The following is a 57,529-nucleotide window of genomic DNA, read 5'->3' as shown; positions in this document are numbered from 1 at the left end:
CCGGTCGCAAGGATCGCCTGCTTGGCGATGATGCGCCAGAGGCGTTCGACTGGCTGGCGCGGGTCGGGCGCTGCCACATGCTTCTGAACGCGTTCGACGGCGCCGAAGACATTGTCGTCGTACCACCCGATAACCGTCGTGCGCGGCAGGCATTGCACGTTCGGCAGGCTGTCGAGTTCGTCCAAGATTTCCCCAAGGGGTGAATTGCTCTCAAAGAGCAAACTGCCGCCAAGAGCGAAGCCTTCATCGGCAAGAATGACGCGCGCTCCGGCGCGTCCCGCCGTCAGCGCCGCGGCAAGGCCCGCAGGCCCAGCGCCGATGACGAGCAGATCGCAATGCGCCCAGCATTTCTCGTAGGAATCGGGATCGACCTCATAAGAGGCCTTGCCGAGACCGGCGGCCTTGCGGATCAGCGGCTCGTAGACCTTTTCCCAGAAGGCGGCCGGCCACATGAAGGTCTTGTAGTAGAAGCCGGCGCTGAGGAAGGGCGACAGCAGCCCGTTGACGGCACCGAAATCGAAGGCGAGAGAGGGCCAGCGGTTTTGGCTGCGCGCCGTGAACCCATCATAAAGCTCGATCATCGTGGCGCGGCTGTTGGCCTCGGTGCGGCCGCCTGTGCCGGTCGTGACAAGCGCATTGGGTTCGGCGGCACCGGCCGTCAGGATTCCGCGCGGCCGATGATATTTGAAGCTGCGGTCAACAAGCTGGATGCCGTTGGCGAGGAGGGCTGAGGCAAGCGTGTCGCCGGGATGGCCCGCCAGGTTCCTGCCGTCGAAGCTGAAGGCAATGGTTTTGGAGCGGTCGATCCGACCGCCGGAGGAAAGACGATAGCTGCTCATGCGCCGCCTCCAAGCTTGGTAAGCGCCGCATCGCTGACGCCATGGACCTTGTGTGTGACGGTGTCGCGCTCGACGATCAGCCAGCGGCGGCAGCCGGAGGTGTGGTGCCAATACTCCTTGTGACGCCCCTTTGGATTGTTGCGCAGGTAGACGTAATCATACCAGTCTTCGGTGCCGGCATCGGCTTTCGGGCGGATAAGGTTTGCATCCCCCTTGATGGTGAATTCTTCCTTGGGACGTGTGCCGCAGTGAGGGCAGGAAATCAGGCTTGCCATGTCGTCATGTCCTCAATGCAGGTTCGGCTGGGCGCCGACGCCCTTTTCATCGATCTGATAGCCACGCCGGAATCGGTCGAGGCGCAGCTGTGTCGCCGTTTCATGCGGCTCGTTGCGGGCGATCAAATGCGCGTAGCAAAAGCCTGATGCCGGCGTGGCCTTGAAGCCGCCGTAGCACCAGCCGGCGTTCAGATAGAGATTGTCGATATGGGTCCGGTCGATGATCGGGGAGCCGTCCATGCTCATGTCCATGACGCCGCCCCATGTGCGCAGATAGCGCACGCGGGTCAGTGCCGGGATCATCGCCACACCGGCTTCGGCAACATGCTCGACGGTCGCGAGGTTGCCGCGCTGGGCATAGGAGTTGTAGCCGTCGATATCGCCGCCGAAGACAAGGCCACCCTTGTCGGATTGCGAGACATAGAAATGCCCGGCGCCGAAGGTGACGACACAATCGATGAACGGCTTCAGGCCTTCGGAGACGAACGCCTGCAGCACATGACTTTCGATCGGCAAACGCAGACCCGCCATATCGGCGACGACGGTGGAATTACCGGCTGCCGCCAGTGCCAGCTTGCCGCAACCGATGAATCCCTTCGTGGTCTCGACACCCGTGACGCGGCCCTGGTCGGTGCGGATGCCTGTGACTTCACAGCCGGTGATGATGTCGACGCCACGGCTATCGGCTCCGCGGGCATAGCCCCAGGCGACTGCGTCGTGGCGCACCGTGCCGCCGCGCTGCTGCAACAGGCCGCCCATGATCGGGAATCGTGCGTTTTCGAAATCGAGAAAAGGCAGCTTTTTACGGATGGCTTCGCGATCGAGCAATTCGGCATCGACGCCGTGCAGGCGCATGGCATTGCCGCGGCGAGTGTAGGCATCGCGCTGCGCATCCGAATGGAAGAGATTGAGCACGCCGCGCTGCGAGACCATGGCGTTGAAATTGAAATCCTGCTCGAGCCCTTCCCAGAGCTTCATTGACAGCTCGTAAAAGGGATTGTTGCCGGGCAGCAGGTAATTGGAGCGAATGATCGTAGTGTTGCGGCCAATATTGCCCGAGCCGAGATAGCCCTTTTCCAGAACGGCGACATTGGTGATGCCGAAGGTCTTGGCCAGATAATAGGCGGTCGCCAGACCATGGCCGCCGCCACCGACGATGATGACGTCATAATGTGGCTTCGGTTGCGGCTGGCGCCAGGCGGGGGCCCAGCCGGTATTGCCGCGAAGGCCGTTGAGAAAAACAGAGAAAGCCGAATAGCGCATGGTTGGATCCGGTTTGAATTGCGCTCATGATGACAGAGCGGCAAATGCCGACTTGCCCAATTAGGACCTTTTTCGATAGAAAAGGGACATGGTGGCGATCGAAGGCAAAAATAGCCAGAATATCGGTTTTATCCTGATCCCGGGGTTCGCCTTGATGTCCTTTGCTTCTGCGAGCGAGCCGCTGCGGGCGGCCAATCTTCTGGCCGGGCGTGAAATCTATCGATTGTCGATCTTTTCGCCGGACGGCACTCCGGCGGTATCGTCGGGCGGCGTGCCGGTGCCGGCCGAGCATCTTCCAGGTCGCGGATCCGGTCTTGGCACGGTCTTCGTCTGCGCCGGCGGCTCGCCACGCGATTGGCATTACCCTTCGGTCCTTGCCTGCCTGCGCCAGCTCGCACGCGAGGGCGTGCGCATCGGCGGGATTTCCGGCGGTCCTTATCTGCTTGCCGCCGCCGGGCTTTTGGCTGAGCGCGATTTCACGATTCATTGGGAGCATGCGCCGGCCCTGCTCGAAGCCTTTCCGGCGCTTACGCCGCGCCAAGCGCGCTTCGTCATCGACGGCAATCGTATCACCTGTGGCGGCGGCATTGCGCCGCTCGACATGATGCATGTATTGATATCAGAGCGCATGGGCGCCGATTTTGCCCGGCGCGTCAGCGATTGGTATCTGCATACGGAGGTGGGTGAGCCGACTGCGCCGCAACGCGGCTCGCTCGCCGAGCGCTATGGCGTCCATCACCCAAGTCTGCTGAGCGTGCTCGAAAAAATGGAGGAAACGATCGAGATGCCCCTCGACCGTGCCGCCATGGCGCGGATTGCCGGCGTCACGCCGCGTCATCTCGACCGGCTGTTTGCCGCTCATCTCGGCTCGACGTTTCTCGATCAATATCGGCGAATACGGCTGCAGCACGCCCGGCGGCTCCTGGAGCAGAGCCCGCTTTCGATTTCCGAAATCGCCATCGCCACCGGCTTTTCAAGCGGCGCGCATTTTGCCCGAGCCTATCGCTCTCTTTATGGGATTGCGCCCGGTGATACCCGTCAGGCGTGATTTTCGCGGCAGTTGAGAAAATTTCACTCGGAGGATAGGATCGCCGCAGCAAGCCCTGCCGGCAAAAAGGATCATAAATGAAAACCAAGGCAGACAAGATATCGGCCGACGATCAGTCCCATGGCGGACGGTCAGCTTTCTCACAAAATCCGCATGCGGTGCGCGAGCCGAAGGAAAACAATCTCGAGATGGCGATCGGCCACGAGGTTCGCGCCTATCGCAAGAAGCTCGGCATCACGGTGACGGATCTTGCCGCCGCGACGGGTATCTCGCTCGGCATGCTGTCGAAGATCGAAAATGGCAATATCTCGCCGTCGCTGACGACGCTGCAATCGCTGTCGCGCGCACTCGGCGTGCCGCTGACAGCTTTCTTCCGTCGTTACGAAGAGCCGCGCAATGCTGTCTTCGTCAAGGCTGGCCAGGGCGTCGAACTCGAACGCCGCGGCACGCGTGCCGGCCATCAATATAATGTGCTCGGCCATATCGACAACAATTCGAGCGGTGTCATCGTTGAGCCCTATCTGATTACGCTGACGGCCGATTCCGATGTCTTTCCGACATTCCAGCACGAGGGCATGGAGTTCCTCTATATGCTCGAGGGCGAGGTGATGTACCGTCATGGCGACCAGCTCTATCCCATGCAGCCCGGCGACAGCCTCTTCTTCGATGCGGATGCGCCGCATGGACCGGAAGTGCTTGTGAAACTGCCGGCGAAATACCTGTCGATCATCAGCTATCCACAGCGGGGCAAGACTGATTAACTTGCCTAAAAAGAAAAATTTATTCTTTTGAGTTGAAAAACCGCGTTGGACCTGATAGCCATTTTGCAGATGCGAAAACGGAGGGTTTGGGCATGTGCGGAATTGTCGGTCTCTTCTTGAAGGATAAGGCGCTGGAGCCGAAACTTGGCGCGCTTCTGTCCTCCATGCTGATCACGATGACCGATCGCGGACCTGATAGCGCGGGCATTGCGATCTACGGCAACGATAACGGAAACACGGCGAAGATAACCGTCCAGTCAGCCGATCCGGCCAAGGATTTCGACGGTCTGGAATATGAACTCCGGCGCGCGCTCGACGTCCCGGTATCCGTCGTGGTCAAGAGCACGCATGCGGTCATTACTCTTGCCAAGGACAAGCTCGACGAGGGTCGAGTAGCACTGGCGGCTCTGCGCCCGAATATCCGGGTCATGAGCAGCGGCGATACCGTCGAGATCTACAAGGAAGTCGGCCTGCCGAAGGATGTAGTCTCGCGCTTTGGCGTCGCCGCCATGTCCGGCACGCATGGCATCGGTCATACCCGTATGGCGACCGAGTCGGCTGTCACAACGCTTGGCGCTCATCCCTTTTCGACAGGTTCGGATCAATGCCTGGTTCACAACGGGTCGCTCTCGAACCACAACAACCTGCGTCGCGAGCTTAAGCGCGTCGGCATGACCTTCGAGACGGAAAACGATACCGAGGTCGCGGCCGCCTATCTGACGGCCGAAATGGCAAAGGGCAAGGATCTCGGCGCTGCATTGGAAGGCGCGGTCGACGACCTCGACGGCTTCTTCACCTTCGTCGTCGGCACCAAATCCGGTTTCGGCGTCGTTCGCGATCCCATCGCCTGCAAGCCGGCCGTCATGGCGGAGACCGACCAGTATGTCGCCTTTGGCTCCGAATATCGCGCGCTCGTCAATCTGCCTGGTATCGAAAATGCCCGCATCTGGGAGCCGGAACCGGCGACCGTCTATTTCTGGGATCACGAAAAGGCTGCCTGATCAGAAGCGCCGCAATCGAGAGAGATCTTACATGCCAGTTTTCGACCTATCCGTCACGCCGCTGCGCGAACTCAATAGTGCCCTTCATGGCCTTCCCCCAGGGGCCAACGATCTAGCCTTCGAGGTCGTCAACCCACGCGGCCATCATGCTGTCGCCGCCGGTATCGATGCGCCCGTCACCGTCGATATAAGGGGTTCGGTTGGCTACTATTGTGCCGGCATGAACGACGGTGGTAACGTCACGGTGCATGGCTCCGCCGGTCCCGGCGTCGCCGAGAACATGATGTCCGGCAGCGTCGTGATCGAAGGCGATGCCAGCCAGTATGCCGGCGCGACCGGCCGCGGCGGCTTGCTTGTCATCAAGGGCAATGCGGCGTCGCGCTGCGGCATCTCGATGAAGGGCATCGACATCGTCGTCTATGGCAACATCGGCCATATGTCGGCCTTCATGGGGCAGTCCGGCCATCTGGTCGTGCTGGGCGATGCAGGCGATGCGCTAGGTGACAGCCTCTATGAAGCCAAGCTTTTTGTCCGCGGTTCAGTGCAAAGTCTCGGTTCGGACTGCATCGAAAAGGAAATGCGCCCGGAGCATCTAGAGAAGCTTGCCGAGCTTCTCGAGAAGGCCGGGGTGCGCGGCGTCAAGCCCGAGGAATTCAAGCGCTACGGATCGGCCCGCAAGCTCTATAATTTCAACATCGACAATGCCGACGCGTACTAAGGCGAAGGGGACCTCATGAGCTACCACAATCCATATACGCCACCCCGCAAGTCGGCGACCTTCGATGATCATACGCTCGCTGAAATCCGCCGTGCGGCAGCGACCGGCATCTACGATATCCGCGGCGCCGGCACGAAGCGCAAGGTGCCGCATTTCGATGATCTGCTCTTTCTCGGGGCTTCGATCTCGCGCTATCCGCTCGAAGGCTATCGCGAGAAATGCGATACGACCGTCGTGCTCGGCAGCCGTTTTGCCAAAAAGCCGATCACGCTGAAAACCCCGATCACCATCGCAGGCATGAGCTTCGGTGCGCTTTCCGGCAACGCCAAGGAAGCGCTCGGCCGAGGCGCCACGCTTGCCGGCACGTCGACGACAACAGGCGACGGCGGCATGACGGACGAAGAGCGCGGCCATTCGCAGACGCTGGTCTATCAGTATCTCCCCTCGCGCTACGGCATGAACCCTAGGGATCTTCGTCGCGCCGATGCGATCGAGGTGGTGGTCGGGCAGGGGGCCAAGCCCGGCGGCGGCGGCATGCTGCTCGGCCAGAAGATTTCCGATCGTGTCGCCAACATGCGCAATCTGCCGAAGGGCATCGACCAGCGCTCGGCCTGCCGTCATCCGGACTGGACCGGGCCGGACGATCTCGAAATCAAGATCATGGAATTGCGCGAGATCACCGATTGGGAAAAGCCGATCTATGTGAAGGTCGGCGGCGCGCGCCCCTATTACGACACCGCTCTTGCCGTAAAGGCCGGTGCCGATGTCGTCGTGCTTGACGGCATGCAAGGCGGCACGGCCGCGACGCAGGACGTCTTCATCGAGAATGTCGGCATGCCGACGCTCGCCTGTATCCGTCCCGCCGTCCAGGCGCTGCAGGATCTCGGCATGCACCGCAAGGTGCAGCTGATCATCTCCGGCGGCATTCGCTCTGGGGCTGATGTGGCGAAGGCGCTCGCACTCGGCGCTGATGCGGTTGCCATCGGCACGGCGGCGCTGGTTGCGCTCGGTGACAACGATCCCAAGTGGGAAGAAGAGTACCAGAAGCTCGGCACGACGGCCGGCGCCTACGACGACTGGCACGAGGGCAAGGACCCGGCAGGCATCACGACCCAGGATCCGGAGCTCGCAAGCCGGCTCGATCCGATTGCTGCGGGCCGACGCCTTGCCAATTATCTCAAGGTGATGACGCTGGAGGCGCAGACGATCGCGCGCGCTTGCGGCAAAAATCACCTGCACAATCTGGAACCTGAGGACCTCTGTGCGCTGACGATGGAAGCTGCCGCCATGGCGCAGATTCCGCTCGCCGGCACCAACTGGTATCCGGGCAAGGGAGGCTTTTAAGATTTCGGCCGGGCTACGAGGCCCGGCCGCTGCACGCATCATCGAAGTGTCTCGAAGAAATCCAAAGGGGAACGAGAATGACACTGGATCTTGCTGCCTTTGCAAAGGACAAAGGCATCAAATATTTCATGATCAGTTATACGGATCTTTTTTCCGGCCAGCGTGCCAAGCTGGTGCCGGCGCAGGCGATTGCCGGAATGCAGGAAGAGGGCGCCGGCTTTGCTGGTTTTGCCACCTGGCTCGACATGACGCCCGCCCATCCCGATCTTTTCGCCGTACCTGATGCTTCCTCCGTCATCCAGCTCCCATGGAAGAAGGATGTTGCCTGGGTCGCGGCCGATTGCATGATGGAGGGCGAACTCGTCGGCCAAGCGCCACGAAACGTGCTGAAGAAGCTCGTGAAAGAAGCGGAAGCCGTAGGCAAGCGCGTCAAGACGGGCGTCGAGGCTGAATTCTTCCTGATCACGGCCGATGGCGCCAAGATATCGGATGAATACGATACCGCAGAAAAACCTTGCTACGACCAGCAGGCCGTCATGCGCCGCTATGACGTCATCTCCGAGATCTGCGACTATATGCTTGAGCTCGGCTGGGGTGCGTACCAAAACGACCACGAGGACGCCAACGGCCAGTTCGAGATGAACTGGGAATTCGACGACGCCCTGAAGACGGCGGACAAGCACTCCTTCTTCAAGTTCATGGTCAAGTCGATAGCCGAGAAGCACGGGCTTCGAGCAACCTTCATGCCGAAGCCCTTCAAGGGTCTCACCGGCAATGGCTGCCATTGCCATATCTCCGTGTGGAGCAATGACGGCAAGACCAACGTCTTTGCCGACAGGGAGGCTGAATTCGGCCTGTCGGCCGAGGGCAAGCATTTCCTCGGCGGCATCATGAAACATGCCTCATCGCTGGCAGCGATCACCAACCCGACGGTCAATTCCTACAAGCGCATCAATGCGCCGCGCACGACCTCCGGCGCCACCTGGTCTCCCAATACCGTGACGTGGACCGGCAACAACCGCACCCACATGGTGCGCGTGCCGGGTCCCGGCCGCTTCGAGCTGCGCCTGCCCGATGGTGCCGTCAATCCCTACCTGCTGCAGGCCGTCATCATCGCCGCCGGTCTCGACGGCTTGCGCAGCAAAGCCGATCCTGGCCCCCATCACGATATCGACATGTATGCGGAGGGTCATCTCGTGAAGAATGCACCGCGCCTGCCGCTCAATCTGCTCGATGCGCTGCGGGCCTATGACGAGGACGAGGGGCTGAAGCAGGCGATCGGTTCGGAATTCTCCGAAGCCTATCTGAAGCTCAAGCATCAGGAATGGAACGCCTACTGCTCGCATTTCACGCAGTGGGAGCGCGACAGCACGCTCGATATCTGAGGGCGCAGCGATAAGATGCCCTTAAGGGCTCAGGTGCCGGGGCACGAGCCCCCGGCACGACAGCGGAATTTTGGCCGCGGACGGCGGAGGAAAATCAGCATGACGAGCTATGTATTGACAGTTGCGTGCAAATCGACGCGCGGGATCGTTGCGGCGATCTCGAACTATCTGGCCGACCAGGGCTGCAACATCGTCGACTCCAGCCAGTTCGACGATCTCGACACCGGCATGTTCTTCATGCGCGTCTCCTTCATCTCGGAAGAAGGTGTCGGTGAGACGGCGCTGGCCGAAGGCTTCAAGCCGATCGCCGAGAAGTTCGCCATGGACGTCGAGATCCACGATGCCAAGAAGCGCATGAAGGTGCTGCTGATGGTGTCGCGCTTCGGCCATTGCCTCAACGACCTGCTCTATCGCTGGAAGATCGGCGCCCTGCCGATCGACATCGTCGGCGTCATCTCCAACCATTTCGATTACCAGAAGGTGGTGGTCAATCATGACATCCCCTTCCACCATATTCCGGTGACCAAGGCCAACAAGCCGGAGGCGGAAGCCCGGATCATGGACGTGGTCGAGCAGACCGGCACCGAGCTGATCGTGCTGGCGCGCTACATGCAGATCCTGTCGGATTCCATGTGCCAGAAGATGTCGGGCCGGATCATCAACATCCACCATTCCTTCCTGCCGTCGTTCAAGGGCGCGAACCCCTACAAGCAGGCCTATGAGCGCGGGGTGAAGCTGATCGGGGCGACGGCGCATTATGTAACGGCCGATCTCGACGAGGGTCCGATCATCGAGCAGGATACGGCGCGCATCACGCATGCGCAGTCCGCAGAGGACTATGTCTCGATCGGCCGCGATGTGGAGAGCCAGGTTCTCGCCCGCGCCATCCATGCCCATATCCACTATCGCACCTTCCTCAATGGCAACCGCACCGTCGTCTTCCCGGCAAGCCCGGGTTCCTATGCCTCCGAGCGCATGGGGTGAGTGATGGCACCCGCAACAGTGATCGACGGGAAACAAGCGGCCGCTTCGGTGATCGAAGCCGTGAAGGCTGCGGCAGCGGGGCTTGAGCAGGAGGCCGGTGTGAAGACCGGACTTGCGGTCGTCATCGTCGGTGATGATCCGGCCAGCCACGCCTATGTGAACTCCAAGAGCAAGATGGCCAAGGAATGCGGCTTCAAGTCGGTCCAGCACACGCTGCCGGCGGAAACGACGCAAGGTGAGCTGGCAAGGCTCGTCCAGTCGCTGAACGACGATCCGTCCATCCACGGCATTCTCGTGCAGCTGCCGCTACCGAAGCATCTTGATTCGGATGACATCATCCAGTCGATCCGGCCGGAGAAGGATGTCGATGGTCTGCATGTCGTCAATGCCGGCAAGCTTGCAACCGGCGATCTCGAAACCGGGCTGATCTCCTGCACGCCGGCCGGCGCCATGCTTTTGGTACGTTCGATCCACGGCGAAGACCTGTCGGGGCTGAATGCCGTCGTCATCGGCCGTTCCAACCTGTTCGGCAAGCCGATGGCGCAATTGTTGCTCAATGCCAATGCGACGGTGACGACGGCGCATTCGCGCACGAAGGATTTGGCAGGTGTTGCCCGTAGCGCCGATATCCTGGTCGCGGCCGTTGGCCGTCCGGAGATGGTGAAGGCGGATTGGGTGAAGCCAGGTGCGACCGTCATCGATGTTGGCATCAACCGGATCGCGGCACCGGAGCGCGGCGAGGGCAAGAGCCGGCTGGTGGGCGATGTCGCCTATGCGGAGGCCTCCGATGTCGCCGCAGCGATTACGCCGGTTCCGGGCGGTGTCGGACCGATGACGATCGCCATGCTGATGGCCAACACCGTCATCGCAGCCCATCGCGCTGCAGGTAAGAAGCCGCCGAAGTTTTGAGGGCGAAATACCATCCGGACGGTCAAGAAAAACCCTTCGGATCGGCTTGCCAAGGCGCGAAAGACGATTATAGTCAGGAAATAAATATTCCGTAGAAGAAAAAGAGGGAACGAAATGGCATTATCATGGCGTTTCTCCGCCTTGGCGGACCGGCACCGTGCTCTCGGATCGAAACTCGAAGACTGGAGCGGCATGGGAACCGCCTGGACCTACGAGAAGGACATGTCGCAGGAGCATGTCGCGATCCGTACCAAAGCCGGCATCATGGACGTTTCCGGGCTCAAGAAGGTGCATCTGGTCGGGCCGCATGCCATTGCCGTGCTCGACTATATCACTACCCGGGATATGTCGAAGATCTATCCCGGCCGCTCGGTCTACGCCGCGATGCTCAACGACCGCGGTTACTTCACCGACGATTGCATCGTCTACCGCACCGGTCCGAATTCGTGGATGCTGGTACATGGCTCGGGCTCTGGCCACGAGGAAGTGCTCAAGCAGGCGGCCGGCCGCAACTGCGCTGTCCTCTTCGATGACGATCTGCATGATCTGTCGCTGCAGGGTCCCGTTGCGGTTGACTATCTCGCCAAGTACGTGCCCGGCATCCGCGACCTCAAATATTTCCATCACATGCAGACGACGCTGTTCGGCGCGCCCGTAATGATCTCGCGCACCGGCTATACCGGCGAGCGCGGTTACGAGATCTTCGTGCGTGGCCAGGATGCACCGATGGTCTGGGACCGCATCGTCGCGGAAGGTAAGGAGATGGGGATCATTCCATGCTGCTTCAGCGTTCTCGACATGCTGCGCGTCGAAAGCTACCTGCTGTTTTATCCCTACGATAACTCGCAGATGTATCCTTTCGCGGATCAGCCGCCCGGCGACAGCCTCTGGGAGCTCGGCCTCGACTTCACCGTCAGCCCCGGCAAGACGGGTTTTCGCGGCGCCGAGGAACATGCGCGCCTCAAGGGTGAGGAGCGTTTCAAGATCTTCGGCATGCTGATCGATGCAAACGGTCCGGCCGATCTCGGCGACGAGGTCTATGCCGACGGTAAAAAGGTCGGCGTCATCACCTGCCCCTGCTATTCGAGCTTGACGAAGAAATCGATGGCGATCGCCCGCCTCGATGTCGATAAGGCCGTGCAGGGCACGGAGCTGGAAGTGCGTGGCAAGAGCCTGAAGGCGAGCGCGATTGCCCATACGCTGCCGTTCGACGACCCGGAAAAGAAGAAGAGGACGGCCATCGGCTAAGGAGGCGCGCTCATGCTTGTCGAAGGCATCAAGAGCCGACCGGTCTACAAAGGTCTCTCCATCCAGCCGCATGCCCGGCGGCATCTGTTCGCGCTGGAAGGCGAGGGGGCCAATGCCCTCCTCGACCAGACGGCCGGGCTTGACGATACCATCCTGTCGCGCAGCGAAATCCTCTATGTCGCGCGCGGTTCGCAGGGCAGAGGCCATGATGAGGCCCTGCGCCGGCTCGGCGTCGACATGTTCTTCACGGCGCCGACCATTGCGACATTGCTCTTCCGCCTGAAGGGCTCGCTTGCAACGGCGCATATGGGCACGCGGCTTTATATAGCCGGCACCGAGGGCTTTATCGGCCAGGCAATGATGGTGGCGCTCGACTACGGCATGGATCATGCCTCGATCATCACGGAACATCGCGGTTCCCTGGCGCGCCGCGTGCAATGCGTCCACTGCAAGGGCATCACCGACGATGTCACGCATAGTCCTTTCGCCTGCGGCCATTGCGGGCTTCCGCTATTGGTGCGCGACCACTACTCGCGTCGTCTCGGCGCCTTCCAGGGCGTCAACATCGATGCGGAAGAGCCGGGCACGGCGCCCGATCCAGAGGAGTTGTTCCTGTGAGCGGTGGTACGGAAATTCCTGTTCGTGTCGCGAAGGTGACGCCCGTTGCCGACCGCATCAAGCGCTTCCGCTTCGAACGTCTCGATGGCGCGCCGATGCCTTATTTTTCCGGCGGCGCCCATGTCATCGTCTCGATGAACGACGAAGGCCATGTTCGCCGCAATGCCTATTCGCTGATGTCCGCGCCGCATGATTGCTCGGCCTATGAGATTAGCGTGCTGCGCGTCAAGGACTCGCGCGGCGGCTCCGCCTTCATGCATGAGAAGGTGCGGGAGGGCGACGAGCTCAAGGTCAGCTATCCCGTCAATCTCTTCCAGCCGGACTGGCGCGGCCGCAAGCATCTGCTGATTGCCGGCGGCATCGGCATCACGCCCTTCATTGCGATGATGCAGCAGTTCTCCCGCGAGGGCGCGAATTTCGAGCTGCATTATGCCGTGCGTTCGCTTGATCGCGGCGCTTATTGCCAGGAGCTTGTCGAGCAATATGGCTCGCAGCGGGTGAAGATCTATTGCGACGCCGATCGCAATTTCATGCCCGTAGCCCGTCTGCTCGAAAACCAGCCGCTCGGCACGCATCTTTATGTGTGCGGCCCGGCCGGCATGATTGACGGCGTGTTGAAAACGGGCGTGGAGGCTGGCTGGCCGGAACAGAACCTGCATTCCGAACGCTTCCTGTCGTCGCAGCCCGGAAAGCCTTTCTCCATCATGCTGACGCGGTCGGGCAAGACCGTTCACGTCGGCCATCATGAGAGCATGCTGGAAGCGATCGAGGCTGCCGGTGTCGATGCGCCCTTCCTCTGTCGCGGCGGTGCCTGCGGACAGTGCGAGACCGGTGTCGCCGTCTGCGACGGCAAGCTTCTGCATAATGACGTCTATCTGACCGACGAAGAAAAGGCCGCCGGCCGAAAGGTGATGATCTGCGTTTCCCGTTTCGAAGGAAGCGCGCTGCATCTCGACCTTTAGGCACTCAACCGATATCCAGGAGAACGGACATGGCAATCGCCTTCAAGCAGGAAACGTTCAGGGACGATTTCAGCTACCGCAACAGTCCGGAAAATATCAGGCGTTTCCCGTTCCCCTTCGATCGTGACGAATACATGTATTCCGTCAACATGGAGCCGCATGTGAAGGGGCGGAAGAATACGATCTACGAAAGCCTGATCGACGTCGATGAGCACTATGTTGCCGAGATGCACGACCGGGCTCTGGTGCTGAAGGAAGATCCGCTGCGCTATCAGGCGCTGCCGCATATGATGACGGCGCAATGGGATACGCTGGAACTGCTGATGGAAGAGCAGGCGGCCGGCTATCCCGAGCATTTCACGCTCACCAAGAACGGCGACCAGTGGCGTTGGATCAATCGTCCTCTTGGCATAGACGACACCTTCACCTTCGGTGATGCATCGACCCTGCCTTACGAACCCTTCGAGTACATCACGCGCCAGGCGCAGGGCGATTTCTGCATCGTCGACCAGCGCGACGGCAATCTCTGGATGGATGCCGGCATGGTGACGACCCAGGCCGATTGGTCGCTCGATTTCGATATCGGCATGAATTTCATGGAGTGGCACGGGCCGGTGCCGCTTGCCCACCAGATCGGCGTCTTCGACCGTGCGCTCAAATTCCTTTTGAACCTGCAGCTGGGCAAGCCGACGCGCCGGTTCAATTGGACGATGACGATCAATCCGCGCCTCGATACCAGTCCTGAAAACTATCCGAAATGGGGTCCGGACCGCACCACGGTGACGCCTGAGAATGTCGGCGAGAAGGTGCATCTGCGCGTCGAGCTGCAGAGCCTGTGGCGCCTGCCGCGCTCGAACGCCATTCTCTTCGTCATCCGCTGCTATTTGATGAACATGAATGAGCTGGTGACCGTGCCGAAATGGGCGCGCCGTTTTCCGCGCGTGCTGAAGACGCTGCCGCCCGAGCTCATCGACTACAAGGGCCTGACGCGCTTCCGCCAGACCACGATCGACTGGCTTTCGCGATATGACGACGGCGCGCCGACCAGCCCCGGCATCTTCCCGGATTGATGCCGGACGCCACGCCGAACTTCTGCATGCCATAAGAATTTCGATAGAATCGAGAAGGGGAATGCCACATGACACGAGTTGCCGTTATCGGTGCCGGCCCTTCGGGCCTTGCCCAGCTAAGGGCCTTTCAATCGGCTGCAAAGAAGGGTGCTGATATCCCGGAAGTCGTCTGCTTCGAAAAGCAGGCGGATTGGGGCGGCCTCTGGAATTATACCTGGCGCACAGGCCTCGATGAATATGGCGAACCGGTGCATGGCAGCATGTATCGTTATCTCTGGTCGAACGGCCCGAAGGAATGCCTGGAATTCGCCGATTATTCCTTTGAAGAGCATTTCGGCAAGCCGATCGCCTCCTATCCGCCGCGCGCCGTACTTTGGGACTATATCAAGGGCCGCGTCGAAAAGGCCGATGTGCGCAAATGGGTGCGCTTCAGCACGCCGGTGCGCATGGTGCGCTTCGATGAAGAGACGAAGAAGTTCACGGTGACCGCGCATGATCGGCCTCAGGACCGGATGTATGACGAGGAGTTCGATTATGTCGTCGTCGCCTCAGGTCACTTCTCGACGCCGAACGTGCCCTATTTCGAGGGCGTGAAGACCTTCAACGGCCGCGTGCTGCACGCGCACGATTTCCGTGACGCGCTGGAGTTCAAGGGCAAGGACGTGCTCCTCGTCGGCCGCAGCTATTCGGCCGAGGATATCGGTTCGCAATGCTGGAAATACGGGGCGAAGTCCGTGACGACGAGTTATCGCTCCAAGCCGATGGGCTTCAAATGGCCCGAGAATTTCGAGGAGCGGCCGCTGTTGACGCGTCTTGAGAACAAGACGGCCTATTTCCTCGACGGCTCATCGAAGGAGGTCGACGCGCTTATCCTCTGCACCGGCTATCAGCATCATTTCCCCTTCCTGCCGGATGATCTGCGTTTGAAGACGGCAAACCGCCTCTGGGCCGACCATCTCTACAAGGGCGTGATCTTCGACAAGAATCCGCAGCTCTTCTACATCGGCATGCAGGATCAGTTCTATACCTTCAACATGTTCGACGTGCAGGCCTGGTGGGCGCGCGATGTCATCATGGGTCGCATCAAGCTGCCGCCGGAAGCGGAACTGCAGGCAAACTTCGACAAATGGCGCGCCCGCGAAGAAACCCTCGAGGATGCCGAGCAGATGATCTGGTACCAGGGCGACTATGTGAAGGAACTGCTCGCCGAGACGGATTATCCGAGCTTCGACATCGAAGGCACGAATAAGACCTTCATGGAGTGGGAGCACCACAAGGCTGAGAACATCATGGGCTTCCGCGACCACGCCTACCGCTCGCTGATGACCGGCAACATGTCGCCGACGCATCATACGCCCTGGGTCGATGCGCTTGACGATTCGATGGAGGAATATCTGCGCAATTGATCCGCGGTCACTTCCCCACCTAACCGGCAAGGGAGGCGAAGAGCAGCCCTTGTCGGCTCTTTTGTGCGTTGAGACGAAACGAGTTCATCCGCAACCTTCTCTTCGGGCATGGCTTCATGGATTTTCAGACAAGCGTTCTCGGCCGTATGGCGGGTTTTCTTTATCGCTGCCGGGCAGACGAAAACTATACGATGCTTGAGATGACCGACGGCATCGAGCGCATTTTCGGCTATCCCGCTGACGAGATCATCGGCAACCGCGCGCGAACCTTTACTTCGATCATGTGCGAAGAGGATATCCCGCTCATGGACGAGCTTGTCGGCAAGGCGCTGGAAAGCCGCACGGACTGGACGATGGAGTATCGCATCCGTCATCGCGACGGCCATTTTCTCTGGGTAACGGAGACCGGCGGCGGCGTATGGGATGAGGCCGGGGAGCTTCTTTATCTCGAAGGCAGCATCCTGAATATCGAATCGCTCTACCAGCGTATCGACGAGCAGACCGCCGGCATGCGGGTTACCGCGTCCAAGACCAATGAGATCCTGCAGTCCCTGCGCTATCTGAAGCTTCTTGCCGTCAATGCCGGCATCGAGGCTGCAAGAGCGGGGACGGCGGGATCGGGCTTCGCTGTTCTGGCGGCCGAAATGCGTTCGCTTGCAAACTCTTCGGAAGAAGCTGCGCGCGCGATTTCGAGCGCGCAGAGGAAAGCGGATTAGGATCGCGGTCGCGTCTTCTGCGGGTCGTAATGCGAAAGCGGCACGATGACGGCGGGAAGCCGCTTCTGTTGGCCATCGAGTTTGCCAATCTCAACCTTGGTGCCGACCCCCGCATGCGTGACATCAACCCGGGCAAGCGCAATGGTTTTGCCGAGGATCGGCGACCGTGTCGCGCTGGTGATCACGCCGATCTGCGCGCGGCCGATATGGATGCAATCGCCATGTCCCACGGCTTCGTTGGCCTCGATGTCTAGACCGACCATCAGGTGGCGCGGATTTTCCTTCCGCCGTATCAACGCCTCGCGACCGATGAAATCGTCCTGCTTGGATTTCAACGGGACAGTGAAGCCGATACCGGCCTCGAAAGGATCGGTTTGATCGTCGAATTCGTGATGGGCAAAGACTAGGCCCGCCTCGATACGCACCATATCCAGTGCCTCCAGGCCCATCGGTTTCAGCCCATAGGGTTCACCGGCTTTCCAGACCGCATCAAAGACAATTGCAGCATCCTTCGGATGGCAGAAGATTTCGTAGCCGAGCTCGCCGGTATAACCGGTGCGAGAGACGACGACCGGTGCTCCCTCGAAGTGGCCGATGCGGCCGACCGCGAAACGGAACCATTCGAGCTCGCCGATCGTCGGCTGGCGCGGCGCCGTCCAGATGATCTCCTTTAGGATGTCGCGGCTCTTCGGGCCTTGCAGGGCGATATTGTGCATCTGGTCGGTGGAGGAGCGCACCCAGGCCTTGAAGCCCTTCTTCTCCGCCTGCTCGCGCAGCCAGATGCCGCTATAGTCATCGCCGCCGATCCAGCGGAAGTTCTTGTCGCCGAGGCGAAACAACGTGCCGTCGTCGATCATGCCGCCGTGTTCGTAGCACATGGCGGAATAGACCACCTGACCGGTCGATAGCTTGCGCACATCGCGCGTCAGGCAATATTGCAGCAATTCCTCCGCATCCGGTCCCGTCACCTCGAACTTGCGCAGCGGCGAGAGATCCATCACCACGGCGCGTTCACGACAGGCCCAGTATTCCTCGACCGGTCCTTCCGAGGAGAAGCGGTTCGGCAGCCAGAAGCCACGATATTCGGTGTAGTCGCGCGTCAGGGCGGAGAGGCGCGGGTGAAACGCGGTCTCCCGCGTCAGTTCGGGGTCGGCATCAGGGGTCATGCGATAGGCCACCGCTCGTGTGAATTTTTCTTTGCCTGAAAAGGTGCGGACATGGATATCGGTCGGGTCCCAGCCATTGGCCGCATCGATGTCATCAGGGCAGGAGGAGGAGACGCAGACGAGATCCGTCAGTGCGCGCATCAGGACGTAATCGCCCGGTCTCGACCAAGGTTCGTCGAGATAGAGCTGGTTATTGTGATCGACATTGGTGTTGTAGAAGTAGTTGAGCGCCTCCCAGCCCTTTCGGCCGGCAATGCCGTAGGGCGCAAGTGCCGCATTGAAATTGTCTGTGCAGTTCACATGGCCGGGATAGCCCATGTCGTCGTAGTAGCGCGAATTGCAGGCGGTGGCGAAGGCGTCGTGGCGGCCGACCGTATCCTGCACGATTTCCACCAGCGGCTCGAAATCGCGGTCGAAGGCTTTGGACGGCAGCCCGGGCGCTGGATAGCTCCGGCCGAGCAGAGTGCGGGTCACGGTGGAGTCGAGCGCAAGATCGAGCCCCTCATCGACCTTGCGGGCGGAAAAGGCCTGGAAGTCGGTGCATTGCCGGCCATAGACATCGATGATCTGGATATACTCGCCGGCGCGGACAAAATAGGCCGAAGCGGTCGCCGCTTTTATGCGAATATCCTCGATCGGATCGGCGAGCGGTTCGGGCAATGCGGAGGCATAGTCTCGCAGGATCGTCGTACGGCGGATCCTGACCTCGATTGGTGTTGCCGTATCCTGCGTTTCCGGCGACATGGCCATTCCTGGCGCACAGGCGACAAGCAGGCCTTTAGTCGCGATCGTGAATTCCGCGGTACTGCCTGCCGGCGAAGAGGCGCCGAAGAGGCGAAGCGCTGCCGCAGAGGCCAGATCGGCCCCGCGCCGCTCCAGCGCCGTCCTGACGCGAACCGCACTTTCATTCCCCGAGGAAAGAATGGCTTTGAGACCTGTCGCCTCGCCGGTGAATGCCGACCCTAGGCCAGCGGATTGAAAGCGGCCCTTCTCGTCAAGGAAGGTCAGCTCGCAGACCTGCCCGCCTTCGCCATCCTCCACCGAAATCCGATCGCCGGGTTCGACGCGGACGACCAGCGACCCACCGCCCTTGCAGCGATAGCGCTCAGTGTCCGGCGGCAGCGCTGGAATGCCCGGATAGCGGACAATGCTCGCCGCGACGGGCCGTATTCCGGCTGCTGACGGATGGAGATCTCGCATAGAGCCCTCTCGGGAAATGAGGTGTGTCGGACACCGGAATCATGCTGACAAAATGCCGTCCGAAAGTAAAGGGATATTGACTAAAAAGAAAATATCTTCACTATGTATAAAGGGCATGCATCTGGAAATCCGCGCGCAGACTCGGCTTACGAAAACCTCCAGCAAGCCCCGCAATGCCATGGGAGGCACGTTCAGGGAGACGTACGAGAGATACGTCCGGAACAAAATGGGGAATATCACCGATGACGGATATCGTGGACGCCGGCGCTTCCGCCGGCACGGAAGGTAAGCTTATACGCGCGCTTGACTGGAAGGGCGCGTTCTGGGTGGCTGCGGGCGTGCCGCCGCTTGTTCTCTTTTCCATCGGCGGCATCGCCGGCACGACGGGCAAGCTTGCCTTCGTCGTGTGGATCATCTCGATGATCATGGGTTTCCTGCAGTCTTTCACCTATGCCGAAATTGCCGGCATGTTCGGCAACAAGTCCGGCGGCGCCTCGGTCTATGGCGCGACGGCCTGGCTGCGCATTCGAAATTCATCGCGCCGCTTTCGGTCTGGTGCAACTGGTTTGCCTGGTCGCCGGTGCTGTCCCTCGGCTGCGCCATTGCGGCAGGCTATATCCTCAATGCCTTCTTCCCCATTCCGGCGGCGGATTCGCAGGCTGTGCTCAGCTGGATCAGTGCGCATGCGACGTCGATCGCCGCCGATAGCCCGCGTGTTGCCGAATACATTGCGGCCCATGCCGGTACATCGCCCGACGATGCGGTAAAAGCGCTGCTCAGCGCCGATGGCGTTGCATCTTTTACCCCGCCCATCCGCAACTGGTCTCTCGTCAGCTTCAACATTCCTTTCCTCGCGACCGCCAATATCAACGCCACCTTCTTCATCGGCGGTGTCCTGATGCTGATCATCTTTGCGATCCAGCATCGCGGCATCTCCGAGACGGCGAGCGTGCAGAAATGGCTCGCGATCATCGTGCTCGTGCCGCTTCTGATCATCGGCGTCTATCCGATCGTCAGCGGCCAAATCCTCTCCGCCAACGTGACCGGCCTGCTACCGCCGACAGCGGCCTACGCTGCGACTGACGGCACCTGGAGCAATGGCGGCTGGACGCTTTTCCTCGGCGGCCTCTATATCGCCGCCTGGTCGACCTATGGCTTCGAGACGGCGGTCTGCTACACGCGTGAGCTGAAGAACCCGAAGACGGATACGTTCAAGGCAATCTTCTACTCGGGCCTTGCCTGCTGCGTCTTCTTCTTCCTGGTGCCCTTCGCTTTCCAAGGCGTGCTCGGTCATGCCGGCATGCTGGCGCCCGGCATCGTCGACGGCACCGGCGTCGGTGAAGCGCTCGGCGGTCTGATCGGCGCCGGCCGGATCGTTACGCAATTGCTCGTCATCCTGATGATTCTGGCACTGTTTCTTGCGATCATGACGGCAATGGCGGGTTCCTCGCGCACTCTCTATCAGGGCTCGAAGGACGGCTGGCTGCCGAAATATCTCGATCATGTGAACGAGAACGGTGCGCCGACGAGAGCGATGTGGACGGACTTCGCCTTCAATCTCTTTCTTCTCGCCATTGCCTCCGACACGAGCGGCTATTTCTTCGTGCTTGCCGTCTCCAACGTCGGATACATCATCTTCAATTTCCTCAACCTCAATTCCGGCTGGATACACCGCATGGACTCCGGTCATGTCGAGCGCCCGTGGAAAGCGCCGTCGTGGCTCATCGGCCTTAACACTGTCCTTGCTTTCGTCAATGCGCTCTTCCTTGGCGCTGGCGCCAAGGTTTGGGGCTATGCTAATGCGCTCTGGATCGGTTTTGCCTTTGCGGCCCTCATCCTGCCGGTCTTTGCTTACAGGCATTATGTTCGCGATGGCGGCAAGTTCCCGGCCGGTGCCATGGATGATCTTGGTCTGGTCGGCCAGGATCTGGGTGTCAAGAAGGCGGGTATTCTACCCTATCTGGCGCTTGCCGGCGGCCTTGCCATCGTGCTGATTGCCAATTGGGTCTTCCAGCTGCCGGCGTAGCCGCATCTGGTCGAAGACGAGGCCTATGCTTGCAAGTCCGGCCTGGCGACAGGCCGGATTTTGTTATGGGATCAATGCTTTTAACGCTGATCGTCCGATCATTCGGGTGCGACGATGAGGGCGTCGCCGATCTCGGCGTCTTCTTCTGGTCGGCTGCGCTGCCGTGCCAATCGCAGAAGCGTGGCCACCAGCAGGATGGCCATTAGCCCGAGTTCGACGGCGATCGCCGTGACCCCGGCGGAGAGATAGGCGCTGGAATATTGCAGCACCTGGGCAAATACCGCCCCCAGGATCGCCGGCCCGAGACCCAGCGACACCTGCTGCATGGTTGCGAGCATGGCGCTGCCGGCGCCGGCATGTTCATGCGGCACGTCCGCCAGCCCCAGCCGGTAGAAGCTGTTGACGATCAGCGCCTGGCCGAAACCGATCAGGACTGTGGACGGAATGAGGTTGATGACGCCAGGTCGCGGCCAGACCGTTTCGAGCGTCACGATGAGCAGAGCAAGCCCGCTCATCTGGATCACGCAGCCCATCGCCAGCATGAGTTCGCGCCGTAGGTTTGCAAGGCGAGGCGTGACGAAAGCGGCCGAGACGAAGTAGGAGCCGCCAAGTGCAATCAAGGCATTGCCCGATTGCAGCGGGGTCAGCCCGGCACCTGCCTGCAAGGTAAGGGCGAAGACGAACATGAAGCCGCTCCAGCAGGTGAAGAAGAGTATGGCGATCAGCCCGCCGAATCGCATGCTGGAGATGCGCGTGAGCGACGGCGGCAGGATCGGGAAGGCGCCACGCGCCTCCTTGGAGCGCTGGATACGCCAAAGAAGTGCCACCAGCGGCAGGATCGGCACGAAGCCGAGCAGGCAAAGCCAGTTCCAGTGTAGCGACGGGCCGAGCGCGGTCGGCAGCAGGACCGACAAAGTCAGCAGCGCCAGCGTAATCATGCCCGACCAGTCGACCGGAACTCTGCCTTGGCCACGCGTTTCGGGGACATGGCGCCACACGCTGATCAGGATCAGGATGCAGACCGGCAGGTTGATGAGAAAGATACTGCGCCATCCGGAGCCGGCAATATTGGCAGAGATCAGGAAGCCGCCGAGAACCTGGCCGACGATGAAGGCGATGCCGCCAATTGCGCTGTAAAGCGAAACGGCGCGGGCGTGATCGCGTCCGGTCAGGCTGACATGGATGGTCGCCAGTACCTGCGGCACCATGAGTGCAGCCGCAATTCCCTGCAGCGCGCGCGCAACGATGAGGAAGGTGACTGATGTCGCTACCCCGCATAGCAGGGAGGCGAGGCAGAACAACAGGACGGCGAGGCCGAACATGCGCCTGCGGCCGAAATTGTCGCCGAGGCGCGCACCCATCGCCAGGCAGACGGCAAAGGCGACGCCATAGGCGGCGACGAAAAGCTCAAGTTCGGTCTCGCCGGCGTGCAGCGAGGCCGAGATGGCGGCGAGGCCGACATTGATGATGGAAAAATCGAGTTGCAGCAGCAATTGCCCGGCCAGCAGGATCAGCAGGCCGAATTGGCCAAGCCGGATTGGTGCGGAAGACATGGGGGACCTCAAAGTATTTTCAAAACTGAGTCCACAGCGTTTTACACCCATGTTAAACTGGTACAAGATACCTGTTTAGACTGGTATAAAAAGTGTCAGGCTGGAGAATGGAAATGCACGGCACGCTCGATATCGTCCCCAATCAGATGCTTTCGCGGGCACAGGAACTCGGCGAGATGTTGCGAAGACGGCGGGAATCCCTTGACCCGCAAAGATTGGGACTCGGTCGAGCAGGACGGATTCGTACACCCGGATTGCGGCGGGAAGAAGTGGCCTCGCGCGCCGATATCGGCATTACCTGGTATACCAAGCTGGAACAGGGCCGGCCGATCCGCGTGTCGCCGCGCGTGCTTCTCTCCGTTGCGCATGCTTTGGAATTCAACGAAGTCGAGACGGAGCATCTGTTCAGACTGGCCAATCTGCCGGTTCCGCCTCGCCTTGAAAATCCTCGCGTCTGCGAGCCGCTCACCGAGGCCAGCCAGCGCATTCTCGATCATCTCTGTCCTTATCCCGCCCTTATCCAGACGAAACGGTACAATATACGCGGCTTCAACGAGGCCTATCGCCGTCTTGTCGGCGTCGATCTGGATGCCCTTCCGCCCGAAGACCGGAACTGCATCTATCTGTCCCTCGTCAATCCCGCCTGGCGCGCAAGCCAGGCCGATCCCGACGAGATGCTGGCCAATATGGCAGCGCTGTTTCGTGCCTCTATGGCCGAGCATCTCGATGATCCGAGCTGGGAGCGGCAATTGGAACGCTATATGAGCGCTTCCGATCAGTTCCGCATCGTATGGGATCGCTATCAGCTCAAGGGCATCGAGAATACCGTGAAGCGTTTTCGGCTGGCGGATGGCACGGTCCTGCCGCTGCAATCCAACAATTGGTGGGCAAGCCCCAGCAATGACGACCGCATGATCGTCTACACACCCGTCGACGAAGCCGGGGCGGAGAAGCTGAACGCGATGATGAAGCGCAAGCGGTCTTGCTGAGCGGCTGCCTCCTTCAGATGCCAAGATCGAGCTGAGGCTGTGATCTCCCATTGTCGGCATCTTCGTTCGTCAAAGACGAAAGCGTGATGCCAAGCAGCCGGATCGGCCGGGCAAACGGGTGGACGGTTGCCAGAAGCGCCGAGGCTGTCTCAAGAACAGCGCCGCCGTCTGCGGCCGGCAAGGAGCTTGTCCGACTGCGTGTCGCTTGGGTGAAGTCCGAATATTTGATCTTCACGGTCACCGTCTTGGCGCTGAAACCGCCTGTTTCGCAGTAGCGCCAGACCTTCTGCGCTAAGGGCCGTAACTCCGCCGTCGCCAGCTCGAGATCGTCGATATCCTCGGCGAACGTATCTTCCGCGCCAATGGATTTGCGGATCCGGTCGGGCTTTACCTGGCGCTCGTCGATGCCGCGGGCGATACCGTAGAAATATGGGCCTGCCTTTCCGAAGTGCTCCTGCAGGAAGGCAAGCGATTTCGACTTCAGGTCTAGCCCTGTTTCGATGCCGAGTTTGTGCATCCGCTCGGCGGTCGCCGGCCCGACGCCATGGAATTTCTTGACGGGAAGCGTTTCGACGAAGGCCGGCCCGTTCTTCGGCGTAATGACAGCCTGACCATTGGGCTTATTGAGGTCACTTGCCATCTTGGCGAGGAACTTGTTGTAGGAAATGCCGGCAGAAGCATTGAGACCAGTGACCTGCTTGATCTTGGTCCGGATCTCCAGCGCGATCTCGGTGGCGATCTCCATGCCCTTGTGGTTCTGGGTGACGTCGAGATAGGCCTCGTCGAGCGAGAGCGGCTCGATAATCGAAGTATATTCGGCGAAGATTTCGCGGATTTGCTGCGACACTGCCCTGTAGACGTCGAAGCGCGGCGGCACGAAAATCAGGTCCGGGCATTTGCGCTTCGCCGTGATCGAAGGCATCGCCGAGTGAACGCCGAAGGCGCGGGCCTCGTAGCTTGCGGCCGCGACCACGCCGCGCGCTGCCGACCCGCCGACCGCAAGCGGCTTGCCGCGCAGCTCGGGATTGTCTCGCTGTTCGACCGACGCATAAAATGCATCCATATCGACATGGATGATCTTCCGAACAGGGTTTGTGTTGGTGTCGTTCATGGCGATCTCGGTCATCATGCTGCAGGTTCAAGCATGGACCCTTCAATTATAGAATCTGAAACAAATACAGAACATATCATCCCTGATCACGATATCAAACCGGCTCCGTTGTCGTGCCGGAGAGATGCGGGAAAATCGCTCTGTGACAGTCATTCGCAAGTGCCACCTTGGAGATGCCTTCGAGGCTTCTTATCTCTTGTCTATCCCCCAATACGGAGCCTCAAGATGGGCCAAATCGCAACCGAACCCCTTTCCGACCTGCCGATGGAAATCCTTCCGCCCGAGCATGACGAGGAATCTCGATCTAACGGAACCGCGTGCCTATGCTGCCGAAGGCAGCGAGCGGCGCGGAAGATGGATGAGGATGGTTGCGGCATATGTGACGAATGCCTGGCGCCATGACGAACGACGCGCTGCTGGCGTCCGAATTGTCGGACTTCGAACATGCGCTTGCGAAGCTGTCTGACGGCTATTCGGAGGGGCGCTTCCAAGATCGCCCCTGGGGTGTGACGGTCAAGCGATCGCCTGACGGGAAGCGAGTTTGGCTCTATGGCGAGGAGCTTGGCGGGACCGATGTCGTCAGCTTCAATCTCTATGTGCTCTCCGGAGCCAGCCTCACCCTCAAGCCTTGCGAAATGTCCTCGTCGAAAGTCGTGGATTTCGTGCTGGGTTTCAGGCCAGCTCAAACGCAGCCGGTATAAGCCCCCTTTGCTTCAGCGGGTGGAGAGCGGCGGCGGAGGCGGCTGCGTGGTTGAGCCGGGACCGAGCGAGCGCTGGACCATCACGGTGTCGGCCCAGCGGCCGTAACGATAGGCAACCGCCGGCAGAAGGCCGACGCGAACGAAGCCGAAGCGCTCGTGCAAGGCCAGCGACGCCGCGTTGTCGGCATCGATATAGCCGATCATCTGCCGGAAACCGGCCGCGGCACAGGCGTCGATCAGTCCGCGCATGAGCAGGCTCCCGACGCCTTGGCCAACATGGTCGTGATGCACATAGATCGAATGCTTGACGGTATAGCGATAGGCCGGACGCTTGCGGAACAGCACCACATAGGCATAGCCGACGACCTTCTCACCCTCGATCGCAACGACATGCGGGAAGCGTTTGTCCTTCAAATTCTTGCGCCGTTCGCGCAGATCGTCCGGCTGCGGCGTATCGCTATCATCAACTCCAGCCTCGACGCCGCGGTGAATATGGCGGCGATAGATTGCCAGCATGGCATCGACGTCGCTCTCCCGGGACGGGCGAACGATGATTGTTTTATCCTGCTTCATGTCCGAACCTGAATTCCAAGCCTATTCCGCGACGACGTAGGTATAGAGCCGGATTTTGCCGGCTGCATCAATCTCGCGATAGAGGCCCTGGATCTCCACCTCGAAACCGGGGAAGGTATTGAAGCAGGTTTCAAACATCTTGAGATAGTCGATCATGGGCTTTGCCTGCTCCGTCAGGCGCTCGCCCGGCACGATGGTCGCGATACCCGGAGGATAGACGACGAAGGGCGTCGTTGCGATGCGGCCGGCAATGGCGTCGATCGGCAGATAGTCGACATCGTTGCGAACAAGGCAACGTGCAGCATCATGCGGCGACATGGCGATCGGCGGCAGGTGTTCGGCGGAAAACTGCTTTGTCTGCAGCGCGCTGACATCGGCCTGGCGGAAGAAATTGTGCATCTCCGCGCAGAGATCGCGCAGCCGCACCCCTGCATAGCGGCCGGGACGGCGGCGATAGAATTCCGGAATTGCCTCTTCCAGCAGCGCATTGTCGTCATGAAGCTTCTTGAAGGCGACAAGGCCGCTGATCAACGTACCGGCCTTGCTGGCTTCGACACCGGGGGTGAGGAGGAAGAGCAGCGAATTGAGATCGTTCTTTTCCGCGACGATACGGTTTTCGCGCAGATATTGCGCGACCACCGGCGCCGGTATGCCGTGTTCCGTGTATTTCCCCGTTCGGCGATCAAAGCCCGGTGTCAGCAGGGTAAGCTTGTTCGGGTCCGTCATGGCAAAACCCGGTTCCATGCCGGAAAAGCCGTGCCATGCCGCATCGGGCGTCAGGTGCCAGAAGGCGGGATTGGTGGCGAGTTGGTCGGTCGCGACGCTTTCCCACGACACGTCATGCACTGCGCCTGGGCTCGATACATCCGGGATCGCAACGCGGTCTGGCACGAAAGGCTCGAAGAACCAACGGCGTTCGGGACGATGCTCCTTCTCCTCGAATTCGCGACGCACGGCGCGGATTTTCTTGCGCAGCTCGATGCCGAGGCGGATCGTGTCGTCCCAAAGCACTTCGCCCGAGCGCCCCTTCATCATTTGCGCGCCCACGTCGAGCGAGGCGAAGAGCGGATAGAAGGGCGATGTCGAGGCGTGCTGCATGAAGCTTTCGTTGAAGCGTCGGTGCTCCACGCGGCGCTTCTGGCCGGTGATGTGCCTATCCTTCATGTGGATCTGGGAAGCCTGTGAGAAGCTTGCCAGCTGCTTATGGGTGGATTGCGTGGCGATGATGCCCGGCGCATCCGGGCCGAGGTCGGAAAGACCCATGGCAAAGCGCCCGGCATAAAGCGGATGGAACTTCATGAAGCCCGCCCAGGCCTCGTCGAAGAGGATGTAGTCGCAGAGATGCCCGATGCGCTTGAGGATCATCTCGGCGTTGTGGATGGTGCCGTCATAGGTGCACTGTTCCACGACCGCGACGCGGAACGGGCGAGGCTTCTTGTAGGCTTCCGGATCTTTCACCAGCGGATGGGTGCGGATGCGCTCGCGCAGCGCCTCCTCGTCCATTTCAGCGAAATCCATGGGACCGATCAAGCCATAGAGATTGCGTCTGGTCGGCAGATAGACCGGAATGCCGCCCGAGATCATCAGGGCGCCGTGATGGGCGGCCTTGTGGTTGTTGCGGTCGAACAGCACGAGGTCGCCATCGGTGACGAGCGCTGAGAGCGCGACCTTGTTTGACGTGGAGGTGCCGTTCAACACGAAATAGGTCTTCTCGGCGCCGAAGATCTTGGCTGCTTCCTTTTGCGCGGCAAGCGCCGGCCCTTCGTGGGTTAGGAGGTCACCGAGGTCGAGCACGGAATTGTCGAGGTCGTCGCGGAAGACCGCCTCGCCCAGATGCTCCATGAAGACGCGGCCGATGGGGCTGCGGCTGTAGAAGATGCCGCCGTTGTGACCGGGGCAGGTCCAGAGGTGATTGCCTTCCTCGGCATAATCGACCAGCGCACCGAAGAAAGGCGTCTTCAGCGTTTCGGCATATTGCTTGAGACGGCTGATGAGGCTCTTGGCGATAAAGGCGGGCGTTTCTTCCGACAAGAAAACATAGCCGTCGATAAAATCGAGGACTTCGACCGGCACATCTTCGAAGCGTTTGCGCCGGATCAGCAGGATAATGGGGAATTCGAGGCCGCGGCGGCGCATGAGGTTGATGAGGGAGGCCGTCTTGCCTTCAAGACCCTTCTTGCCCCAGTCGACCAACATGCAGCCGATGGCAGCATCGGTCTGTACGGCGATCTCGGCGTCTTCGAGATTGCGCGCACGCACCACCTCGAAACCGGAGCGTTCGATCTCCTCGACGATCTGATTGTAGCGGGCACCCTCCAGATCCTCATTGTCAAAGGTTGGCGTCGCGAACAGAAAGTTGAAACGTCTGAAATAATCCATCTGGGTACCCGCTCCTAATTTGGCATGAGGTGTCGGCGTATTTCATGACATGGATGTGACAGAATAGAGGACGTCCACTGCGGTTCGGATGTTCTCCTAAATCGGCAATATTACCGTTTGGCCGGTGACCTCAGTTTCGGCTTGTAGCCAGAAGCGGTCTGATGTCCCGGGTGGTTCCGTCGGTCAGCCCGAGATCGGTGACGTGCGGGCCGGGATTGCAGGCAAGGCTTGCTCCGACGACTGCCTTGAAGGTGCGAATGGGCGGCATCCAGTCGGCGATCGCATCGGCTGCCGCGCGCAGCTTGGCGAAATCATCGGCCACGTCCTTTGCGGGCGCATCCGACAGCAAGCCGCAGACGGGTAGGGGAAGCACAGCGGTGACTTTGCCATCGGCCGCCGTTGCCATGCCGCCGCCAGCCTCGATGGCGGCGTTAGCCGCCGCAGCCATATCCGCCGGATCGCGGCCGAAGACCGTGAGATTATGGCTGTCATGCGATATCGTCGTTGCTAGCGCACCGCGCCAATGGCCCCAGTCCTCCAGGATGCCAATGACGGGCGTCGGCTCTTTTCTGCCATGGCGGTGGATGACGGCCATCAGGAGCATGTGATCAGGCAGAATGAGCTTGCCGTCTTCGACTTTGACGACCGCCTCTCCCCATTTTGTAAACCGCGGGCTGACGACGGTGTTGACACGAGCTTCGGTCATGCCAGGCAGAGTGATGGTGAAGTCGGCTGCAGAAAGCCTTCCGAGTTTTACGGTGTCGCAATAGGCATCCGAGGACACGCTCTTGCGGCTTCCAATAAGATTGCCGTCTCTGGCAACTTCACGCCCCGATGCATAGACGCGGTCGACCACGATCCTTTCCAGATCGGAGAGGATGACGATGTCGGCGCGGCGGCCGGGCGCGACCAACCCCAGATCATAACGGTTCAACCACATGGCGGCGTTGAGCGTGGCGGCGCGGACGGCATCGACCGGCTTCATGCCATAGCCTATGAGGCGCCTCAGGACTGATGACATCGCGCCGTCATTCACGAGGTCGTCGGGGAAGACGTCATCGGTGCAGATTGTCAGCGTTTGCGGCATATGCGGCAGCTCTTTCAGCGCCTCTATGACGCCGGGCAGGACATAATCATGGGAGCCGCGCAGTTCGACGGTAAAGCCGGCCCGCAATTTCGCAAGCAAGTCCTCGCCCGAGGTGAGCTCGTGATCGGATTGGATCCCCGCGGTCGCAAAGGCCTGCAATTCCGCGCCTTCGAGGCCGCGAGCATGACCGCAAACGCGCTTGCCGCTCGCAAGTCCGGCCTCGAGGACGCCGCGCATTGGTTCGCTTCGCTCAAGGACCCCTCGCATGTTCATTACTTCGGCGACGCCGGAAATCTCCGGCCAGCTCAGCATGGTCGCCATTTCGCCGGACCGGAACTCCGCGCCGGCAAGTTCCAGGCCGGGCGCTGAAGGCACGCAGGACGGCGCCAGGGTCAGGAAGCGCAGCGGCAATTGCCGTGTCTCCTCGAGCGCCCAGCGAATGCCGTCGAGGCCAGCGACATTGCCGATTTCATGCGGGTCCCAGCAGACCGTCGTCGTGCCCTGGGGAACGACCGCTTCGGCATATCGCCTCGGCGTCACCATCGAGCTTTCGACGTGCATATGCGTGTCGATAAATCCGGGCGTGATGAATCGTTCCGAAGCGTCGATGGTCTGCTTTGCGTCCCTCCTTGTCCCCAAGGCGTGGACGCTTGCGATCAAGGGGCCGACAAGGCCGATATCGGCCGGTCTCATTTCCGACGTCGCGACATCGACGAGCGTTCCGCCGGTAATCAGCACGTCGAACGGCTCAAGCCCCAACGCCGCCCGCACGGCACGATCGCGCAGCTCGGACGAATGGAGGTCGTGTGGTTCATTCGGCATGTCTGCCTCCCTTGGCAAAGGCGGATGGGCGCGCGGTCGACTGTCGCAAGACAAGTTCGGTCGGGAATATTGCGCTGGTCTCGGTTTCACCGGCAACGAAGGCGAGCGCGTGGTTCGCCACCGCTTCCAGATCCTGTCGGACTGTCGTGAGCGGCGGGGAGACGATTTGAGCCCACATCAGATCATCAAAGCCGGTGAGCGACATGTCTTCCGGAATGCTGCAGCCTCTGTCTTTGACGGCGATGGCAAAGCCGATGGCGAGAGCGTCATAGGCGGCGGCGCAGGCTGTAAAATGGCGGAGATCAAGCTCGCGTCCGAGGACGCTGCCGGCTTCGAAAGTCGCCTCGCTATGTCGCAATGCCGGTTCGACGCCGGCCTGGCGGAAGATTTCGCACATTCCCTCGGCGCGCTCGCGTGCCACCAGCGAATTTTCCGGACCGGCGAGGATGAGAAGCCGGTTATGACCGAGCTCGAGCAGATGGCTGGCGATGAGACGCCCACCCTCGCGATGATCGCTGGCGGCGACATTGCCTGTTGTGGCGGCGCTGTCGATGACGGCGACCGGCACCGGGACATCCGTGGGCACAATGGTCGTGCCGCGTGTCGGTATCACGATCAGCGCATCGACGCCGCGGGTGATCATTGTCCTGATTTCGAATTCCTGCTGCTGCGGATCGCCCTGACTATCACCGATCAGAACGGCGAGACCGCGTCGCTTGGCGGCTCGTTCGATGGCCTGGGCAAAAGCGGGAAACAAGGGTTGGCCGATATTCGGAACCAGCAGGCCGATCGTATTGCTCTTGCCGGTGCGCAGAGCGCGGGCCGCATGGTCAGGCACATAGCCGAGCCTGTCCGCTTCCAGACGGATTTGTGCCGCAAGGGCTGAAGACACTCGCCCCGTGCCACGCAGGGCATTCGAGACCGTTGCCGTGGAGACACCCAGCTTGATCGCAATTTCCCTGATCGAAGAGGTGCGTGTCTGGCTCATCCAAGAGTTCGTTCCGATTTCCGTGATTAAACGATTAATCAACGCGGCGCGCTTTTGCAAGAGCTCCTGTTGCTGAGGGAAAGAGGAGGCTCCTGCAATGTCGGCGCCTGCTGCCGTTGCGGATGATGTATGGCGTTCAGCCTATCTGAATTGAAGCTTCAGACGGCAACCAGATGGCCCGGTGAGACAGCTCGATACTCGCGCGGCTTGACCAGGTAATCGACGGCCCGGATCGGGCTCTTCAACTCGTCATTGGCACCTGCGCGCTTCTCGCGCCGCCGGTCGGGGTCCGGCACCGGAACGGCGGCCATCAGCTTCTTCGTGTAGTCGTGCTGCGGATTGCCGAAGACGGCGGCGCGTGGGCCGATCTCGACGATTTCGCCGAGATACATGACGGCGACACGATGGCTGACGCGTTCGACCACGGCCATATCGTGGGAGATGAACAGGAAGGAAAGGTTGAGGCTCTGCTGCAGATCGAGCATCAGGTTGATGACCTGGGCCTTGATCGACACGTCGAGCGCGGACACGCTTTCGTCGGCGACGATCACTTTCGGCTGCAATGCCAGGGCACGGGCGATGCAGATGCGCTGGCGCTGCCCGCCGGAGAATTCATGCGGGTAGCGGCTAGCCATGTCAGACGTCAGGCCGACCTTGTGCAGCATATCGGCGACGATCTCTTTCGCCTCCCTTGCCGTTCCCATCCTGTGTTCGAGATAGGGTTCGGCGATCGCCTGACCGACCGTCATGCGCGGATTGAGCGAGGCGAAGGGATCCTGAAAGATCATCTGCACGGATTTGCGCATCTCGCGCATGTCACGCTTGCCAAGCGAGAGCACGTCGCGGCCATCGACGATGACGGAGCCGGATTGCGGCTCGATCAGCCGCATGATGGCGCGTCCTGTCGTCGACTTGCCGCATCCGGATTCACCGACAAGCGACAATGTTTCGCCGGCGAAGAGATCGAAGGAGACGTTTTCGACCGCATGCACCCGGCCTCTGAGTTTTCCGAAGAGGCCCGAATGAATGTCGAAGCGCTTGGTGAGGTTCTTCACCTGCAGAACTGGTTTTTCTCTTGCCACCGTATCGGGCATCTCGGCAGGCGTGTCGGACTCTCCCGTTGCCGCATTGACGACGGGAAAGCGCAGCGGCTGTTCATAGGATTGCATCGAACCGAGCACCGGCACGGCCGACAGCAGCGCGCGGGTATAGGGATGCTGGCCACGATGGAAGATGTCCGCCGTCGCGCCCGTCTCCACCTGCTCGCCGCGATACATAACGACGATGCGATCGGCGATTTCTGCGACCACACCCATGTCATGCGTGATGAACAGGACGGAGGTTCCTTCCTCCTCCTGCAGCATCTTGATGAGATCGAGGATCTGGCCCTGGATCGTGACGTCGAGGGCGGTGGTCGGCTCGTCGGCGATCAACAGTTTTGGCTTCGAGGCGAGCGCCATGGCGATCATGACGCGCTGGCGCATGCCGCCGGAAAAGCGGTGCGGATATTCGTCGAAGCGCGAGGCGGCTGAGGGAATGCGGACCTTTTCCAAAAGCCGGATCGTCTCGGCCTTGGCATCCGCCGCCGACATATCCTTGTGGCAGAGCAAGGCTTCGGAAATCTGGTCGCCGATGGTGAAGAGCGGATTGAGTGATGTCATCGGCTCCTGGAAGATCATCGACACGTCGTTGCCGCGCACCTTGCGCATCTCATGCTCGGGAAGCGAAAGCAGGTCGCGGCCACCCAGCATGATCGTGCCCTCGATGCGGCTTGAATCGCTCTGCAGCAGCCGCATGATCGATAGCGAGGTGACGCTCTTGCCAGAACCGCTCTCGCCGACGATCGCCACCGTCTCGCCTGGTGCGACCGAGAAGGAAACGTCGCGCACGACGGGCTTCCATACGCCGTCCACTATGAACGAGGCGGTGAGGTTCTCGACGGAGAGAATGGGTTCGGCGGCCTCTGTTGCCGTTACCTGCGACGTGCCCATGGTTGTTTCCTTCTTGCGATCCGTGCCACAGCTCAATCCGGCCAGTTCAACATGCCGTCGAAGCGGTGCCGGCTGCGGTTCTCGATCGGCGTCGCGATGATCTCGTTGGAGGCGCGCGCCTTGTTGAGCTCCTCGGCAAGCCGGGTCGCGACGATCGTCTCCTGGCCGGGATGCAGGTTGCATGGATCGAGATAGAAATAGTGATGCTCCACCTCGTGGTCGCGCACAATGACGGGCGGGTTGCCGCGGGCAAGCGCCGCGGCCAGATCCCAGGCACTGATATGCGCCTCTGGCGCCGAGATGATGACCCGCATGCGATCGAGCGGGTTGTTGGTGGGATCGGGCTCGATCAGGGCGGTGACACCAGGGCGGCCGTCGAGCGTTCGCTTCCAGAGGTTCAGATAGCCGGTCTCGCGTTCGCGGATGCCGGCATGGTCGCGTTTCTCCCAGGCTTCCAGTGCCGCCATGGTGCCATAGATGCTTTCCTTGCCGACCTTCATGCCCCGGCCGATGCCCATGTTCTGCAGGAAGGCGTTGCGCACCGGCTCCTTCCTGCCGGCAACGATGCCGGAGGTCGGGCCGCCGAGAAACTTGTGGCCGGAATAGAGCACGATGTCGGCACCCTGTGCCAGGAAGAGTTTGAGGTCGTATTCCGACGCGGCATCGACGATAACTGGCACGCCCTTGGCGTGCGCGATCTCGACGAATTCGGTCAGATGCAGCAGGCCGTAATCGACCACGTGATGGGATATGACATAGACGGCAGCCGCCGTCTTTTCGCTTATGGCGTTTTCCATGTGGAAGCGATGCGTCGATGTTGCCTGACCGATCAGCACGACCTTGCCGCCCGCAAGGCGGATCGCCTGATCCACGGGCGCGCCGTAGCTCACCACATGGCCCATTTGCACGATGACTTCGTTCTTGTCCGGTGTGACATCAGGCAGTTTCTCTATGGCGAGAAGGTTGTTGCCGGTAATGGTGCCGGCGACGGCGAGGCTAATGCCCGAGGAGCAGGATGCCGTGACGAAGCCGGCCTCGCTACCCGTCAGCCGCGCGATGACCGCGCTGGCCTTGCGCTGGAGGTCGTTGATCTCGACGAATTGCGGCAAGATCGCCGCCATTGCCGCGATGGCTTCGGGCACGACGATCGATGCGCCGAGGCTGGTCATGGTGCCTGATACATTGATGACGGGCCTCAGGCCGATCTTGCTGCGGATATCATCGGACATTCTATCTCTCCAAAGTGATGACTGCCGATTGTCATCGACAGCTATACCATAGTAATGTAATAGCTTCTCGAAATCTCACGAGGAGCGTTGATTTGGACGCCAAGACCCTACCCGCCGCACTCCCTGAAGACGCCGATTCGATCGGGGAAGCGGAAGCCAAAGGCGCGCGCCGTTCGCGCGTAAGCGGCATCGACCGCGCGCTGCAGGTGATCGATTATCTCTATGAAACCGGCGCGCCGGCCGGAGCCTATGCGATTGCCAAGGCGATCAAGGCGCCTCTTTCGACCGTCTACGTGATCATCGACGACCTGGTCGAAAAGAACATGCTCGGCCGCAATGCCGACGGTTCCGTCTGGCTCGGGGCGCGCCTTTACCACTATGGCCTCGCCTATGCCCGGTCGCTGGATTTCATGAGCGTCGCCACGCGCGAGATGCACGATCTCTGCCGGCAGGCGAGCGAGACGGTACAAGTCTGCGGGCGCGACGGCGATTCCATGCTGGTACTGGCGATGGCGGATGGGCCAAGCCATTTCCAGGTCGCCTCCCGCGTCGGAACCCGCGTGCCGCTCAACTGGACGGCCTCCGGCCGGCTGTTGGTCGGGCATTTGCCCGAAGAGGAAAGGATCGAGCTTTTCAAGCGCTGTGCCCGCACCTCGCCGACCGGTCGGGCCGAGGTCGATGCCGGCGTGCTCTCCGATGCCGCGAGCAAAGCATTTGAGGAGCGCTTGTCGATCCAGGTGGCGGAGTCCGATTATGCGGTCGCCTGTATCGCCTCGCCGGTCGTTGACCGGGATGGTCAATGTGTCGCGACCATTTCGATCGTGCTTCCCGAACAGAAAGCCGTTTCCGACGGCAACCATTATGGCGAGCAGGTGCGAGCGGCTGCCGAGCGGATCGAAAAGCTGATGGGCTGGCGCAACCACTGAATTCGTCCTTCTTAGAGCAATTCCAGCAAAAGTGTGACGCGGTTTTGCGTCCGGAATTGCGCAAAAACTAATCATTGAGCGAGATGATCGCTTCGATCTCGACCGTGATATTGCCGGGAAGCGAGCCGAAGCCGACGGCCGAACGGGCATGCTGGCCCGCCTCGCCGAAGACCTCGATGAAGAGATCAGAGCAGCCGTTGATGACGCTCGGATGGTCTTCGAAATGCGGCACGGCATTGACCATGCCGAGCAGTTTCACCACCCGCTTCACCCTGGAAAGGTCGCCGAGCGCACCATGCATGACGGCAAGAAGATTGATGCCCGTCAGCCGCGCATGTTGATAGGCCCGGTCAACGCCGACGTCACCGCCAACCTTGCCGGAATGGAGGTGGCCGTCCAGCTCCCGCGGCCCTTGACCCGAAAGGTAGAGCACGTTGCCTTCGCGGACATGGGTGACGAAATTGGCGATCGGCGGCGGCGGCGGCGGAAGCTCGATGCCGAGCGCAGCCAGTCGCTGGTAAGGTGTTTGCGCTGCTGAAGCGGCCTGTGTTGGGGACGTGTTCACGTATGCTCCTGCTATGCGGGCCTGGTGTTTGATTAGCGCCACGAATAGCCGTGGCTGTGGCGGACGAGTTTGCGAGCGCGTGGCACGTAGCGGCTGGCGGTGATCGCCTCCGCGCCGATGACCGCGTAACGTGGTTCGAACAGCTTCTTGAGGCGCGAGACATCGCCATTGGAATCGGTCGCCTCGAGATCCGCATCCACCAGGTCGAAAATGGTGAAGTCTGCTCGTTCGCCGACCGACAGCCGGCTGTCCATCGAAAGCTTGATGACCGAGGCCGGTGCATGGGTGACGGCGTCCACGACCTTGTCGAACGGCATGCCGACCGAGAGCAGCTTGGACATAGTGGTCGCGAGATCCCATACCGGGAAGTTCATCGAATGCCCATGCAGGTCCGTCGAGATCGAGTAGGGCAGCAGGCCACGCTTGATGGCTGCTTCCGCGACCTTGAAGGAGAAAGAGGCGCCTCCATGGCCGATATCGAGCCGGATGCCTTCGCCGGCGCAGCGCTCGGCGAGATTGTAGAGGTCCTCGTCCTCCATGATGCTGGATCCGGCCTTGCCGTTGAAGCAGTGCGTGACGACATCGCCCGGCCCGAGGATTTCGAGCACTTCGTCGTATAGCGCCGGCGGCTCGCCGACATGCACCATCATCGGCACCTTCAGGATCTTGGCGATCTTCTTGCCGAGCTTGACGGGTGTGACACCCCAGGAGCCGGTGATGACGTGACTGGCGCGTACCTTGATGCCGACGATATGCTCGCTGTTCTCGGCATAGCATTCGAGGATGCGGTCGAGATCGATATCCTTGATATCGCGCAATTCGGGGACGCGATTGCAGGCAACGAGGCCGATCGAGCCGAGATTGAGGAAGGCCTTGATGCGTTCCCTGGACGGTTCGATGATGTATTCGCGGAACCCATGAAAATTGGCTTCGCCAGCCGAACCTGCATCGACCAGCGTCGTGACGCCGCGTTCGGCACCGCATTCGGACGGACGGATCGAGATATCGGTGCCTCCATGCCAGATATGGACGTGCAGGTCGATCCAGCCGGGAGAGATCCAGGCGCCCTTTCCGTCGATGCGCTCGACGTCGCCGGGAGCGGCAAGCTGCGGGCCGAAAGCGGCGATCCTGCCGTCGGCGCCGACGAGAATGTCGATTACGCCAGTGGCGGTATCGCCACCGAAAGCCATGGGCTTTACATTGGTGAGGAGGAGCGGCTTGCCCGCTTTTTCACCGGTCATTTACAGGTCCTTTCGAAGTCTTGGATCGAGCATGTCCCGCAAGCCGTCGCCCACCATTTGCAACGAGAGCACGGAGAGAATGATGGCAAAGCCCGGGAAATAGGTCATCCAGTCGGCCTGGCCGATATATTGGCGGCCGGCGGCGATCATGGTTCCCCAGGTCGGAATTTCCGGGCTGACGCCAAGGCCGAGGAACGAGAGCCCGGCTTCGGCCAGCATGGCGCTGGCAAAGAGAAACGAGCCCTGCACCAGGATCGGCGACAGGAGGTTTCTAAGCACATGCCGCGTCATGATGTGGAATGTCGAGATGCCGAGAGCCTTGGCAGCCTCCACGTAAGGGAGTTCACGGATGACAAGGGTCGAGGCGCGGACGATGCGGGCTAGCCGCGGTGCGTAGACGATCGACAGTGCGACGATAACAGTCGTCAGCGACGGGCCGAGGGCTGCGACCAGCGCAATGGCGAGCAAAATGTCCGGAAACGCCATCATCGCATCGATCAGGCGGGCGATCGGCGTGTCGAGCCTTTGGAAGAAGCCGGCGAGCAGACCGAGGGTAACACCGATCGCAGCCGACAGCGCCACGACGGCGGCTCCGACGAGCAGCGACAGCCGTCCGGCATAGATGGTGCGAGAGAAGATATCGCGGCCGAATTCGTCGGTGCCGAACCAGTAGACCCCGCTTGGCGGCTTCAGTCGGTTGACGATCGAGAGCTTCGAGGGCGAATAGGGTGCGATCCATGGCGCGAGGGCGGCGAGCAGCACGAAGATCGTCAGCACAATCAGTCCGATGGCAACGGTCTTGCGCTTCAGCAGCCGACGAAGGAACTTGCTTCGCTCGCTTTGCGCCTGTTTGGGTGTCTCGGTTGCGATGTCGGCCATCAGTAGCGTACCCTCGGATCAACGAGCAGGTAGAGCATGTCGATCGCAAAATTGATGAGGACGTAGAGGCCGGCGATGACGAGCAAGGCCCCCTGGATCACCGGATAGTCGCGGCGCAGCACCGCGGAGACGACGAGGCTTCCGACACCCGGGAGGCCGAAGACCGTCTCGGTGACGACAGCGCCGGAAATCAGCACGGCGGCCGTCAGCCCCAGAACGGTCAGAATTGGAATGAGTGCGTTCTTCAGCGCATGTTTGAGGACGACGCGGCGTTCGATCAGCCCTTTGGCGCGGGCGGTGCGGATATAGCCGTCTCCAAGCACGTCGAGCATCGATGCGCGGGTGAAGCGCACGATCAGCGCCGAGGAGACGAGGCCGAGTGCGACGGCCGGCAGCGTCAAATGATACATGCGATCCAGGAAGCTTGTGCCCGGTCCGCCATAGCCGGAAACCGGGAACATCCCCAGGCGCACCGCGAAGATCTGCATAAGGATGAGGCCAAGCCAGAAGCTTGGAATGCTCGCGGCCAGCATGCCGATCGCCATCGAAGCCTGGTCGACGAGCGATCCGCGCCGATAGGCGGCATAGATGCCGATCGGCAGCGCGATGACGCCAGCGATGAGGAGCGAGAACAGTGTCAGGAAAAAGGTCGGCTCGGCACGTCCGAGAAGCGCAGAGGAAACCGGAATATTGAGGAAGATCGACTGGCCGAGATCGCCCTTCAGCAACTGCCCGACATAGAACAGGTACTGGACGAAGATGGATTGGTCTAGGCCAAGCCGGGTGCGGAGCTCGGCAATATCCTGCGCGGTCGCATCCGGGCCGAGCATGACGGCGGCCGGATCGCCAGGGGTCACGCGCACGATCACGAAGACGATCGTGACGACGAGAAACATCACGACGATCATGCCCGCAAGACGGTGAAGGATGTAACGTATCATTGCGTCGGTTCCCAGAATAGTTCCGCTTCTCTTCGACCGGCGGAACCACCCTATTTCTTTGTTCTCTCGCAATCCCGAACGGAAAACCGTTGCGCACTTTCCCTGGAATTGCTCTAGGTCCGCAAACGGACGGGATTCGGAACGGGCGCCGGTCGCGACCGGCGCCCGAACGCCTTGGGAGGCTTATTTCTTGATTGATGCGTTCCAGAAGTAGGGCCATGGCGCGGGATCGACGCCTTGAAGCTTGGTGGAGATCGCCGCGACGGCGTTGAAATCGCCGATCTTCATCATGGGAGCTTCGTCATAGAGGGTCTTTTGAACATTGGCCCAAAGCTCGATACGCTTCTTGGGATCGACCTCTGTGTTGAACGCGTCGATCGCGGCTTTGCTCGTCGGCGTCGTCCACCAGCCGGGCGAGCTTGGCGACAATGTGCCGATCAGCGCCGGTTCCGGCAGGAAGGGACTGTGGCTGATATAGATGTCCCATAGCGCCTTGTCCGCACGGCGCTGGGTCAGCGTAGCCCAGTCGACCACCTGAAGGTCTACCGTGAAGCCTGCCTGTTTCAGATATTCGGCCGCGACCTGCGCCATCTTGTAATGGAACTCGTACTGTCGGCTGGTCAGGATGCGGACCGGTTCGCCCTTGTAGCCTGCCGCCTTGGCGGCAGCTGCGGCACCTTCCGGATCGGCGACGTTGTAGTTCCCTTTGACGCCGGCATCCGTGCTCCAGGTAAAGGGGGCGGGGTACATGTTGCCGTCAACCGTATAGAAATTTGTGCTGCCGAAGGCTGCCGCCAGCATATCTTCCATGCTGAGCGCCTGACGGATCGCCTTGCGGATCGCGACATTCTTCGTGATGCCGTCGGCGGTATTGAAGACGAAGACCGGATAGCCGAACGGCTTCAGGAGCAGCGGCTGGGTCGCCGAAGCGGATTTCAGCTTGTCGAAGGATTCGACTGGAAGACTGTCGATGTAGTCATACTGGCCGGAAATGGCCGCCTCCACGCGAGTATTGGCGTCGGGCACCGGGACGAAGCGGATTTCGTCGAGATATTGATGCCGGGCGCCGCCATAACCATTACTTTCGCCATCGCGCGGCTTGTAGCCGTCGAAGCGCACCAGCTGGATATACTGGTCGGGCTTGCGCTCCTTTAGCATATAGGGGCCGGTGCCGATGAAATCGGTCATCGTGTCGGCCTGCTTGCTGGCTGGAATGATGATGGCGGCGGAGTTGTTGAAAGCAAGCAGCGAGGTAAGGGGCGCGTAGGGCTGCTTCAGCTTGATGACGACGGTCGCCGGATCCTGGGCGGTGATCGATTCGACGAAGCCGCCTGCCTGCTTGCCGCGCGACGCCAGCTTGATCCAGCGGTTGAGCGAGGCGACAACATCGTTGGAAGTCATGACGCTGCCGTCGTGGAACTTGATGCCGGTCCTGAGTTTGATCGTGTAGGTTTTGCCGTCGGCACTGATCTCAGGCAGGCTCTCGGCAAGCAGCGGCGTAACGTTCCAGCCCTTGTCGAAGGTGTAGAGCGTTTCGAAGATATGTTGGGTGACGATACCGACGAGATCTGCGGTGGAAGTCATTGGATCGAGCGTCGGCGGCTCGCCGATCGTCGCGACATTGATGACGCCACCTTTTTCCTGAGCCATCAACAGCGAGGGCGCTGCAACCAAGGCAGCCGCAATCAGGAATCCGAGTCCTAACTTCATCGAAATTCTCCCAATTATGTTCCACAATTATGTTATATAAGATTTTATAACAGAATACAGAACGGACGGGGGCTGTCAATGGTGGTGAAAACAAGGGCATATCGGCTTGAATGCGCAAAGGTTCCGTCTTGCCGAAACAGTTTGGTCGGAGCAGATTGCAGCGATAGAGGAGATAGTGCATGGCGCCTTACGATGCTTCCGGCCCCAACGTGAACGGTATCGAACCTCGTTGGACGTCCAGTGCAAAGAGCGGAGTTGGCACGGCGCTTTCCCCGGCCTGCCGCATCTGGTTCACTCTCAGTCACGGCATCTTGAACGAAATCTATTATCCCCGCGTCGACAGCGCCTGTACCCGCGACATCGGATTGATCGTCACAGGTCCCGATGGTTATTTTTCGGAGGAAAAGCGCGATACGGAGAGCGTCGTCACCACGGTCGAGGATGGCGTTCCGGCCTATCGGTTGATCAATACTGCAATCGATGGTCGTTACAGGATCATCAAGCGCATCATCGTCGATCCGATGCGCAGCAGCTTGCTTCAGCAGATATCGTTCGAGCCGCTGGAATGCACGATCCGCGATTATCGTCTCTACCTGTTGGCCGCTCCGCATCTGGTCAATGCCGGTTACGGCAATACGGGGTGGGTGGAAGACTATAAGGGCACGCCGATGCTTTTTGCGACGGGCACAGGCGGCGTCTCGATGGCTCTTGCCGTTAGCGGCGGCTGGCGGACGGCATCTGCCGGCTATGTCGGTATTTCCGACGGATGGCAGCAATTGCAGAAGGAGGCTCGGTTGGACCCGGCCGTCGCGCGTGCCGTCGACGGCAACGTCGCCCTGACCGGGGAGATCGATCTGATCGGCGGCAGCGACACCGTCACCGTATCGCTCGGCTTTGGAAGCCATTCCAAAGAGGCCGGCTACAATGCCCTTGCCAGCTTGCAAGCCGGCTATGACAGCGCCGAGCGCAGCTATGTTGCCGACTGGCGGGCCTGGCAAGACGGATTGCTGGCCCTCGACGAACCGAGAGCACCGCCGCCCGAAGTCAATCGTTATCGGATCTCGACAGCCGTGCTGGCAACGCACCGGCCACTTTCCTTCGAAGGGCCGGCCGTTGCTTCTCTCTCCATTCCGTGGGGCTTTGCCAAGGGCGACGAAGACCTCGGTGGCTATCATCTGGTCTGGCCGCGCGATCTGGTCGAGACAGCCGGCGGCTTCTTAGCTGCGGGCGCTTCCCAGGATGCGCTGCGCATTCTGGCCTATCTGCGCGTCATCCAGGAAGAGGATGGGCATTGGCCGCAGAATTGCTGGCTGGATGGCGAGCCTTATTGGAGCGGGATCCAAATGGACGAATGCGCTTTCCCGATCCTGCTTGCCGATGCGCTGCGCCGTGAAGGAATCCTTACAGGCGATCTTCTGCTGTCCTACGTGCCGATGGTCGAAAGCGCAGCGCGCTATGTCGTCGTCAACGGGCCCGTCACGGGTGAGGACCGCTGGGAGGAGGATGGCGGCTTTTCTCCCTTCACGCTGGCGGTTGAAATCGCTGCGCTGCTGGCGGCGGCCGATATTCTGGAAATTGCCGGTCAGATGCACAATGCGGACTATCTGCGGCAGACCGCGGATGCCTGGAACGACCAGATCGAGCGCTGGACCTATGTCAGCAGTGATGCGGAGAGCGCCGCTCTCGGGGTCAAGGGCTATTATGTCCGTATTGCGCCGCCTGAGATCGCCGACGGAAGCTCGCCCGCCGATGGTTTCGTGCCGATCAAGAACAGGCCGCCCGCTGAATCCTTCCTGCCGACCGCGCGAGTCGTCAGTCCCGATGCCTTGGCGCTGGTACGGTTCGGATTACGAGCCGCCGACGACCCTCGCATCCTCGACACCGTGAAGGTGATCGACGCACAGCTCAAATGCGACCTGCCGCAAGGGTCTCTATGGTATCGTTATACCGGTGACGGCTATGGCGAGCATGAGGACGGCGGCCCGTTCGACGGCACGGGCATCGGGCGTCCATGGCCCTTGCTTGCGGGCGAGCGCGCCCATTATGAGCTCGCGGCCGGCCGGCCGGAAGCGGCTCTTGGTTTGCTCAAGACACTCGAGCAGTCTGCCGGGCAGGGCGGATTGCTGCCGGAACAGGTGTGGGACCAGCCCGATATCCCGGAGCTGGGCCTTGCCCTCGGGAAACCTTCCGGCAGTGCCATGCCACTCGTCTGGGCTCATGCCGAGCATATCAAGCTCCTGCGTTCGCTGAGAGACGGGGCGGTTTTCGACATGCCGCCGCAAGGTGTCGAGCGCTATGTAAAAAACAAAGTGACGGCACCCTTCGTGCCGTGGCGTTTCAACAACAAGCTGTCGCAGCTTTCCGTCGGCAAGCGCCTGCGGATCGAGGTCATGGCGCGGGCCATCATTCGCTGGAGTGTCGACGGTTGGGCCAGCGCCAGCGATACCGAGACGAGCCAGAACGGCTTCGGGATACATGTCGCGGAGCTGTCATGCGAGCGCCTGCCCAAAGGCGGTTCGATTGCCTTTACCTTTTACTGGCCTGACACCGACCGCTGGGAGGGAGAGGATTTCTCCGTCTCCGTCGTTGAGGCGCCATAGTGCGATTTGTGCCCGTCGTGGATAGAAAGTGTGTACGAATATGAGCCAGGTAACAGAGAGCCGCAAAACAAACGTAAAACCGAAGAAGGCCGTGGCGCCGGCTGCGACAGAAGAGCTTGTCGTCTTGGCAATCGATCTCGGCGGTTCGCATGTAAAAATGCGTCTCAGCTCCGGCGGTGAGCGCCGGGCCGCCGTCTCCGGGCCTACAATGTCGGCAAAAGAGATGGTCCAGACCGTCAAGGATCTGACGAGTGATTGGCGATACGACGTTATCGGTATGGGATATCCCGGTTCCGTTTCGAACAACAGGCCAGCTATGGAACCGCACAATCTGGGAAGCGGCTGGCAGGATTTCGACTTTTCCGCCGCTTTCGGCAAGCCAGTGAAGCTTGTCAACGACGCCGTGATGCAGGCAATCGGCAACTACAAAGATGGCAATATGCTGTTTCTCGGCCTCGGCACCGGATTGGGTTCGGCAATGATTGCCAATCACGTTTGTCTGCCCATGGAGCTCGCCCATCTGCCCTACAAGAAGCGGGGCACCTTCGAAGACTTCATCGGCGAGCGTGGCCTTGAAAAATACGGCAAGAAGAAGTGGCGCCAGTCGGTCGAGGAGATCGTTGAGAGATTGAGGGCGGCACTACTGCCGCATGAAATCGTTATCGGCGGCGGCAATGCCGAGAAGCTCAAGGAACTGCCATCCGCCTGCCGTATCGGCGGGAACGAAAATGCGTTTCTCGGAGGATTTCGGCTTTGGACGGATGCGACTTTGACCTTCTAGGCTGCGGCGGTCATCGAATGGAGCGGCATAAGGATCAGTCTCAGGTCGCTTGTTCTTCGCGGCTAGAAAGATAGCCGGCTTATTTCAGTAAAGCTTTCTCGTGCTGAACGATGTGGGCAAATAGTTGCAGCGCGCCGCTTGGCTGCTCATCTTTTCGCGCGAAATAAAGCGGCGCCACAAGATTGGCACCCGGGTCGAGCCTTAGATAGGCGATGCCGTTCGTCTCCAGCCGAGCGATCGATCCTGGAATGATGGAGATTCCGAGTCCCGCGGCGACCAGACTGAGCGTCGACAGCAACCGGGGAGCTTCATGCCGTATTTTCGGGCTGAAACCCGCGGCAAGGCAAGCCGCTATGATACTGTCGTATAGCCCCGGCCCGGAGGGACGGCGGTAAAGTATGAAGGCTTCGTCTGCGAGTTGCGACAATCGAACGTGGCGAGGCTTCTCTCCTTTCGCCATCACAAGAGGATGGCGATCGGGAAGAGCGACCAGCATCTCTTCATCGAGAATTCGGGAAATCACAAGGCCGCTCGACTGTGCAACGGGAGAGCGCACGAGCGCGACGTCGAGAAGGCCGGAATGCAGCATGGCGATCAGATCGGGCGTACTGGCTTCCTCAAGCTTGAGTGCGACATCCGGCGATGTCTCGCCGAGCGAGCGGACGGCTGCGCTGACCAGCGGATGAAAGGCGGCCGAACTGGTAAAGCCGATCGCAAGGCTTCCCTCCTCTCCGCGGGCATTGCGCCTTGTCGCCTCTATCGCAAGATCGACATCGTGGAGAATGGTCCTTGCCCTCTCCACAAATGTCCGCCCCGCATCCGTCAGCTCGACGCCTCTCGGCAGCCGTTTGAAGAGCGACGCACCGACGATGGCCTCCAGCTTGGCTATCTGCTGACTGAGCGGTGGTTGCTGGATGCCGAGCCTTTCGGCAGCGCGGGTCATATGGCCCTCATCGGCAACGGTCATGGCATAACGGAGATGTCGAAGTTCGATCATGGCATATCTCAAACATATGGATGATGTTCTATCCATATATTGGACGCATGATCGGTAAAAGCTTATTTTGACGGTCTGTCCGACATAAACATGCAGGCCACGATATGGATGCCATTTCTCATTCCAATGCTGCTCAACGCGAAGGACCGGCGGTCGCGGAGCTCTTTTTCGGTTTTTTCAAACTCGGCCTCATCGGGTTTGGCGGGGTTCTGCCGCTCGCACGCCGCATGGTGGTCGAGGATCGCAAATGGTTGACGGGGGAGGAGTTCACAGAACTGCTGGGGCTGTGTCAGTTCCTGCCCGGCGGCAATATTATCAATATGGCGGTGGCGATCGGCTCGAAGTTTCAGGGCGTGGCGGGTGCTTTTTCGGCTCTTCTCGGCTTGATTGTCGCGCCGACCGCGATCGTGATCGGCCTCGGTGTCGTTTACGATCAGTTCAATAGCGATCCACGCATCCAGCACATGTTTGCAGGCCTTGCTGCAGCCGCGGCCGGTCTGCTCATCTCGATGGCCGTCAAGATCGTCCTGCCGCTGCGCCGCAGGCCAGTCACCCTGGTCATTGCCGCCATTTGCTTTGCTGCCATCGCCATTGCCGGGCTGCCTTTGCTGCCGACCATGCTGGTTCTGGCGCCGCTCAGCATCCTCTCCACCTGGAAGCTCGAAGCATGACCACGACCCTCGTTTCTCTTGCAATCATTTTCACGCAGCTTTCGCTGCTGGCCTTCGGCGGCGGCAATTCCATTCTTCCGGAGATGCATCGGCAGGTCGTCGACGTGCAGCATTGGATGACGGCGCAGCAATTCGGTGCGCTGTTCGCCTTGGCGCAGGCGGCTCCCGGTCCGAACTTGATGGTCGTGCCTCTGGTCGGCTGGCACGTTGCCGGATGGGCGGGTGTGTTGGTTACTTCCGCGGCAAAGTTCGGGCCTTCTTCGGTCCTGACCTATCTGGTGCTCCATCTCTGGAACCGCTTCAAGGACAGGCCATGGCGACGGATCGTGCAGGCGGGATTGGTGCCGATGACCGCCGGGCTTGTCACCGCCAGTGCGGCTGTCATCACCGAGGCGTCAACCCAGGGGTGGGTTCTGGCGGCAATCGCGACCGCTGGTGCACTTGTCCTTTCGACGACGCGCGTCCATCCGCTCATCGTTCTCGGCGTTGGCGCATTGATCGGCCTGAGCGGTGTCGGCCAGATGTGAGCCGGAGTGGTTCAGTATCCGGTTTGGGGCAGACATCCTTCTTGCCCCTGGGACTCATTTTCACAAACGCCTGAAATCCTCTGTTTCATGGAGGCCGCCCTCAAAATAGGGTTATTGATGTCGATGATCATCGCGGCGCTCTTGCATTTGGAAACCAATATGCAAACAATCCATGTAATCATTCCACTGGGAAAGATTACCGGCGATAAAGCTGGTGAGGTCCTTTTGATCAACTGGTGAGGCCCCCAGTGTCTTGCGATGGAAATGGAATGCTCGATCCAGAGGCAATTGGCTCCCGCGAGTTCATGCATTTGCGTGAATTGTTTGATCGATCGTTCAAGGCCGCTCGTATCGGGGTATGGGAATGCAGTCTTCCCGACCAGACCCTCAGCTGGACGGATATGGTCTACGAGCTCTTTGATCTTGCGCCGCAAACGCCACTGACGAGGGATGAGATCCTTAAACTCTATACTCCCGAGGTTCGAAAGCGTCTCGATGAGGTGCGCGAGAAGGCAATTCGCACGGGCGAGGGGTTCAGCCTGGATGCTGAGATCATTACCGCAAGAGGCAATCGGCGATGGATCAGAATAACCGCCTGCGTCGAATTCGCGAACGGAGCTGCGACCAGAATTTTCGGGATGAAGCAGGATGTTACCGCCGAGAAGACGATGGTCGAGCAGCTTCGTCAATTGGCCGAGTACGACATGCTCACCGGGTTGACGTCCCGCACCAGATTCGAAGCGTTTTTCGATGAAATATGCGCAGCCGAGGGCCGAACCGGCAGAGCGCTCCTTCTCGTGGATCTCGACGGCTTCAAATCCGTGAACGATACTCTCGGACATCAGGCTGGGGATGATTGTCTCAAAGTGGCAGGGCGCAGGCTTTTGCGCGCTGTCCCCAAGGCCAATATGGTGGCGCGCATTGGCGGCGACGAGTTCGCCGTCATTCACGAATGCCTTTCGACCGAGGATCTCGCAAAAATCGCCGATCGCGTTGTCAGAGAGTTGAACTGGACCGTCTCCACGCCGACGAAGACCATTCGCATCGCGACCTCCGTCGGCGCGGCGATAATCGTGCCCGGTCATTCTTCCAAGGACATATTCGCCAAAGCGGATCGTGGTTTGTATGAAGTGAAATCGTCGGGAAAGAACGGCTTCCGGATCGCTCCATCTTCATGGTCCCGATGCGAGGCTGCTCTATAGAGTAAGCCCGCCACTCGGTCGCCAATCACGACATCGTGCCGCCGCACCGTTTTCCTGGAAATGAACCTCACGCATTTGTGACAGTTTTCATGATTCCCGGGATATCTTTGCGACAAATCAGGACTAAAGTGTCAGCAGTTGCCCAATCTCTTGAAGGCGGCCAGACTTTTGGAAGAGAATCCCATGCAGCAACGTAAAAGCGTATCGGTCGAAGAGCTTCCCGAGAACACTGCACTTGCAATATATGAGCTGATCGGCGGCACGTTCCGCAACTATTCCGAGGTCCTTTACATTCGCGTACCGGATGTGACCGATGACGGCAAGTCCATGGGCGGTATTGAAATTACCATTCGCAAGACGGCTTCTGCTCCATCGCTGCGTGCGGCGTCGCACAGGTAATAAGCATCTCTCCTCAATTGAATTCCGAGCGTGTGCTCGCGATGCGCTCTCCACTTTTGTCAAATAGATGAACTGCCTCATCGGCGGGTGCGATGTGCAGCACATCGCCCGGTGCGGCTCTGATCCGTTCGCGAAAAACGCAGGTGACCGTTTGCGTACCAAGGCGGACGATGACCATAGTCTCGGATCCCGTCGGTTCGACGACGACGGTTTCCACCGCAATGCCATTCTGGACGAGCCTGATATCTTCGGGGCGAATGCCATAGGTAACGGCCGCCGCCGGATGCTGACCGCTCGGCAGCACGATCCCGTCGGTGGTACGGAAACCGTCATTCGTCATGCTGCCCTTGATGAAATTCATCGCGGGAGAGCCGATGAAGCCCGCAACGAAGAGATTGGCCGGCTGGTCATAGAGCGCAAGCGGCGATCCGGATTGCTCGATCAGGCCGTCCTTCATGACGACGATCTTGTCCGCCATCGTCATCGCTTCGATCTGGTCATGCGTGACATAGATTGTCGTGGTCTGCAGCCGCTGGTGCATTTCCTTGATCTCGGAGCGCATCTGGACGCGAAGCTTCGCATCGAGGTTCGACAGGGGTTCGTCGAAGAGGAAGACAGCGGGATCGCGTACGATCGCGCGACCCATGGCGACACGTTGCCTCTGGCCGCCGGATAGCTGCTTCGGATAGCGCTCAAGAAGGTTTTCGAGCCCGAGGATCTTTGCGGCATTGCCAACCCGCTGATCGATTTCCGCCTTCGGCATCCGCTTCAGCCGCAGGGAGAAGCCCATGTTCTTGGCGACCGTCATATGCGGATAGAGCGCATAGTTCTGGAACACCATCGCGATGTCTCGATCCTTTGGCGCGAGATCGTTGACGATATGCTTGCCGATCTGGATATCGCCTGAGGTGATCCCCTCCAGGCCGGCGATCATTCTGAGCAGCGTGGATTTGCCGCAGCCCGAGGGGCCGACGAGGACAACGAACTCGCCGTCGCGGATGTCGACCGACACGCCTTTGATGGCTTTGAACGCGCCATAGTCCTTACGCGCGTTGTTCACTCTGACATGAGCCATTTCCGTCCTCCCAGATAGTGTCAAGCCCGTTCAAGACCTTTCGGAGATAGGCAAGGCCGAGGCGCTCGCCTTCCTTCCGTTGAGCAAGATCCTTGCCCGGCCAACCGAAAGCTGCATCCTCGTGCTCGATCGAAAGCGTGCCGTCAAAACCGTTGGCGCGCGCCTGACGCAGGAAACGCGGCCAATCGAGAAGGCCATGGCCCGGCAGCTTGTACTGCCACCACCCCTTGCCGTGATAGCCGACGGCCTGCTGTACGGCCGCATCGATTGCCGTGTCCTTGGCATGAAGGATGGCGATGCGATCCTTGACCGCATCCATGGCGGCATAGGGATCGACGCCGATGCGGATGAGATGGGAAGGGTCGAATTCAAGGCCGAAGCGCTTGTCGGGAATTCGTTTGAAGAGCTCCTGCCAGCCTTTCGGCGTGGTGCCGATGAAATTGTCCTTCGGGCCGGGCCAGTTCTCGATCGCGAAGACCAACCCGCTCGATGTCGTCCGGACGATCAGCCGGTTGGCGAAGTCGGCGAAATCATCATAATTGGCGTCCTCGTCCGCGCTTTCATCTCGGCCGGGAAAGATTACGAAGATCGGCACGTCCGCTTCGCCGATCGCGTCGGCGAATTCCTCGGTGATGGCTCGAAGCTCGCCGCGTTTGGCGCGATCGGTATCGAGCTGATTGCCGAAAAAGGCGATCGAGGAGACGAAGAGGTTGCGGTTGCGGGCAAGGGCGACCGCCGCCCGCACCTTGTCCGGTGTCTTGATATGGCCGCGGACATCGATTTCGATTGCGTCGAAGCCGGCGGAAGCGGCGAAGTCCACCACCTCTTCGAATGGCCTGTCGTTGAACGTCGACGTATAAAAACCGATCCTCATTAAAATCCTCCCTGCGGCCGCAGCCGCCAATTCAATTGTTCAGGCGGTCCATGAATTTGAGCGGCGAACGCGTGCGCTGGACCTCATCGGCCGAGGCGAGCATGAGGGCTGCCGCCATCGGCATTGCCGCGGCGCCGATCGCGCAGGCGTCCTCGCCGAGCGAGGCACGATGGATCGATGGCAGCGCCGTGTCCTCCATATCAAGGTGGTCGTGAACATAGCGCAGCAGCTCATCGATCATGCGGATAGGCAGGCGGCCGCCAAGGATGATGGCGTCGGGATCGACGATCATGCCGATGTGCTTGACCGCGACGGCGAGATGCGCGCTCATCGTCTTCAGCCATTGCGAGACCAGCTTCCTGCCACGGGCATCCAGCGTGAGGAGGTCCGAGGGCACGTATGCCTCGATGCCGTGCTCGCCCAGGAACTTGTAGAGGAAGAAGAGCGAGAATATTTCGCCGAGAAGCTCGACTTTCCGGCCTCCCCTGTGGCGGGGATCGACGATTGGCAGCCAGCCGATCTCGCCGCTCAGGCCCATGGCGCCGCGATGGCCGGCGCCGTCGAGCACAAGCCCGCCACCGGGGCAGGCATTGAGCGAAATGTAGAAGAAGCTGCGGCTTTCGGCGCCAAGCCCGTAGTCAAGCTCGGCAAGCGCTGCCGCATTGGTTTCGTTCTCGATGAAGACGGGATGCTGTGTCAGGTTTTCCAATGCGGTTCGGACATCGAAATCCATCCACTCTCCGTAATCGTCGGGCTTGCCCAGGAAGGCGATCTCGCCGAGCCAGTCCGGCATCGCAAGCCCGATACCGGCCAGATGCGCGTCGTCGATCAGACGGCTTCGCTGGAAATGCGAGATCGCATCGGCCGTCAGCTGCATGAATTCGCCTGGCAGGATGTAGCGCTTCTCGTGGTGGACGCGGGCGCGCACGTTGCCGACGGCATCGACGGCGAGGATCGTCAGATGGTCACGATCGATGTTGATGCCGATCGCAAAGAAGGCGTCGGGGTTGATCTCAAGCTCGATCGCCGGCTGCCCCCTCAGGCCATGGCGCCGGCGGGCTTCGATGATCAGGCCTTCATCGAGCAGGCGATCGACGATGCGGGCGATCGCCGGCTTGGTGAAGCCGGTCTGCCGGGCGATTTCCGCACGCGAAATCGGTGCCTGCCGGTGGATGCAACGCAGAACGACGGCTCGATTATGCTCGCCCGCATCCTCGACATTGGCTCCCGTCAGGTCGGGAGACAGTTTGACACCGGTCGTTTGGTTCATCGTCGGGATCCTTTATCAGTCTGGCGCGCGCAAACCGGCCTCATCCCTTTACCGAGCCACTGGTCATGGAGCCAAGGATCAGCCGCTGCAGCGACAGGAACGCCACGATCGCCGGTACGACGGAGATGAGGCAGGCGGCCGCCAGCAGCTGGATGGATGAGTCGGTTTGCATGCCACGGAAGTTAAAGATCCCGACGCCGATCGGCATCAAATTGTTTTGCGTGAGCAGCAGAAAAGGTACGAGGAATTGCGACCAGCCGGCAATGACCGTGATGATGAAGACGGAGGCGATGCCCGGTGCCGACAGCGGCAGCACGATCCGCCAGAAAACGGAGAAGCGGTTGCATCCGTCGATCATCGCCGCTTCATCAAGGCTGCGTGGAATTCCGTCGATGGTGCTCTTCAGGAGCCATGTCGCAAGCGGCACGCCAAGCGCGATATAGACCATCGTCACGGCGAAATGCGTATCGAGCAGGCCGAGACGGTTCATATAGCGGTAGAGCGGCACCATGATGACCAGCGGCGAGATCATCTGAAAGAGCAGAAGCCCCATCATCGAAAGGCCCTTGCCGCGGAACTGAAAGCGCGAGAAGGCGTAGGCCGCGGGCATGGCGACGATCAAAACGCCGAAGCCGCTCAGAGCCGCAAGCTTCAGGCCGTTCCACAGATAGAGCGGGAAGTAGCTGTTGTTGAGCACGGTGATGAAATTGTCGATCGTTGGGTTGTGCGGGATATAGCGCGCCACGCCGCGATAGATTTCGCGTTTGTCGCGTAGCGCCATCGACAGCAGGTAGGTGAGGGGGCCGGCGAAAAAGATAAACATCGCCAGCATGAAGAGATAGCTTAGGAAATCGCCGAAGCGCGTGCCGGTTCGCCTGCTCATCGTTCATCCTCCTTCGGCAGGAATGATGCGTAGACGACGGCCAGTCCGAGGCTGATAATCAGCATCAGCACGGAAAGCACGCTGCCGCCGGACAGATCGTAGTTGCGGAAGACGATGTTGAAGACATAGAGCGATATGACTTCGGTGGCGCGGCCAGGGCCGCCGCCCGTCAGCGTGATGATCGCGTCGAAGGTGTTGAGCGTCATGATCGTAATCAGGATCATGTTGACGAGGATGGCCGCGCGCAGCTGCGGTATGGTGATGAAGAAGAACTGCTGCGAGCCCGTCGCGCCTCGACTTCCGCCGCCTCATAAAGCGAGGGGTCGATCGCCTTGAGCGCGGCATACATGACAACCATTGAGAAGGCCGTTCCGCGCCAGATGTTCGAGATCAGGGCCGACCAAGGCGCGATGGCGGGATCGGAAAGCCATGCAACCGTCGGCAGATGCATGAGCCGCAAGATGCTGTTGAGCGCGCCATAGGGCGCTTCCGAAAACAGCATCTGCCAGATGATGCCGCCGGCAATGCCGGGCACGACCCAGGCGATGAGCGCCGTGGTTCTGAGGATTGTCGTGCCAAACAGACCGCGCTTTTCGCCGCGAACGACGACGACGGCGACGGCAAGGCCGAGGATCTGCTGGCCGATGACGCTGCCGCCGACGAAGACGAGGGTTGCCCAGAGGATGTCGGGAAGCTGCGGCGAACTCAGCATGTTCGCAATGGAAGCGAGCGTATAATCCTGATTGTCACCGATCAGCGTTGCATTGGTGAAAGACAGACGGAACACGTCGATCACCGGATAGAGATAGAAGATGCCGATGACAATGATCACGGGCATGATCCAGGGTAGAGGCGCGCCGGCAAAGCGGCGCATGAACGATCTGCTGTGGGGCCGGCTGGCAGCCTCGATGGCGATAGGGGTCATTGGGCTTCTCTGTCCGGGTTTGATACTGCCGGGGGCGCCCCTAAGGGCGCTGCCGTGATCGCAATCGTTAGAGACGCTTGTAAGCCTTCATAGTCGCCTTGAAAGCCGCGTTAAGGGCCTCTTCCGGCTGTTTGGTACCCGACAGGACGTCGCCCATCATGATCTGGATCTGATTTGAAATTTCCGGATAGATCGGGGCGCCTGGGCGGGCCTGGCCGTTGGCGAGAGCTTCGGCAAAGGTCTTGTTGGCTTCGGTCGCGAAGACCTCATATTTGTCGAAGAGCGATTTGCGGGTCGGCAATTGCTGCTGAAGCGCATTGCCCGGCCCCATGTAGATGTCGCGGGCAAGGTTGGCGCACATCTCGACCTTGTCCTTATCCTTGCTGAACGAGGCAATCGTCCAGCCGCCGGTACCGGTCGAGCGCTGATCGGCAGTCGGGCCTGGGATGGGCGAGAAAGTCCAGTTGGCGAACTCGTCCGCATCCAGTGTTGCCTTCAATTGGGCAAGCTGCCAGTTGCCGCCGATGAAGAGCGCCGTCGTTCCTGCCGCCGCGGCCGCGTTCAGATCATCATAGTTGCCGATCGTGGTCACGCGCTTGGGTGCGGCGCCGGAATCGACGAGATCCTTGTAATAGGTCAGCGCCTTGAGGAACTTCTCCTTGTTTTCGCCCTCGCCGAAAACAGGTTTGCCGCTATCGTCGACGAGCTTGCCGCCGAGCGCCCAGTAATTGGCGAGCCAGTCGAAGGTCGAACCCTCATAGCGGCCGGCGTTGAACAGAATGCCCTCCATGCCTTCCTTGACGGAGGCGATGCCGGCCTTCTTCAGGTCGTCCCAGGTCTGTGGTGCATCGGGGACGATGGACTTGTTGCGGTAGAGAACGCGAAGATCGGTATCCCACCACCAGGCGCGGATGGTCTGATCCTTGTCAGTAATGCCGTTGCGGATGAAGGGAAAGAGATCGGCAACCTCATCCTTGGAGAAATAGGGGGTGAAGTCGGCGAGCACATGATTGACCATGAACTGTGAGAGGACGAAGGAGTCGACGGCGGCGCAGTCGGGAGCGTTGCCGGCCTTCGCCTGTTCGAGCATTTTTGCCTGTTCGGTACCGATATCCGCCGACATGAACTGCATCTGCAGCTTCCAGTCGGGATGCTTCTTGATGAAATCGACGAAGAGCTTTTGGTAGCCCTGGGCAATCGCCGGATCGGCATTGTTGGGACTGTCGTTCGTGAGCCGGACAGTAAGGGTTTTCGGCGCATCGGCAAGGCCGATCCTGTCCTTCGTCGCCAGTTCCTGGGCTAATGCGGCAGGCAATGAAAACAACATCGTGCTCAGCGCCAAGGCGCTGACGAATGCGCTCTTCATGATGGGTCTCCTCCCCATTTGAACGGATACAGCCTGGCGGTCAGTTGACCTCTCCTCATTTCCATGCTGCATTAATTAGATTAAGTTACTTTGGTTTGATGTCAAGTCGCAGCTCGGGAGGATTGAGATGCTGGCGACATTCAACAGTAGCTAGCGGCCTCAACCCGCGGCTCCCCATCGCAGAATAATCGAGCCGTTGCGGGCAGCCGCAATGGGCAGTGAGGTTTGCTCCGGCTGTCGAAACAGCCAAACCATCCATGGAGGATCAGATGCGTCTACTCATTCTCGGCACCGGCGGAATGGCCAACAAGCACGCGGCAAGTTTCAAAGAGATCGAAGGCGTCAGCGTTGTGGGCGGCGTCGATGTCGTGCCCGAGCGGCTGGCCGCCTTTTGCTCGGAACACGGTATTCCCAATCGTTTTGCCTCGCTGGAAGAGGCCTTGGCCTGGGGCGAGTTTGATGCCGTGGCCAATGTGACGCCTGACGCTGTTCACCACCCGACGACGCTGCAGGCGATTGCGGCCGGCAAGCATGTCTTCTGCGAAAAGCCGCTTGCGACAGACGCAACCAAGGCGATGGAAATGACCGAGGCTGTCGAGAAAGCCGGTAAGGTCGGCATGGTGAATTTCACCTACCGCAATTCGCCTGCCCTGCAGAAGGGGCGGCAGATGGTGCTCGCCGGCGAAATCGGCAAGGTGAGGCATGTCGAAGCTTCGCATTTGCAAAGCTGGCTGGTGGGGAAGCATTGGGGCGACTGGAAATCCGAGAGCAAATGGCTGTGGCGTCTCAGCAAGAAGCATGGCTCGAACGGTGCGCTTGGCGATATCGGTATCCATATCGTGGACTTCGCTTCCTATGGTTCCGGTCTCGATATCGCTCATGTTTTCGCGCGGCTGAAGACTTTCGACAAGGCGCCTGGCCACAAGATCGGCGAATACGATCTCGATGCGAATGACAGCTTCACGATGAATGTCGAATTCACGACGGGAGCGATCGGCACCATCCAGGCGACGCGCACCGCCGCCGGGCAGATGGACCAACTGCGCCTCAGGATTTACGGCGAGACGGGCTCGATCGAAATCATCTATGACACTGGAAAATCGACGCTTCGCGCTTGTCTCGGCGAAGACGTTCATACGGCAACGTGGCGCGATATCCCGTTCGACGAAGTGGAAACCAATTATCAGCGGTTTGTCCAGGCGGTCAGAATGGGCAGGACACAGGAGCCTTCGTTCCGCCGCGCGGCCAACATTCAGAAGGTGCTGGATAAGGCGCTCGCCTCGGATACTAGCCATAAAGACGAGGCACTTGCCTGAATCCGCAGTGAGCCTCAGCCTGAGACCGGCGGCAGCAGGGTATTCAGAAAAGGCAGAAGTGCCGCCCCCAGCGCCACGCCACCACCGCTGAAACTTGCCGGCTTCATAGGCGAAATCCAAGGCGTGAGGAAGGGGCGCTTCGACGTATCACGGCGCTCGACAGACAGCTGATGGATCAGCGCGTCGATGACGCCTCGCGGCAGGTCGCCGCCGATCATGATGACGCTCGGCGCTATGAAGCCGGCCATAGCGATGATCGGATCAAGCAGGTGGCTTGCCGCCTCGCGGATCCATTCCGCGAGCAATGGTGATGGCGGCTCCTGTCCGTCTATCAGGCGGCTGAATTCGTCGCCGCTGAGAAATTTGCGCAGTGCGCCAAATCCGACGACCGTGTTCAAGGGAACATTGTCGGGACCAGTTCGCATATCGCCGATATTGCCCGCACGTCCGTGAACGCCCGAATAGGGAACACCGCGAACGAGGAAGCCGGCCTGCACATCCTCGTCGATGATGATCATCGCGAGACCACCTTTCAGGGGCGGCGTGCCGATCGTACGCTCGGCGAGCAGGCTTGCCGTGCATTCGTTCTCGACATAGCTGCGCGGCAGTTTCGATGTGGCATCCAGCTGCTCGCGCTCTTCCGCGCTCCAGTCGTTCGAGCCGATACCCAGACCGATGATCGGCAGGTCGGCGTGACGGCCAATCATGCCCTCGATCGCCGATTGGATCGATGTGACCCTGCTTCTCTGCGTAAGAGGAAAATAAACGCGGTCGTGAACCTGGCCGCTGAGATCGACAAGCACCGCCTCGCCGCGATTTTGACGAGCACGGATGCCGATCGAGAAGGCCCCCTCGGGCCGCAGGGCAAATTCCGTTGATGTCGCGCCGCCACCGGCACCTTTGCGCCTATGCGATGTCACCAGCCCTTCATCGCCAAGCCGGCGCAGAATGTTGGTGATTCCCGGTCCGGTCAGTCCCGAATGTTTTCCAAGCTCCATGCGGGTCAAAGGGCCGTGGCGGCGGATCGCCTCCAGAATGACGCGAATATTTCTATCGGCGATTTCTCCAGACCGCAGACCGAGTGTCTTACCCCGCGTAACGTCCGTCTCCTGCGGCTGATAGCGCCGTGGCCCGGATCGAAGATATCGCATGTTCGATTTCCTTGCGTATCTTGATGCTTGTGTATCACGGACAAAACTCTCGCAACTTATTTCTGTGCGCCTTGACGCCAAAACAAAGTTACTTAATCTAAATTCCGGCTGCGCGATCCGCTGGGAGGAGATGGGATGCGGGGCTGGCGACCCATTTGCGCTGATCTATTCTCTCCTCCGCCGTCAGTTGCCGATTTTCCGATAGGATCCGCCATGTCTCTTACTATTGCTCAACGCCTTGATCGCCTGAAAGTCCGCACTGCAGAGCTTGCGCATTGGCGTGACAGACAAAGCCTCGCGATCGATGGCTGGACCTTCAATGGAGAGCCAATTGCGCATCATCAGGATTGGCCGCATCGCAATGGGACGGTTCGCTTCGCTGCCAAGGCAACGGCGCCGCAGGACTGGCCGCTCGAGCAGATCCGCCTGCAGCTCGACCTTGGCGGCGAGAGCCTGCTGACGCTGCGTTATCCTGATGGCGAAGCTGAGACCTTCGGCCTCGACCCCTATCACCAGGAATTTCCGATCAAGGGTCGCGATTTCCAGATCGCCACCGAGAGCGTCGCGCGTTTTCCGTTCGGGGAGCCGAACAGGGCGCCGAAAGTCAACAAGGCGCGATTGATCTGGTTGGATGAACCGGTCCACCGGCTGCATCTCCTGTTGCAACAGATCGGCGAGGCTGCCGATGTTCTTGACGGCCACGAAGTCGTGCCGCATCTGATCGATGCCGCCGAACGGGCGCTGCGCAGCCTCGATTGGCCCTCCGAGACATCAGCCTATATCTCGCGCACCTCGGGCGCGGCAATGCAGCAGAAGATCTGGGAACTGCCGGAACTTCAGGACAATCCGGCCGGTCTCAGCGAAGCGC

Annotated in this window: 49 protein-coding genes and 2 pseudogenes (2 of these 51 running past the window's edge); 26 read left to right on the top strand and 25 right to left on the bottom strand. The window is 60.2% G+C overall.

The window, feature by feature from the left end:
• The 3 genes in view from ACK83U_RS27985 to ACK83U_RS27975 are tightly spaced (at most 12 nt apart) and all read right to left on the bottom strand, a layout consistent with a single transcriptional unit that may run on beyond the window.
• Positions 1-839: the beginning of a sarcosine oxidase subunit alpha family protein gene (locus tag ACK83U_RS27985; protein WP_112606173.1), read on the bottom strand. Its footprint begins 2,095 nt before the window's first position; the window shows 839 of its 2,934 coding nt (coding positions 1-839); its start codon is at positions 837-839; the stop codon falls past the left edge of the window.
• The gene (locus ACK83U_RS27980) at positions 836-1,114 is read right to left on the bottom strand and encodes a sarcosine oxidase subunit delta (protein ID WP_112606176.1); all 279 of its coding nucleotides are present in this window, start codon (positions 1,112-1,114) and stop codon (positions 836-838) included. The genes ACK83U_RS27985 and ACK83U_RS27980 overlap by 4 nt, the downstream gene beginning before the upstream one ends.
• Positions 1,115-1,126: 12 nt before the next feature.
• Positions 1,127-2,377: a sarcosine oxidase subunit beta family protein gene (locus ACK83U_RS27975; protein WP_112606179.1), complete on the bottom strand. Its 1,251-nt coding sequence runs from the start codon at positions 2,375-2,377 to the stop codon at positions 1,127-1,129.
• An 88-nt stretch (positions 2,378-2,465) separates the two neighbouring features.
• Between ACK83U_RS27975 and ACK83U_RS27970 the strand changes: the two genes are divergently transcribed.
• From ACK83U_RS27970 to ACK83U_RS27905, 14 genes are all read left to right on the top strand, one after another.
• Complete coding sequence (locus ACK83U_RS27970) at positions 2,466-3,425, top strand: GlxA family transcriptional regulator (protein ID WP_112606182.1); 960 nt, start codon at positions 2,466-2,468, stop codon at positions 3,423-3,425.
• Positions 3,426-3,502: 77 nt separating this feature from the next.
• Entirely contained in the window at positions 3,503-4,186 is a 684-nt protein-coding gene (locus ACK83U_RS27965) for a helix-turn-helix domain-containing protein (protein ID WP_015343856.1), read from the top strand.
• Between the two features lie 92 nt (positions 4,187-4,278).
• Positions 4,279-5,187 carry a class II glutamine amidotransferase gene (locus ACK83U_RS27960; RefSeq protein WP_112606185.1) on the top strand — a complete coding sequence of 303 codons (909 nt, stop codon included), beginning with the start codon at positions 4,279-4,281 and terminating at the stop codon, positions 5,185-5,187.
• Positions 5,188-5,218: 31 nt separating this feature from the next.
• A complete protein-coding gene (locus ACK83U_RS27955) occupies positions 5,219-5,905 on the top strand; it encodes a GXGXG domain-containing protein (RefSeq protein ID WP_112339153.1) in 687 nt (228 codons plus the stop codon).
• Between the two features lie 15 nt (positions 5,906-5,920).
• Complete coding sequence (locus tag ACK83U_RS27950) at positions 5,921-7,249, top strand: FMN-binding glutamate synthase family protein (RefSeq protein ID WP_112339154.1); 1,329 nt, start codon at positions 5,921-5,923, stop codon at positions 7,247-7,249.
• A 77-nt stretch (positions 7,250-7,326) separates the two neighbouring features.
• Positions 7,327-8,634, top strand: a complete 1,308-nt coding sequence (gene glnT, locus ACK83U_RS27945; protein ID WP_112606188.1) for a type III glutamate--ammonia ligase — start codon at positions 7,327-7,329, stop codon at positions 8,632-8,634.
• Between the two features lie 99 nt (positions 8,635-8,733).
• Entirely contained in the window at positions 8,734-9,618 is an 885-nt protein-coding gene (gene purU / locus ACK83U_RS27940; protein ID WP_112610828.1) for a formyltetrahydrofolate deformylase, read from the top strand.
• 3 nt (positions 9,619-9,621) lie between these two features.
• Entirely contained in the window at positions 9,622-10,527 is a 906-nt protein-coding gene (gene folD / locus ACK83U_RS27935) for a bifunctional methylenetetrahydrofolate dehydrogenase/methenyltetrahydrofolate cyclohydrolase FolD (protein ID WP_412474952.1), read from the top strand.
• A 114-nt stretch (positions 10,528-10,641) separates the two neighbouring features.
• Positions 10,642-11,775 carry an aminomethyltransferase family protein gene (locus tag ACK83U_RS27930; protein ID WP_112611082.1) on the top strand — a complete coding sequence of 378 codons (1,134 nt, stop codon included), beginning with the start codon at positions 10,642-10,644 and terminating at the stop codon, positions 11,773-11,775.
• 12 nt (positions 11,776-11,787) lie between these two features.
• Positions 11,788-12,393, top strand: coding sequence for a dimethylamine monooxygenase subunit DmmA family protein (locus ACK83U_RS27925; protein ID WP_112611084.1), 606 nt, complete (start codon positions 11,788-11,790; stop codon positions 12,391-12,393).
• Entirely contained in the window at positions 12,390-13,355 is a 966-nt protein-coding gene (locus ACK83U_RS27920; protein ID WP_112611086.1) for a 2Fe-2S iron-sulfur cluster-binding protein, read from the top strand. Before ACK83U_RS27925 ends, ACK83U_RS27920 begins: the two co-directional genes overlap by 4 nt.
• 29 nt (positions 13,356-13,384) lie before the next feature.
• The gene (locus ACK83U_RS27915) at positions 13,385-14,425 is read left to right on the top strand and encodes a heme-dependent oxidative N-demethylase family protein (protein WP_112611088.1); all 1,041 of its coding nucleotides are present in this window, start codon (positions 13,385-13,387) and stop codon (positions 14,423-14,425) included.
• Between the two features lie 68 nt (positions 14,426-14,493).
• Complete coding sequence (locus ACK83U_RS27910; RefSeq protein ID WP_112400068.1) at positions 14,494-15,831, top strand: NAD(P)-binding domain-containing protein; 1,338 nt, start codon at positions 14,494-14,496, stop codon at positions 15,829-15,831.
• Between the two features lie 116 nt (positions 15,832-15,947).
• Positions 15,948-16,547, top strand: a complete 600-nt coding sequence (locus ACK83U_RS27905) for a PAS domain-containing protein (protein WP_112338234.1) — start codon at positions 15,948-15,950, stop codon at positions 16,545-16,547.
• Here the strand turns inward: ACK83U_RS27905 and ACK83U_RS27900 are convergent.
• Positions 16,544-18,913, bottom strand: coding sequence for a DUF1989 domain-containing protein (locus ACK83U_RS27900; protein WP_112611090.1), 2,370 nt, complete (start codon positions 18,911-18,913; stop codon positions 16,544-16,546). The genes ACK83U_RS27905 and ACK83U_RS27900 overlap by 4 nt on opposite strands.
• A gap of 242 nt (positions 18,914-19,155) precedes the next feature.
• Here ACK83U_RS27900 and ACK83U_RS27895 point away from each other — a divergent pair.
• Positions 19,156-20,939, top strand: a pseudogene (locus tag ACK83U_RS27895) (APC family permease).
• A 98-nt stretch (positions 20,940-21,037) separates the two neighbouring features.
• Here the strand turns inward: ACK83U_RS27895 and ACK83U_RS27890 are convergent.
• Positions 21,038-22,492 carry an MFS transporter gene (locus ACK83U_RS27890; protein ID WP_183711862.1) on the bottom strand — a complete coding sequence of 485 codons (1,455 nt, stop codon included), beginning with the start codon at positions 22,490-22,492 and terminating at the stop codon, positions 21,038-21,040.
• Between the two features lie 113 nt (positions 22,493-22,605).
• On the opposite strand from ACK83U_RS27890, the gene ACK83U_RS27885 reads away from it, so the two are divergent.
• A complete protein-coding gene (locus tag ACK83U_RS27885) occupies positions 22,606-23,481 on the top strand; it encodes a helix-turn-helix transcriptional regulator (RefSeq protein WP_112611096.1) in 876 nt (291 codons plus the stop codon).
• Between the two features lie 13 nt (positions 23,482-23,494).
• Here the strand turns inward: ACK83U_RS27885 and dinB are convergent, their stop codons facing one another.
• Positions 23,495-24,592, bottom strand: a complete 1,098-nt coding sequence (gene dinB, locus ACK83U_RS27880) for a DNA polymerase IV (RefSeq protein WP_112611216.1) — start codon at positions 24,590-24,592, stop codon at positions 23,495-23,497.
• A 386-nt stretch (positions 24,593-24,978) separates the two neighbouring features.
• Here dinB and ACK83U_RS27875 point away from each other — a divergent pair, with 386 nt between their 5' ends.
• Entirely contained in the window at positions 24,979-25,293 is a 315-nt protein-coding gene (locus ACK83U_RS27875) for a hypothetical protein (protein WP_112611098.1), read from the top strand.
• A gap of 12 nt (positions 25,294-25,305) precedes the next feature.
• On the opposite strand, the gene ACK83U_RS27870 is transcribed toward ACK83U_RS27875, so the two are convergent.
• The 6 genes from ACK83U_RS27870 to ACK83U_RS27845 all read right to left on the bottom strand — a co-directional run bounded on the left by ACK83U_RS27870 (position 25,306) and on the right by ACK83U_RS27845 (position 34,362).
• Positions 25,306-25,866, bottom strand: coding sequence for a GNAT family N-acetyltransferase (locus ACK83U_RS27870; RefSeq protein ID WP_095438591.1), 561 nt, complete (start codon positions 25,864-25,866; stop codon positions 25,306-25,308).
• 21 nt (positions 25,867-25,887) lie between these two features.
• Positions 25,888-28,245: an Orn/Lys/Arg decarboxylase N-terminal domain-containing protein gene (locus tag ACK83U_RS27865; RefSeq protein WP_112611100.1), complete on the bottom strand. Its 2,358-nt coding sequence runs from the start codon at positions 28,243-28,245 to the stop codon at positions 25,888-25,890.
• Positions 28,246-28,375: 130 nt separating this feature from the next.
• Positions 28,376-30,154 carry an adenine deaminase gene (locus tag ACK83U_RS27860; protein ID WP_112611102.1) on the bottom strand — a complete coding sequence of 593 codons (1,779 nt, stop codon included), beginning with the start codon at positions 30,152-30,154 and terminating at the stop codon, positions 28,376-28,378.
• Positions 30,144-31,142 (bottom strand): LacI family DNA-binding transcriptional regulator, encoded by a 999-nt coding sequence (locus ACK83U_RS27855; protein ID WP_112611104.1) that lies wholly within the window; start codon positions 31,140-31,142, stop codon positions 30,144-30,146. The genes ACK83U_RS27860 and ACK83U_RS27855 overlap by 11 nt, the downstream gene beginning before the upstream one ends.
• A 158-nt stretch (positions 31,143-31,300) precedes the next feature.
• On the bottom strand, positions 31,301-33,133 hold the full coding sequence (locus tag ACK83U_RS27850) for an ABC transporter ATP-binding protein (protein WP_112611106.1): 1,833 nt from the start codon (positions 33,131-33,133) through the stop codon (positions 31,301-31,303).
• 32 nt (positions 33,134-33,165) lie between these two features.
• Entirely contained in the window at positions 33,166-34,362 is a 1,197-nt protein-coding gene (locus ACK83U_RS27845) for an aminotransferase class V-fold PLP-dependent enzyme (protein ID WP_112611108.1), read from the bottom strand.
• A 92-nt stretch (positions 34,363-34,454) separates the two neighbouring features.
• Between ACK83U_RS27845 and ACK83U_RS27840 the strand changes: the two genes are divergently transcribed.
• The gene (locus tag ACK83U_RS27840; protein ID WP_112414488.1) at positions 34,455-35,288 is read left to right on the top strand and encodes an IclR family transcriptional regulator; all 834 of its coding nucleotides are present in this window, start codon (positions 34,455-34,457) and stop codon (positions 35,286-35,288) included.
• A gap of 67 nt (positions 35,289-35,355) precedes the next feature.
• Here ACK83U_RS27840 and ACK83U_RS27835 read toward each other — a convergent pair whose 3' ends face one another.
• The 5 genes from ACK83U_RS27835 to ACK83U_RS27815 all read right to left on the bottom strand — a co-directional run bounded on the left by ACK83U_RS27835 (position 35,356) and on the right by ACK83U_RS27815 (position 40,624).
• Positions 35,356-35,868, bottom strand: a complete 513-nt coding sequence (locus ACK83U_RS27835; RefSeq protein ID WP_405048024.1) for a RidA family protein — start codon at positions 35,866-35,868, stop codon at positions 35,356-35,358.
• Between the two features lie 17 nt (positions 35,869-35,885).
• On the bottom strand, positions 35,886-37,094 hold the full coding sequence (locus ACK83U_RS27830) for an amidohydrolase/deacetylase family metallohydrolase (protein ID WP_112611110.1): 1,209 nt from the start codon (positions 37,092-37,094) through the stop codon (positions 35,886-35,888).
• The gene (locus ACK83U_RS27825; RefSeq protein ID WP_112611112.1) at positions 37,095-37,973 is read right to left on the bottom strand and encodes an ABC transporter permease; all 879 of its coding nucleotides are present in this window, start codon (positions 37,971-37,973) and stop codon (positions 37,095-37,097) included.
• Positions 37,973-38,914, bottom strand: coding sequence for an ABC transporter permease (locus ACK83U_RS27820; protein ID WP_162708104.1), 942 nt, complete (start codon positions 38,912-38,914; stop codon positions 37,973-37,975). Before ACK83U_RS27820 ends, ACK83U_RS27825 begins: the two co-directional genes overlap by 1 nt.
• A gap of 183 nt (positions 38,915-39,097) precedes the next feature.
• Positions 39,098-40,624, bottom strand: coding sequence for an ABC transporter substrate-binding protein (locus tag ACK83U_RS27815; protein WP_112611114.1), 1,527 nt, complete (start codon positions 40,622-40,624; stop codon positions 39,098-39,100).
• A 179-nt stretch (positions 40,625-40,803) separates the two neighbouring features.
• Here ACK83U_RS27815 and ACK83U_RS27810 point away from each other — a divergent pair, with 179 nt between their 5' ends.
• Both ACK83U_RS27810 and ACK83U_RS27805 read left to right on the top strand, forming a co-directional pair.
• Positions 40,804-43,224: a glucan 1,4-alpha-glucosidase gene (locus ACK83U_RS27810; protein WP_112611116.1), complete on the top strand. Its 2,421-nt coding sequence runs from the start codon at positions 40,804-40,806 to the stop codon at positions 43,222-43,224.
• A gap of 40 nt (positions 43,225-43,264) precedes the next feature.
• Complete coding sequence (locus ACK83U_RS27805; RefSeq protein WP_162708106.1) at positions 43,265-44,005, top strand: ROK family protein; 741 nt, start codon at positions 43,265-43,267, stop codon at positions 44,003-44,005.
• A 79-nt stretch (positions 44,006-44,084) separates the two neighbouring features.
• On the opposite strand, the gene ACK83U_RS27800 is transcribed toward ACK83U_RS27805, so the two are convergent.
• Positions 44,085-45,002 (bottom strand): LysR family transcriptional regulator, encoded by a 918-nt coding sequence (locus ACK83U_RS27800; RefSeq protein ID WP_183711895.1) that lies wholly within the window; start codon positions 45,000-45,002, stop codon positions 44,085-44,087.
• A 104-nt stretch (positions 45,003-45,106) separates the two neighbouring features.
• Between ACK83U_RS27800 and ACK83U_RS27795 the strand changes: the two genes are divergently transcribed.
• The 4 genes from ACK83U_RS27795 to ACK83U_RS27780 all read left to right on the top strand — a co-directional run bounded on the left by ACK83U_RS27795 (position 45,107) and on the right by ACK83U_RS27780 (position 47,801).
• On the top strand, positions 45,107-45,673 hold the full coding sequence (locus tag ACK83U_RS27795; RefSeq protein WP_112611122.1) for a chromate transporter: 567 nt from the start codon (positions 45,107-45,109) through the stop codon (positions 45,671-45,673).
• Positions 45,670-46,200 carry a chromate transporter gene (locus ACK83U_RS27790; RefSeq protein WP_112611124.1) on the top strand — a complete coding sequence of 177 codons (531 nt, stop codon included), beginning with the start codon at positions 45,670-45,672 and terminating at the stop codon, positions 46,198-46,200. Before ACK83U_RS27795 ends, ACK83U_RS27790 begins: the two co-directional genes overlap by 4 nt.
• A 269-nt stretch (positions 46,201-46,469) precedes the next feature.
• A complete protein-coding gene (locus ACK83U_RS27785; protein WP_412474951.1) occupies positions 46,470-47,402 on the top strand; it encodes a diguanylate cyclase in 933 nt (310 codons plus the stop codon).
• A gap of 183 nt (positions 47,403-47,585) precedes the next feature.
• Positions 47,586-47,801, top strand: a complete 216-nt coding sequence (locus ACK83U_RS27780; protein WP_112338051.1) for a hypothetical protein — start codon at positions 47,586-47,588, stop codon at positions 47,799-47,801.
• Between the two features lie 13 nt (positions 47,802-47,814).
• Here ACK83U_RS27780 and ACK83U_RS27775 read toward each other — a convergent pair whose 3' ends face one another.
• The 6 genes and pseudogenes from ACK83U_RS27775 to ACK83U_RS27750 form a co-directional block, all read right to left on the bottom strand.
• Positions 47,815-48,876 carry a sn-glycerol-3-phosphate ABC transporter ATP-binding protein UgpC gene (locus ACK83U_RS27775; RefSeq protein WP_112611126.1) on the bottom strand — a complete coding sequence of 354 codons (1,062 nt, stop codon included), beginning with the start codon at positions 48,874-48,876 and terminating at the stop codon, positions 47,815-47,817.
• A complete protein-coding gene (locus ACK83U_RS27770) occupies positions 48,845-49,750 on the bottom strand; it encodes a sugar phosphate isomerase/epimerase family protein (RefSeq protein WP_112611128.1) in 906 nt (301 codons plus the stop codon). The genes ACK83U_RS27775 and ACK83U_RS27770 overlap by 32 nt, the downstream gene beginning before the upstream one ends.
• 31 nt (positions 49,751-49,781) lie before the next feature.
• Positions 49,782-51,020, bottom strand: coding sequence for an ROK family transcriptional regulator (locus ACK83U_RS27765; protein ID WP_112611130.1), 1,239 nt, complete (start codon positions 51,018-51,020; stop codon positions 49,782-49,784).
• 40 nt (positions 51,021-51,060) lie between these two features.
• Positions 51,061-51,903: a carbohydrate ABC transporter permease gene (locus ACK83U_RS27760; RefSeq protein WP_112611132.1), complete on the bottom strand. Its 843-nt coding sequence runs from the start codon at positions 51,901-51,903 to the stop codon at positions 51,061-51,063.
• Positions 51,900-52,828, bottom strand: a pseudogene (locus tag ACK83U_RS27755) (carbohydrate ABC transporter permease). Before ACK83U_RS27755 ends, ACK83U_RS27760 begins: the two are co-directional and overlap by 4 nt.
• 67 nt (positions 52,829-52,895) lie before the next feature.
• Positions 52,896-54,194 (bottom strand): extracellular solute-binding protein, encoded by a 1,299-nt coding sequence (locus ACK83U_RS27750; RefSeq protein ID WP_112611136.1) that lies wholly within the window; start codon positions 54,192-54,194, stop codon positions 52,896-52,898.
• A gap of 269 nt (positions 54,195-54,463) precedes the next feature.
• Between ACK83U_RS27750 and ACK83U_RS27745 the strand changes: the two genes are divergently transcribed.
• Complete coding sequence (locus ACK83U_RS27745) at positions 54,464-55,510, top strand: Gfo/Idh/MocA family protein (RefSeq protein WP_112400163.1); 1,047 nt, start codon at positions 54,464-54,466, stop codon at positions 55,508-55,510.
• Positions 55,511-55,524: 14 nt separating this feature from the next.
• Here the strand turns inward: ACK83U_RS27745 and ACK83U_RS27740 are convergent, their stop codons facing one another.
• A complete protein-coding gene (locus ACK83U_RS27740) occupies positions 55,525-56,661 on the bottom strand; it encodes an ROK family transcriptional regulator (protein ID WP_112611138.1) in 1,137 nt (378 codons plus the stop codon).
• Positions 56,662-56,874: 213 nt separating this feature from the next.
• Between ACK83U_RS27740 and ACK83U_RS27735 the strand changes: the two genes are divergently transcribed.
• Positions 56,875-57,529: the 5' end (the start) of an alpha-mannosidase gene (locus ACK83U_RS27735; RefSeq protein WP_112611142.1), read on the top strand. 2,372 nt of this gene lie beyond the right edge of the window; only the first 655 of its 3,027 coding nucleotides appear in the window; the start codon lies at positions 56,875-56,877; the stop codon falls past the right edge of the window.

The sequence above is a fragment of the Rhizobium sp. WW22 genome (assembly GCF_047041135.1).
In the GTDB taxonomy this organism is placed as follows: Bacteria; Pseudomonadota; Alphaproteobacteria; order Rhizobiales; family Rhizobiaceae; genus Rhizobium.
Note: the sequence above shows the minus strand (reverse complement) of the source record. Positions and strands in the feature narration are given on the sequence as shown.

What these genes read in the sequence shown, in the direction of transcription:
- ACK83U_RS27980 (WP_112606176.1), bottom strand. Translation starts at nt 1,114, where the DNA reads ATGGCAAGCCTGATTTCCTGCCCTCACTGCGGCACACGTCCCAAGGAA.
- ACK83U_RS27975 (WP_112606179.1), bottom strand. Translation starts at nt 2,377, where the DNA reads ATGCGCTATTCGGCTTTCTCTGTTTTTCTCAACGGCCTTCGCGGCAAT.
- ACK83U_RS27970 (WP_112606182.1), top strand. Translation starts at nt 2,466, where the DNA reads ATGGTGGCGATCGAAGGCAAAAATAGCCAGAATATCGGTTTTATCCTG.
- ACK83U_RS27965 (WP_015343856.1), top strand. Translation starts at nt 3,503, where the DNA reads ATGAAAACCAAGGCAGACAAGATATCGGCCGACGATCAGTCCCATGGC.
- ACK83U_RS27960 (WP_112606185.1), top strand. Translation starts at nt 4,279, where the DNA reads ATGTGCGGAATTGTCGGTCTCTTCTTGAAGGATAAGGCGCTGGAGCCG.
- ACK83U_RS27955 (WP_112339153.1), top strand. Translation starts at nt 5,219, where the DNA reads ATGCCAGTTTTCGACCTATCCGTCACGCCGCTGCGCGAACTCAATAGT.
- ACK83U_RS27950 (WP_112339154.1), top strand. Translation starts at nt 5,921, where the DNA reads ATGAGCTACCACAATCCATATACGCCACCCCGCAAGTCGGCGACCTTC.
- glnT (WP_112606188.1), top strand. Translation starts at nt 7,327, where the DNA reads ATGACACTGGATCTTGCTGCCTTTGCAAAGGACAAAGGCATCAAATAT.
- purU (WP_112610828.1), top strand. Translation starts at nt 8,734, where the DNA reads ATGACGAGCTATGTATTGACAGTTGCGTGCAAATCGACGCGCGGGATC.
- folD (WP_412474952.1), top strand. Translation starts at nt 9,622, where the DNA reads ATGGCACCCGCAACAGTGATCGACGGGAAACAAGCGGCCGCTTCGGTG.
- ACK83U_RS27930 (WP_112611082.1), top strand. Translation starts at nt 10,642, where the DNA reads ATGGCATTATCATGGCGTTTCTCCGCCTTGGCGGACCGGCACCGTGCT.
- ACK83U_RS27925 (WP_112611084.1), top strand. Translation starts at nt 11,788, where the DNA reads ATGCTTGTCGAAGGCATCAAGAGCCGACCGGTCTACAAAGGTCTCTCC.
- ACK83U_RS27915 (WP_112611088.1), top strand. Translation starts at nt 13,385, where the DNA reads ATGGCAATCGCCTTCAAGCAGGAAACGTTCAGGGACGATTTCAGCTAC.
- ACK83U_RS27910 (WP_112400068.1), top strand. Translation starts at nt 14,494, where the DNA reads ATGACACGAGTTGCCGTTATCGGTGCCGGCCCTTCGGGCCTTGCCCAG.
- ACK83U_RS27905 (WP_112338234.1), top strand. Translation starts at nt 15,948, where the DNA reads ATGGATTTTCAGACAAGCGTTCTCGGCCGTATGGCGGGTTTTCTTTAT.
- ACK83U_RS27900 (WP_112611090.1), bottom strand. Translation starts at nt 18,913, where the DNA reads ATGCGAGATCTCCATCCGTCAGCAGCCGGAATACGGCCCGTCGCGGCG.
- ACK83U_RS27890 (WP_183711862.1), bottom strand. Translation starts at nt 22,492, where the DNA reads ATGTCTTCCGCACCAATCCGGCTTGGCCAATTCGGCCTGCTGATCCTG.
- ACK83U_RS27885 (WP_112611096.1), top strand. Translation starts at nt 22,606, where the DNA reads ATGCACGGCACGCTCGATATCGTCCCCAATCAGATGCTTTCGCGGGCA.
- dinB (WP_112611216.1), bottom strand. Translation starts at nt 24,592, where the DNA reads ATGAACGACACCAACACAAACCCTGTTCGGAAGATCATCCATGTCGAT.
- ACK83U_RS27875 (WP_112611098.1), top strand. Translation starts at nt 24,979, where the DNA reads ATGCCTGGCGCCATGACGAACGACGCGCTGCTGGCGTCCGAATTGTCG.
- ACK83U_RS27870 (WP_095438591.1), bottom strand. Translation starts at nt 25,866, where the DNA reads ATGAAGCAGGATAAAACAATCATCGTTCGCCCGTCCCGGGAGAGCGAC.
- ACK83U_RS27865 (WP_112611100.1), bottom strand. Translation starts at nt 28,245, where the DNA reads ATGGATTATTTCAGACGTTTCAACTTTCTGTTCGCGACGCCAACCTTT.
- ACK83U_RS27860 (WP_112611102.1), bottom strand. Translation starts at nt 30,154, where the DNA reads ATGCCGAATGAACCACACGACCTCCATTCGTCCGAGCTGCGCGATCGT.
- ACK83U_RS27855 (WP_112611104.1), bottom strand. Translation starts at nt 31,142, where the DNA reads ATGAGCCAGACACGCACCTCTTCGATCAGGGAAATTGCGATCAAGCTG.
- ACK83U_RS27850 (WP_112611106.1), bottom strand. Translation starts at nt 33,133, where the DNA reads ATGGGCACGTCGCAGGTAACGGCAACAGAGGCCGCCGAACCCATTCTC.
- ACK83U_RS27845 (WP_112611108.1), bottom strand. Translation starts at nt 34,362, where the DNA reads ATGTCCGATGATATCCGCAGCAAGATCGGCCTGAGGCCCGTCATCAAT.
- ACK83U_RS27830 (WP_112611110.1), bottom strand. Translation starts at nt 37,094, where the DNA reads ATGACCGGTGAAAAAGCGGGCAAGCCGCTCCTCCTCACCAATGTAAAG.
- ACK83U_RS27825 (WP_112611112.1), bottom strand. Translation starts at nt 37,973, where the DNA reads ATGGCCGACATCGCAACCGAGACACCCAAACAGGCGCAAAGCGAGCGA.
- ACK83U_RS27820 (WP_162708104.1), bottom strand. Translation starts at nt 38,914, where the DNA reads ATGATACGTTACATCCTTCACCGTCTTGCGGGCATGATCGTCGTGATG.
- ACK83U_RS27815 (WP_112611114.1), bottom strand. Translation starts at nt 40,624, where the DNA reads ATGAAGTTAGGACTCGGATTCCTGATTGCGGCTGCCTTGGTTGCAGCG.
- ACK83U_RS27810 (WP_112611116.1), top strand. Translation starts at nt 40,804, where the DNA reads ATGGCGCCTTACGATGCTTCCGGCCCCAACGTGAACGGTATCGAACCT.
- ACK83U_RS27805 (WP_162708106.1), top strand. Translation starts at nt 43,265, where the DNA reads ATGAGCCAGGTAACAGAGAGCCGCAAAACAAACGTAAAACCGAAGAAG.
- ACK83U_RS27800 (WP_183711895.1), bottom strand. Translation starts at nt 45,002, where the DNA reads ATGATCGAACTTCGACATCTCCGTTATGCCATGACCGTTGCCGATGAG.
- ACK83U_RS27795 (WP_112611122.1), top strand. Translation starts at nt 45,107, where the DNA reads ATGGATGCCATTTCTCATTCCAATGCTGCTCAACGCGAAGGACCGGCG.
- ACK83U_RS27790 (WP_112611124.1), top strand. Translation starts at nt 45,670, where the DNA reads ATGACCACGACCCTCGTTTCTCTTGCAATCATTTTCACGCAGCTTTCG.
- ACK83U_RS27785 (WP_412474951.1), top strand. Translation starts at nt 46,470, where the DNA reads ATGCTCGATCCAGAGGCAATTGGCTCCCGCGAGTTCATGCATTTGCGT.
- ACK83U_RS27780 (WP_112338051.1), top strand. Translation starts at nt 47,586, where the DNA reads ATGCAGCAACGTAAAAGCGTATCGGTCGAAGAGCTTCCCGAGAACACT.
- ACK83U_RS27775 (WP_112611126.1), bottom strand. Translation starts at nt 48,876, where the DNA reads ATGGCTCATGTCAGAGTGAACAACGCGCGTAAGGACTATGGCGCGTTC.
- ACK83U_RS27770 (WP_112611128.1), bottom strand. Translation starts at nt 49,750, where the DNA reads ATGAGGATCGGTTTTTATACGTCGACGTTCAACGACAGGCCATTCGAA.
- ACK83U_RS27765 (WP_112611130.1), bottom strand. Translation starts at nt 51,020, where the DNA reads ATGAACCAAACGACCGGTGTCAAACTGTCTCCCGACCTGACGGGAGCC.
- ACK83U_RS27760 (WP_112611132.1), bottom strand. Translation starts at nt 51,903, where the DNA reads ATGAGCAGGCGAACCGGCACGCGCTTCGGCGATTTCCTAAGCTATCTC.
- ACK83U_RS27750 (WP_112611136.1), bottom strand. Translation starts at nt 54,194, where the DNA reads ATGAAGAGCGCATTCGTCAGCGCCTTGGCGCTGAGCACGATGTTGTTT.
- ACK83U_RS27745 (WP_112400163.1), top strand. Translation starts at nt 54,464, where the DNA reads ATGCGTCTACTCATTCTCGGCACCGGCGGAATGGCCAACAAGCACGCG.
- ACK83U_RS27740 (WP_112611138.1), bottom strand. Translation starts at nt 56,661, where the DNA reads ATGCGATATCTTCGATCCGGGCCACGGCGCTATCAGCCGCAGGAGACG.